The sequence below is a fragment of the Ideonella margarita genome, assembly GCF_038066635.1.
GTDB classification, from domain to species: Bacteria; Pseudomonadota; Gammaproteobacteria; order Burkholderiales; family Burkholderiaceae_C; genus Ideonella; species Ideonella margarita.
Map to the genome: position 1 here is coordinate 1 of NZ_JBBUTI010000001.1, position 55,272 is coordinate 55,272.

Consider the following 55,272-nt stretch of genomic DNA (forward strand, 5'->3'; position numbering starts at 1 on the left):
TCGGGTACATCCCACCCGCAGAGGCTGAGGCAAACTACTACCGGCAACTCGCCAGTCAGACTGCCTTGACGGAAGCCTGACTTAACCCAACGGGCCTCCATGAAACCCGGGGCGCTTCACTTTGGCGTTTCTGGGCCTCTCTGAATCATCGCGTCATCCATCTGCGCGCCATCACGCACGGGCTGCCTGGCGCGGATTTCGCAAGTCGCAGCCGCCCGGCCGGAACCTTGCGGCGCCCGGGTAATCCCTGCAGGTTGCTGCGCTTGAAACCGCAGCCTCCCGCCCCACCTACAATCGCGCCAACCTGCGTGCGCACCTCGCGTGCGGCAGGGCCATTCCACAAGGATTTTCAGACGTGTTCATTTCCGACGCTTACGCCCAAACCGCACCTGCCGCCGCTGCCGCTGGCGGCGCCTCCAGCCTGATGCAATTCCTGCCGCTGGTGCTGATGTTCGTGGTGCTGTACTTCATCATGATCCGCCCGCAGATGAAGCGCCAGAAAGAGCACAAGGCCATGATCGACGCCCTCGCCAAGGGTGATGAAGTCGTGATCGGTGGCGGCATCCTGGGCCGTGTGTCCAAGATCTCTGACAGCCTGATCCACGTTGAAGTGGCCAAGGACGTCGAGATTCAGGTGCAGCGCGCCTCCGTCGTGCAAGTGCTGCCCAAGGGCTCCCTGAAGTAAATCTGTTGCGAGCGGGCGGCTTCAACGCCGCTCGCCCTTCGTCACATGGCGCGGCCCACCGGGGCAGCGAACATTCCCATGAATCGTTACCCCTTGTGGAAGTACGTTGTCCTGGCGCTCGCGCTGGTCATCGGCCTGATCTACACCCTGCCCAACTTCTTTGGCGAAGCGCCTGCCGTCCAGGTTTCCAGCGCCAAGGTCACGGTCAAGGTCGACGCCGCCTTTGCCGGCCGCGTTGAAGCCGCCTTGAAGGCCGCCAGCATCAACGCGGACTATGTCCAGTTCGAGGGTAATTCGGTCAAGGCGCGTCTCGCCGATACCGACACCCAGATCAAGGCCAAGGACGTGCTGTCCCAGGCTCTGAACACCGACCCGACCGACCCGTCCTACATCGTTGCGCTGAACCTCGTGTCGCGCTCGCCGCAATGGCTGCGCAGCCTGCACGCCTTGCCGATGTACCTGGGCCTCGACCTGCGCGGTGGCGTGCACTTCCTGATGCAGGTCGACATGAAGTCGGCGTTGACCAAGAAGGCCGAAGCACTCACCGGCGACATCCGCACGTCCCTGCGTGACAAGAACATCCGCCACGCGGGCGTCACCCGTGACGGCAACACCGTCCTGGTCAATTTCCGTGATGCGGGCACCCGCACGGCGGCGCTGAACCTGCTGACCGACACACTGCCAGACGTGCAGTGGACGGAAGGCACCTCGCCCTCCGGCGATCTGAGCCTCAGCGGCAGCTTGAAGCCCCTCGCCGCCATCAAGGTGCAGGAAGCCGCGATCAAGCAGAACATCACCACGCTGCACAACCGCGTGAACGAGCTTGGCGTTGCCGAGCCGGTGATCCAGCAGCAAGGCATCGACCGCGTGGTCGTTCAGCTGCCTGGCGTGCAGGACACCGCCAAGGCCAAGGACATCATCGGCCGCACCGCGACGCTGGAGTTGCGCATGGTCGACGACAGCGCCGAGGCGGCCGCTGCGGCCACCGGTGCGGCGCCCGTGCCGTTCGGTACCGAGCGTTATGTCGAGCGCAGCGGCGGTCCGTTGATCGTCAAGCGCCAGGTCATCCTCACGGGTGACAGCCTGGCCGATGCCCAGCCGGGCTTTGATGACCACCAGCAGCCTGCCGTGCACCTGACGGTGGACGCCAACGGCGGACGCATCATGCGCGACATCTCCCGCGAGAACGTCGGCAAGCGCATGGCCATCCTGCTGTTCGAGAAGGGCAAGGGCGAAGTCATCACGGCCCCGGTGATTCGTGGCGAGCTGGGCAACCGCTTCCAGATCTCCGGCCGCATGACCACCCAGGAAGCCAACGACACGGCGCTGCTGCTGCGCGCGGGCTCGCTGGCTGCGCCGATGGAAATCATCGAAGAGCGCACGATCGGCCCGAGCCTGGGTGCTGAAAACATCAGCATGGGCTTCCACAGCGTGGTGTACGGCTTCGCCGCCATCGCCGTGTTCATGTGCCTGTACTACGCACTGTTCGGCATGTTCTCGACGCTGGCTCTGGCATTCAACCTGCTGATGCTGCTGGCCATCCTGTCGATGCTGCAGGCGACGTTGTCGCTGCCCGGCATTGCCGCCATCGCGCTGGCGCTCGGCATGGCGATTGACGCCAACGTGCTGATCAACGAACGGGTCCGCGAGGAATTGCGGGCTGGTGCGTCACCGCAGGCGGCCATCCATGCGGGCTATGAGCGCGCATGGGCCACCATCCTCGACTCGAACGTCACGACGCTCATCGCAGGCCTGGCCTTGCTGGCCTTCGGTTCCGGCCCGATCCGCGGCTTTGCCGTGGTGCACTGCCTGGGCATCCTGACGTCGATGTTCTCGGCCGTGATGTTCTCGCGCGGCCTGGTGAACCTCTGGTACGGCCGCCAGAAGAAGCTCAAATCGGTGTCGATTGGTCAGGTGTGGCGTCCCGATGGTGACGCTGCCGCCGCCCAATCCGCTGATCCGGTCTGAAGCGCGCTTCAGCCGTTACCTCTCAGGAGTTTCTCCATGGAATTTTTCCGGATCCGGCGCGACATCCCGTTCATGCGGCATGCGCTGGTGTTCAACATCATCTCGGCGCTGACGTTCTTCGCAGCTGTCTTCTTCCTCGTCACCCGGGGCCTGCATCTCTCGATCGAATTCACCGGCGGTACGGTGGTCGAGGTCGAGTACGCGCAGCCGGCCGATCTCGAGCGCACGCGCGCCGTGGTCGAGGCCATGAAGCTGGGCGAAGTGCAGGTGCAGAACTTCGGCACCTCGCGCGACGTGATGATCCGCCTGCCGGTGGATCGCAAGCTCAAGCAGTCGGAGCTTTCCGGCCGCGTCTTTGCCGAGCTGTGCAAGGCCGAGTCAGGTGTCGTCGAGCAGCGTCAGGAAACCACGCCCAAGGGTGAGCAGCTCAGCCGCTCGGCCTGCGTTGCCAAGGGTGTCGAGCCCCTGAAGCTGTCGCGTACCGAATTCGTCGGCCCTTCGGTGGGCGATGAGCTGGCGCAAGACGGCGCCAAGGCCATGATCGTGGTCGTGCTGGGCATCATGGCTTACCTGGCCCTGCGCTTCGAGTGGAAGTTCTCGGTTGCAGCCATCATCGCCAACCTGCACGACATCGTCATCATCCTGGGCTTCTTCGCCTTCTTCCAGTGGGAGTTCTCGCTCTCGGTGCTGGCGGCGGTGCTGGCGGTGCTGGGTTACTCGGTGAATGAGTCGGTGGTGATCTTCGACCGGATCCGCGAGGCCTTCCGGAAGTACCGCAAGCTGGATACGGCGGAAGTCATCGACCACGCGATCACCTCCACCATGAGCCGCACGATCATCACCCACGGGTCGACCCAGATGATGGTCTTGTCGATGTTGCTGTTTGGCGGCCCGACCCTCAAGTTCTTTGCCGTGGCACTGACCATCGGCATCTGCTTCGGCATCTATTCGTCGGTGTTCGTGGCTGCTGCAATTGCCATGTGGCTGGGTGTGAAACGTGAAGATCTCGTCAAGGCGGCACCTGTGCGCGAAGCGGGTGACCCGGACGATCCGAACTCCGGCGCCGTGGTGTAGAGTCAGCGCTGATCTTCGCCCGCGTCGGGCTGCCACCATTGCCTGTACATGCCTGAGAACGCCCCCAGCGACGGATTGATTGGACAAGCCCGGATGTTCTTTGCCGAACATCTGGTGCGCGACGTCCAAGCCTGGCTGGACCAGGCCATGCAGGCGGCCCAGGATGTGGCGGACAAGCCGGCAGAGCGCGCAGTTGCGCAGCAGCGCCGCGACATGTTGCAGGAGTTGATGCAGCGTGGCGCCGACTGGCCGGTCCAGCTGACCGAACAGATCCGCGACCGCATGTCGCTGGCCTCATCACTCAACACCAGTACCGGCGCCTTGCTGTCTTCGCTGCAGGGCGACCGCGCGCTGGAGCTGGTGGACGACGCCACGGTGCAGCGTGAGATCCTGAAGTCCCGGTTGTCGCTCGCCATCATGGACCGCTGCACCTGGGAGTACGCCGACCTGCGTGCCCGCGCCATCCAGATCACGGGCAAGCCTGAACTCGACGACGATGACCTGCTGCGCCCCTTGAGCCTGGCGCGCTGCGTGATCCGCTCGTGGACCGACGCCGGCCTGTCCCTCGACGCCTGGCAAGTGGTTCACGACGTGATGCAACCGGCTGTGGCCAAGCGCTGCGAAGAGGCCTATCACGAAACCAATCGCTGGCTGGTTGAGCGGGGCGTGATGCCCGAGGTCGACCTGCGCCAGTTCATTCGTCGCGCCGATGGCTCGCCCACGCAAGTGGCCGGGCTTGATTCAACCCGCGGCGCCGAAGCGACGATCCAGGCGTCCGGCGACGATGTGGCGGCCACCCATGCCAACGCTGGTTCGGCCCCCGTGTCCGTCAGCGCCGCGCTCAAGAGCGTGCTGCCTGACCTGGTGGCCCCTGCCGCCCAGGCTGCCGCTCAGCAACGTGCCTTGTCGATGCGTCCGGCCTTTGGTGGAGGTGCCAACAACGGCGGTGGCAACAACGGCGGTGGTGCCGTGCAAGGCGGCGGCAACGCATCAGGCCAAGCGGCTGGAGGCCCGGGCTGGCAAGGCACCCAAACTGCTGGTGCTGGTTTTTCCGGGGCGCAGCACGCCAGCGAACCGCAGGGCGCCCATGTCGCCAACGGCGACACCGGCGGACAAGCCTACTCATCGGGCGGCCCGATGTCGGGGCATGTTCACACCGGCATGAGCTTCGATGAAACCCGCATGATGACGCGCCAGGCGCCCAGCCTCGGGCAGCCGCACATCGTGCTGGAGCGATTCAGCGACATCATGGAGCGGCACGTGCCGGGCTTCCGTGATGTGGCCAATGCCAGGCCGGCTTCGGCGCAACTGGCGCACGCAATGGCGCAGGCCCAGGAACGCCTGGTCGCCAAGGCTGAGGCCGGGGTGGTCGTCAACTCCTCGGGCTCCGTGCTCGACGGTGGGGTATCGCCGTCGGCCCTGATGCGCGAGTTGCGCGAGCGCCAGGCCGCGCTCAAGCAGGCCGCCAGCACCCCTGCTGAGCGCGCCACCATCGAACTGGTCGCGCTGCTGTTCCAGTCGATCCTCACCGAAGACCGCATTCCGGCGGCGCTGCGCGTGTGGTTTGCGCGCCTGCAGATGCCCGTGCTGCGCGTGGCAATTGCCGAGCCAGACTTTTTCTCCAGCACCGATCACCCGGCGCGTCGCCTGATCGACCGCATGGGCGCCTGCGTGATGGGCTTTGAGGGTGGCGCCGAAAGCATCGGCCCCGCGCTGGAAACCGAAATCAAGCGCGTGGTTCAGGTGGTCGAGGCTTTCCCCGACACCGGCCGCCGCGTTTTCCAGACCGTGCTCAACGAGTTCGAGCGCTTCCTGGAAGGCTACTACCGCGATCAGCACGAAGGTGCCAAGGTCGGTGTGTCGCTGGCGCAGCAGATCGAGCAGCGCGAAACCCTGGCCATCCAGTACACCATCGAGATGCGCAAGCTGCTCAGCGAGATGCCGGTGCAGGAAGGCGTTCGCGACTTCCTGTTCCACATCTGGGCCGATGTGCTGGCCACCACGGCCGTGCGCCACGGCCCGAACAGTGATGCCGTGCGTGTGGTTCGTGAAGCCGCCGCGGAGCTGATGTGGACGGCCAGCGCCAAGAGTTCACGTGAAGAGCGGGCAGAAGTGATTCGTCGTCTGCCGCCTTTGCTGGCCACCCTGCGCCAGGGCATGAATACCGCCTCCATGGCGGCCGGCAAGCAGGAAGAGGCGATGAAGTCGCTGAACTTCGCCCTGACGGCAGCCTTTGGTGCCCGCGCCACGGTGATTTCGCCGAGCCAGCTGGAAGACCTGAAGAAGCGCCTCGAGACCATCGAGGAAATGTTGCCCGACGACGATTTCGAGATCGACGAAACCTGGGTGCTGGACGACAGCCATCCGAACAGCGAGAACCTCGAAATCGTGGCCGATGGCGGCTCCATGCCGACCCCCGCGATGCTCACGGCCGCGACCGAGCTGTCGATCGGCACGGCGTTCCGCCTGGAATACCGTGGCCGCAGCGAGGTGGTGCGTCTGGCCTGGCAGGGCATGCACAAGCAGCTGTCGCTGTTTGCGGCGCCGCGTGGCCGTTGCGTGTTGTTCCAGAAGGCGCGTCTGGCGGCCTACCTGCAGGCCGGCTTGCTGGTGCCTGCACAAGACGAGTCGCTGACTCTGGCGGCCACACGCCAAGCCATCAACCGGATCAATGCAGAACCGGCGTTGCTGAACTGAGTTGGGATAACCAACACCTGACGACTGGGCACTGGCGCCAGGCGCCAACCGGTTTGTTTCAGTGGATCAGGCGGTCTTCGGGGGCGACGAACAGCTCGTCGAGCACCAGCGCATCGGGCTCTTCGCCCAAGCTCCAGAACACCATCAGGACGATGATCTTGAGCGCGTCCAGATCGATGGGCTCGCCGATGGCGGTGGCGCGATCAATCACCAGCTCGCGCATCGGCGCGGGCAGCACGCCAGCTGATTCGAGGAAGGTGATGAAGCCAATCGACTCGTCACCCAGCAGTTCCATCTCGCTGGGCAGGTAGATCCGCATGCTTTGCGGGCCGGAGCCCGTGCCTGTGCCTGTGCCCGATTCGGCACTTTCTGCCAGACCAGCCAGCCAGATCAGCGCATCCTGGATCTCGTCGGATTCGAAGCCGACGGCTGACAGTTTGCGGGTCAGCTGCTCGGGATCCGGGCAGGCATCAGGCCGCCAATAGTTCTCGTAGACATAGACCAGCACATCAAACATGAACTGACTATAACCGAGGGGGCCGAACCGGGCTGCCCGAGAAAGCCGAGCAAGTCACGGTGTTTCCCCGCTTCATGCGGCCGTGCGCCGCTGCATCAATCCGCCTGGCAGGCGCTGCACATGCCCATCCAGTTCCAGGGTCAGCAGCTGGGCCTGCAACTGCGCCAGCGGCCACCCGGTGCGCGCCTCCAGGGCGTCCAGTGACACCGGGTCGTGCCCCATGGCGCTCAGCAGCGGGTCTTCGAGCAGCGACTCCGCTGGCGGCGGATTGCCGGCATCAACGACACCGGTGGCCGCAGCCGGTCCGGGCTCGGCGCGCAGCTCTTCAAGAATGTCCTGCGCCGTCTCGACGAGCTTGGCGCCGTTCTTGATCAGCCAGTGACAGCCTTTCGCTTGGGGGGCGTGGATGGAGCCGGGAATGGCAAACACCTCGCGGCCACATTCGCTGGCCAGCCGCGCCGTGATCAGTGAGCCTGACGCCATGGCGGCTTCAACCACCAACGTCCCGCGTGTCAGCCCGGCAATGATGCGGTTGCGGCGCGGAAAGTGGTCACGCAGCGGGGGCGTGCCGGGCGAAAACTCGCTCAACATCAGGCCGGTGGCGGCAATCTCGCGAGCCAGAGCGTCGTGGCGTTTGGGGTAGTGGATGTCGAGGCCGGTGCCCACCACCGCGATGGTGCCGCCACGGCCCTGCAGCCCGCCCCGGTGTGCCGCACCGTCGATGCCCAGGGCCAGCCCCGAGACCACGCACCAGCCGGCTTCGCTCAGGTGCTTGGCGAAGGCGGCCGCGTTGTCCACACCTTGCGGGGTGGCATGCCGGCTTCCCACGATCGCCAGGCTCGGCTGGTTCAGCAGTGCCAAGCGGCCTTCCGCGAACAACAGCGAGGGTGGGTCTGCCGTGTTCAGCAGGCTGGCCGGGTAAGCCGGGCAACCCAGGCTCAGCACGTGGCGGTGAGCGCCGCCTCGCAGCCACTGCAGCGTCGCGCTCAGGCGGTCGGCCCTATGGGCGGGGGAGGGCTTTGATAGTGCCGTGGCTGCGCGCCCACCCGCCACGCTGCGCCAGGCGGAGGCTGACGCGGCCAACACGCTGGCGGGGCTGCCGAATGCAGCCAGCAGTTGCCGGATGGCCGCAGCGCCCAGGCCATCACAGAAGACAAGCTGCAACCAGGCGGGCAGCTCGTCCTCGCTCAAGCCCGCGCCGGGCGGGTTGGCGTCGACCGGTTGGTCAGGGTTGGGTAAAGCGGTCGCCACCTTGCACCGGTGCCTGCACTTGCAGGATCAAGGCGTAGGAGACCCGCTCAAAGACGCGGAACACAAACAACATGCCATGGCGCTCGTCGGGCAAGGTCATCAGCTGGCGGTCAGGCGCCGTCAGGTCAGGCCGCACGGTGCCTGAACGCCACAGCGCAAGCACGTGGCCGCGCTCCAGGCCGTCACGCTTGCCCTTGTTCAGGGCCACGATCTGGTTCTGGCCGGCATTCAGGCCATCGCCATACACCGAGATGATGCGACCGGCGATGTTCTGGCCTGGAGGGTGCGGTGCAAACGCGTCTTGCTCGGACGGCGGCAGCGGCGCCAGGCGGTCGCCCACATTGGCTTCTTCGCGCAGTTGGCTGACGGTGAAGGTGGACGGCACCACCGCGGCTTCGCTTTCGCTGCCCACGGTCTTCAACTCGGCCGTGCCCACATGGCGGGCTTCGTAGCCCAGCACTTCGCCTGTGCCCGGGTCGATCAGGGGCTTGGGCGAGCGGAACACCTGCCAGGTGCGGGCGGCAGACACATCGCCGCGCACATAAGCGGTTTCACCGCGCGACAGCAGGACGCGACCTTCCTGGGTGGCCACGATACGCGGCGCCACGGCCAGGCGGTCATCGTCAAACACCACGGCTTCGTTCAGGAACGGGCCGATCAGGTGCATCGGCACCGAAGCGATGGCGCTGTTGTCCAGCAGCTCTTCGCGGATGCGGGGTGACAGTTTTCCGTCACCGCCCTGACCGTTGCCCTGCAGGGGGCGCCCCACCGACAGGCGTGCACGGCCGTTGGACTTGTCGAGGAACAGCACTTGCCCTGGATAAATCAGGTGCGGATTGCGGATCTGGTCCAGGTTCATGCCCCAGAGCTCGGGCCAGCGCCACGGGCTCTTCAGGAACAACTTTGAGATGTCCCAGAGCGTGTCACCCTTCTTCACCGTGTAGCTGTCGGGTGCATCAGCCGCCAGCTCCGACAGCGGAACCCCGGCCTGCGACACCTGCTGTGCGGTGCTGCGCTGCGAGCTGGTGATGGGGAAGTCGGCCGCGTTGGCAGTGCCATTGGCCAGCGTCAAGGCCAGCAGCAAGGTGGTTGGAAACACGGCGCGAACGCCAGGAAATTTACGGCTCATGGATGGACTCTCCCGGGCGACGAGCCGGAAATCTGGGACGGTGCAACAATTCCGGGTAGCGACAAAAGGCGGACAGGCCACCAGATCGTCGGTGCTACCCGCCGGCAATGCTGAGAATTCTCCGCAAATTCTGCCCCTAAACCCTTGATGTCGCAATGAAACTGGCCGAGCCGTGATCCCCCCGTTGTGGCGGAATCAGGCCCGGACGTTGCGTGCTTTCAACATCTGTGACGCCGTGTAAGGTGTCCTCATCGTTTTCCCAGCCATGGCCATGCTCCCGATCCTTCGCTTTCCTGACCCGCGCCTCCATACGGTGGCCGCCCCCGTGGCGGAAGTCGACGATGCCATGCGGCGCCTGATCGACGACATGTTCGAGACCATGTACGACGCTGAAGGCGTGGGCCTGGCCGCCACGCAGGTGGATGTGCACAAGCGCCTCATCGTGATGGACACCTCGGAAAAGCGCGACCAGCCGGTGGTGCTGATCAACCCCGAGCTGGTGAAGGTGAGCGACGAGATGTCGATGGGCGAAGAGGGCTGCCTGTCCGTGCCGACGATCTATGACGAGGTGCCTCGTCACGCCCGCGTCACGGTGCGTGCCCTGGACCGCAACGGCCAGACCTTCGAGATGGACGCCGAGGGCCTGACGGCCGTCTGCGTGCAGCACGAGATGGACCACCTGATGGGCAAGGTGTTCGTGGAGTACCTCAGCCCGCTCAAGCGCGAGCGCATCAAGACCAAGATGATCAAGAAGACCCGCGACGAGCAGAAGCGCCGCTGAGCATGTCGGTGAACAAGCCTTTGCGCGTGGCCTTTGCGGGCACGCCCGAGTTTGCGGCCGTGGCCCTGCAGGCGCTGCTGGACGCCGGCATTGACGTGCCGCTGGTGCTGACCCAGCCCGACCGCCCCGCCGGCCGCGGCATGAAGCTGCTGCCATCGCCCGTGAAGGCGCTGGCGGTGTCGCACGGTATTCCGGTGGCGCAGCCGCGCAGCCTGCGCCTGGACGGCAAGTTTCCCGAAGAAGCGGCGCAAGGTCTGGCAGCGCTGCAAGCTGCCCAGATCGACGTGATGGTGGTGGCGGCGTACGGCCTGATCCTGCCGCAATGGGTGCTGGACTTGCCGCCGCTCGGGTGCCTGAACATCCACGGCTCGGTGCTGCCGCGCTGGCGCGGTGCAGCGCCCATCCATCGGGCGATCGAGGCTGGTGATGCCTTGACCGGCATCACGGTGATGCAGATGGACATCGGACTGGACACCGGCGCCATGCTGGCCGTCGAGACCGACGCCATTCTGCCGACCGATACGACGGCGGTGCTGCACGACCGCCTGGCCGCCATGGGTGGCCGGATGATGGTGGACGTGCTGCAGCGCACGGCAAATCAGGGGCGCCTGCCGAGCGAACCCCAGCCTTTTGAGGGCGTGACCTACGCCCACAAGATCGACAAGTCGGAAAGCGCCATCGACTGGCGCGAGCCGGCAGCGCTGATTGAGCGGCGCGTGCGTGCCTTCGACCCGTTCCCTGGCGCCAGCTTCCAGTGCGACGGCGAGGTGGTGAAGGTCTGGCAGGCCAGCGTGGTGCCCGGTGACGGTGCTGCCCCCGGCAGCGTGACGCAGACGGACGGCGCCCTGGTGGTGGCTTGCGGCGAAGGCGCCTTGTCGCTGCAGCAGCTGCAACGGCCCGGCGGCAAGCGCGGGCCCGTGAGTGCCTTCCTGCAGGCGCATCCCGACTTGCTGGGCAAAAACCTGCTGGCCGTCGCCTGACTTGAACTTCCGCTCCCCGGCCGCATCTGATGGCCTGGGGCATGTGCCCCGTGGCACCTGACTGAAAGGGTCGAGTCGATGTTCAACCTGCTCAAGACCGCCGTGCTGATGGCGGCCATCACCGCGCTGTTCATGGCCGTGGGCAACGCCCTGGGTGGACAGGCCGGCATGATGCTGGCGCTGTTGGTGGCCGTGGGGATGAACTTCTTCAGCTACTGGTTCTCGGACAAGATGGTCCTGCGCATGTACAACGCGCAGGAGGTCGACGCGCAATCGGCGCCCCAGTTCTACCGCATGGTCCAGGAGTTGGCGCAGAAAGCCGACCTGCCCATGCCGCGGGTGTACCTCATCCAGGAAGATGCGCCCAACGCCTTCGCCACCGGCCGCAACCCCGCCAACGCCGCCGTGGCGGCCACCACCGGCATCCTGCGGGTGCTGAGCGAGCGTGAACTGCGTGGCGTCATGGCCCACGAGCTGGCTCACGTGAAGCACCGCGACATCCTGATCTCGACCATCAGCGCCACCATGGCCGGTGCCATCGGCATGCTGGCGAATTTCGGCATGCTGCTCGGCGGCCGCGACAGTGAGGGCCGTCCTGCGAACCCGCTGGTGGGTTTGATGGTGATGATCCTGGCGCCGATGGCCGCCGGCCTGATCCAGATGGCCATCAGCCGTGCCCGTGAATTTGAAGCCGACCGTGGCGGTGCCGAGATCTCGGGTGATCCTGAAGCGCTGGCTTCGGCCCTGCAGAAGATCCACCGCATCGCCCAGGGCCTGCCGCTGGAGGCCGCCGAGCGCCACCCGGAAACAGCCCAGATGATGATCATGAACCCGCTGTCCGGTGGTGGCCTGCGAGGCTTGTTCTCGACCCACCCTGCCACCGAAGACCGGGTGGAGCGCTTGCTGGCGCTGGCCCAGCAGATGCGTCGCTGAGCCCCACGGCAGGCTCAAGTGCCTGCCGCCGCGGCCGATAAGAGGAGGACACCGTGTGGTGTCCTTTTCCTTTTGGCCATGACCCTCTTCCGATCCACGACCCTGCCTGTACTGGCGCTGGTGAGCATGCTCGCCGGCTGCGACATGCTCGGTATCGAGACGCCGGAGAAGCGCAGCGGCGAGGGCAAGGCCATCGGTGCTGCCTGCCGCCATGCCGGCCGGGCCATCGAAGACTGCTACACCTTGAACGCCAAGGGTGACAAGTCCGCCATCTACGCCGGTTGGCGCGAGATGGACGACTACATGCGCGAGAACAAGCTCGAGCCGGTGATTCCGGTCATCAAGCCGGAAGACCTCAAACCCAAGCCGAAACCCAAGCCGAAACCCAAGCCTGAAGGCGAGGGTGACGACGGCGGCGCCAAGGCAGACGCCGGCGCCGACGAGAAGCCGGCAAAGAAGGCCTCCGGCCACTGAGGCGGCGCAGGGCGCGGGCGTTGACCCGGGCCGGATGCCACACCCGGCGCCGGCCCCGCCGCGCCGGCTCAGTCCGCTGCCCGTACCCGGTTCGGAATCGATGCACGGTGCCGGCATAGGACAATGCCGGCATGAGCTCCCCTGTGCCGCATTGGCAACACCCTGAATTCCGCCGCGGCGCGCGCGACATGGTGGGCATCGCCCTCGGCATCGGTGCCTGGGGTCTGGTGACCGGCATGGCGATGGTCAAGAGCGGATTGGGCCTGCCGCTGTCGCTGATGATGTCGATGCTGGTGTTTGCCGGCAGCGCGCAACTCGCGGCGCTGCCACTGATTGCCGCCGGCGCGCCGATCTGGGTGGTCTGGGCCACGGCCATCTGCGTGAACCTGCGGTTCGTCATCTTCAGTGCCGGCTGGCGTCCGTATTTCGGACATCTGCCGCGCCGGCAGCGGCTGGTGCTGTCGTACTTCACCGCCGACCTGAACTACGTCTGCTTCATGCGCCGCTTCCCCGAGCCCCGGCCCGAGGAAGGGCAACTGCCTTACTTCTGGGGCGGCGTGGCCGTGAACTGGACGGCCTGGCATGTGTTGTCGATCACCGGCATCTTCCTGGCCGATGTCATTCCAAGCCAGTGGGGCCTGGGCTTTGCCGGCGTGCTGGCGCTGCTGGGCCTGACCGGCTCGCTGCTGTCTGACAAGGCCACCTGGGTGGCGGCGGTGGTGGCCGGCTGCGCATCGGTGGCGGCCTACGCCATGCCGCTGAAGCTCAACATCGTGATCGCGATTGCCGCTGCGGTGGCCGTGGGCGTGATGATGGACCACGCCAAGCAGGCCCTGGCCGGCCGCACCACCGGGGGCGCACCATGACGACCTGGGAAGCTGCGCTGACGATTGCCGGGCTGGCGCTGATCACGGTGCTGACCCGCGGCTTCTTCCTGATCCCCGAGCGCGAGGTGCCCATTCCCACCTGGCTGCGCGAGGCCCTGCGTTATGCGCCGCTGGCCGCGCTGGTGGCCGTGGTGGTGCCCGAGATCGTGCTGACCCAGGGGCAGCTCATCCACACCTGGCAGGACGCGCGCCTGTTTGCCGCCTTGACCGGGGGACTGTGGTTCTGGTGGCAGCGTGGCATTCTCGGCACCATCCTCAGCGGCACCGCGGTGATGCTGGTCCTGCGCATCGGCCTGGGCTGGTAGCCGCCGCGCATTGCACACCGTTTGCCGAGTGAGATTTCCTTTCCTTTCCAACCTTTCAGAGACAAGCCTTCATCATGAACGTGATCCGCTTCACTGACCTCGTTGCCCAGGGCCGTGCCCAGGGCCAGCGCGTTTTCATCCGTGCTGACCTGAACGTGCCGCAGGACGACGCCGGCAACATCACCGAAGACACCCGCGTGCGCGCCTCGGTGCCCTGCATCGAGCTGGCGCTGAAGGCTGGCGCCGCCGTGATGGTGACGTCCCACCTGGGCCGCCCGACCGAAGGCGAGTTCAAGGCCGAGGATTCGCTGGCCCCGGTGGCCCAGCGCCTTGGCGAGCTGCTGGGCCGCGAAGTGCGCCTGGTGTCCAGCTGGGTTGACGGCGTGACCGTGGCTGCAGGTGAGGTGGTGCTGTTGGAAAACTGCCGCGTCAACAAGGGCGAGAAGAAGAACAACGCCGAGCTGGCGAAGAAGATGGCCGCCCTGTGCGACATCTACGTCAACGACGCGTTCGGCACGGCGCACCGCGCCGAAGCCACCACCTACGGCATCGCCGAGTACGCCCCCGTGGCCTGCGCCGGCCCCTTGCTGGCCGCAGAAATTGACGCCATCACCAAGGCGCTGGCGCAACCGAAGCGCCCGCTGGTGGCCATCGTCGCCGGCTCCAAGGTGTCGACCAAGCTGACCATCCTGCAAAGCCTGTCGAACAACGTGGACGGCCTGATCGTGGGTGGCGGCATCGCCAACACCTTCATGCTGGCCGCCGGTCTGAACATCGGCAAGAGCCTGGCGGAAGTCGATCTGGTTGGTGAAGCCAAGGCCGTGATCGAAGCGATGGCCGCACGCGGCGCCGCTGTGCCGATCCCGGTGGACGTGGTGTGTGCCAAGACCTTCTCGGCCACCGCTGAAGCCACCGTGAAGGCCGCCACCGACGTGGCCGACGACGACCTGATCCTCGACATCGGACCGAAGACCGCCGCCATCCTGGCTGAGCAACTCATGGCTTCCGGCACCATCGTCTGGAACGGCCCGGTGGGCGTGTTCGAGTTCGATGCGTTCTCGCACGGCACCGAGGCCATCGCCCGCGCCGTGGCGGCCTCCGATGCGTTCAGCATCGCTGGTGGTGGCGACACGCTGGCGGCCATCGCCAAGTACGGCATCGAGCAGGACGTCGGCTACATCTCCACCGGTGGCGGCGCCTTCCTGGAAGTGCTGGAAGGCAAGACCCTGCCGGCTTTCGAGATCCTGAGCCGTCGCGCTGCGGGTTGAGTGCCTGAGCCCGGGCGCTCGCCCGGGCAACATCGCCCCATGCAAGTTTTGCATGATGTGGCGATTGCGGACGAGGGGCAGTGGTGGGGCGGGCTAAATTGCCAATTCCCCCCGCTGAAACCCCCTTCCGCCGATGACCAAGCCTTCACTGTCCCCAGCCGAACAAGCTCTGCGTGACGCTGCCCTGGAATACCACCGCAGCCCGACGCGCGGCAAGATCGCCGTCACGCCCTCCAAGCCGCTGTCGAATCAGCGCGACCTGAGTCTGGCGTACTCGCCCGGTGTGGCCTATGCCTGCCTGGCCATCGAGGAAGAGCCGACGCTGGCCGCCGACTACACCTCGCGCGCCAACCTGGTCGGTGTGATCACCAACGGCACCGCCGTGCTCGGCCTCGGCAACATCGGCCCGCTGGCGAGCAAGCCGGTGATGGAAGGCAAGGGCTGCCTGTTCAAGAAGTTCGCCGGCATCGATGTGTTTGACATCGAGCTGGCTGAAAACGACCCCGACAAGCTGGTCGAGATCATTGCCGCGATGGAGCCCACGCTCGGCGGCATCAACCTCGAAGACATCAAGGCGCCCGAGTGCTTCTACGTCGAGAAGAAGCTGCGTGAACGCCTGAGCATTCCGGTGTTCCATGACGACCAGCACGGCACGGCCATCATCTCCGGCGCGGCCTTGCTGAACGGCCTGGAACTGGTCGGCAAGCGCATCGACGAGGTCAAGCTGGCCGTGTCGGGCGCCGGTGCCGCCGCCATCGCCTGCCTGGACTTGATGGTGGGCCTGGGCGTGAAGCCGGCCAACATCTTCGTGTGCGATTCCAAGGGCGTGATCCGCGCCGGCCGTGGCGACAAGCTCGACGAATCGAAGCAGCGTTATTGCCAGCAGACCGAGCACAGCACCTTGGCTGACGTGGTCAACGGCGCCGACGTGTTCCTGGGTTGCTCCGCGGCCGGCGTGCTGACGGCCGAGATGGTGAAGACCATGGCGGCCCAGCCCATCATCCTGGCGCTGGCCAACCCCGAGCCCGAGATTCGCCCGGAGCTGGCCAAGGCCGCACGGCCGGATTGCATCATCGCCACCGGCCGCTCGGACTACCCGAACCAGGTCAACAACGTCCTGTGCTTCCCGTACATCTTCCGCGGTGCGCTCGACTGCGGTGCCTCGCGCATCACCGAAGAGATGAAGCTGGCCTGCGTGCGCGAAATCGCGGCGCTGGCCAAGGCGGAAGCCTCGGACGAGGTGGCGGCCGCCTACGTCGGCAAGGAGCTGAAGTTCGGCCCGGATTACCTGATCCCGACACCGTTCGATGCCCGCCTGATCCTGCGCATCGCACCTGCCGTGGCCCAGGCAGCAGCCGACAGTGGCGTGGCCACCCGTCCCATCACCGACATGGCCGCCTACCGCGACAGCCTGAGCCGCTACGTCTACCAGACGGGCATGTTCATGCGCCCGGTCTTCACGGCTGCGAAGGCGGCCTGCGCCCGCAACGCCGCCCGCGTGGTGTATGCCGAGGGCGAGGACGAGCGCGTTCTGCGCGCGGTGCAGGTGGTGCTTGATGAAGGTCTGGCCAAGCCGATCCTGATCGGCCGCCCCGCGGTGATCGCCATGCGCATCGAGCGCGCCGGCCTGCGCCTGAAGCCGGGCGTCGACTTCGAGGTGGTCGATCCGGAAGACGATCCGCGTTACCGCGCCTGCTGGGAGGCCTATCACCAGCTGATGGGCCGCGAGGGTGTGTCGCCCGACGCCGCCAAGGCCGCGCTGCGCCGCTCCAACACGCTGATCGCATCGATGCTGGTCAAGCGCGGTGACGCCGACGCGATGCTGTGTGGCCTGGTGGGCCGCTTCGATGCCCACTTCGAGCACGTCAAGACGGTCATCGGCGCGCGCCCCGGCACCGGCGTGATGGCCACGATGAACGCGTTGATGCTGGACCAGCACACGCTGTTCATCACCGACACCTTTGTCAACGAACTGCCCAGCGCCGAGGAAATGGCGGAGATTGCCCTGATGGCTGCCGATGAAGTCCAGCGCTTCGGCCTGCCGCCGAAGGTCGCCTTCCTGAGCCACTCGATGTACGGCAGCTCCAGCCGCCCCAGCGCCAAGCGTTCGCGCGCGGCCCGTGATCTGTTCGTCAAGCGCGCCCCGCACATCGAGTGCGACGGCGAAATGCACGGCGACGCGGCGCTGTCTGACGACATCCGCCAGGCCGTGCTGCCCGAGACCACGCTGAGTGGCGCGGCCAACGTGCTGGTGCTGCCGAACATCGACGCCGCGAACATCCTGTTCAACGTGCTGAAGGTGACGGCCGGCCACAACGTCACGGTGGGCCCGATCCTGCTGGGCGCTGCGGCACCGGTGCACATCCTGACGCCGTCGGCCACCATGCGCCGCGTCGTCAACATGACGGCCCTGGCCGTGGCCGACGTGGCCGCCACCCGCGGCCTTTGATGCTGCTGGCGCCACCCCCGAGTTCGGGGCGTGGCGCTTGTAATGCGTCGGTAACCCGCTGGGGCCACAACTGCGGATAATCTGGCGGTAACCACGGGTGCGGAAGGCCGTTACCCAGTTACCTCACATACCGGAGACACCGCATGCCACGCGCCACCAAGATTGTTGCCACCCTCGGCCCCGCTTCCAGTGACGCCGACGTGCTGGAGCGGCTGCTTCGGGCCGGCGTCGACGTGGTCCGGCTGAACTTCAGCCACGGCAAGGCGCAGGATCACATCGACCGCGCCAACCTGGTGCGCGAATGCGCCCGCCGCGTCGGCAAGACCGTGGCCCTGATGGCCGACCTGCAAGGCCCGAAGATCCGCGTCGGCAAGTTCGTCGAAGGCAAGGTCATGCTGGAAAACGGCATGCCCTTCGTGCTGGATGCCGGCCGCACCGAGCCCGGTGACATCAACGGCGTGGGCCTCGATTACAAGGAACTGCCGCGCGACGTGAAGCCCGGCGACGTGCTGCTGCTCAACGACGGCCTGATCGTGCTGACGGTGGACCGCGTGCAGGGCGAGCAGGTGCACACGCTGGTGAAGATCGGCGGCGAGCTCTCGAACAACAAGGGCATCAACAAGCAGGGCGGCGGCCTGACGGCACCGGCCCTGACCGGCAAGGACATGGAAGACATCAAGACCGCGATGTCCTTCCAGTGCGACTACCTGGCCGTGAGCTTCCCGAAGAACGCCACCGACATGGAAATGGCGCGCCAGCTGGCCAACGTGGCCGGCGAGCCCTATCGCCACAAGCCCTGCATGATCGCCAAGATCGAGCGCAGCGAAGCCATCCCGCACCTCGAAGCCATCCTCAAGGCCAGCGACGGCATCATGGTCGCCCGAGGTGATCTGGCCGTGGAAGTGGGCAACGCGGCCGTGCCGGCGCTGCAGAAGCGGATGATCCGCATGGCCCGTGAACTGGACAAGCTGGCGATCACCGCGACCCAGATGATGGAGTCGATGATCGTCAACCCGGTGCCGACCCGCGCTGAGGTGTCGGACGTGGCCAACGCCGTGCTGGACGGTACCGACGCCGTCATGCTGAGCGCCGAAACCGCCGCCGGCAAGTACCCGGTGGAAACGGTGGAGCACATGGCGCTGATCGCCCTGGAAGCCGAGCGCGCCGAAGACACCCGCCTGGACGCCAACTTCTCGGACCGCATCTTCGGCCGCATCGACCAGTCGATCGCGATGGGCGCGCTGTTCACCGCGCACCACCTGGGTTGCAAGGCCATCATCGCGCTGACCGAATCGGGCTCCACCGCGCTGTGGATGAGCCGCCACAACATCCACGTGCCGATCTTCGGCCTGACCAGCAAGCCGACCTCGCAGACGCGGATGGCGCTGTACCGCAACGTGCGCCCGATCCTGATGCCCAACTTCACCGACCGCGACCAGGCGCTGGAAGAGGCGGAACGCCTGCTGGTGTCGCGCGGCGTGCTGAAGCCGGGCGATACCTACGCCATCACCTGCGGCGAGCCGATGGGCTACCCGGGTGGCACCAACATGCTGAAGGTCTGCCGCGTGGCCTGATGGCCCCTGTTTGGCTGGCCCGTTGGCTAGAATGGCGCGAGTTACGGCGTGGTTACATAGGCCGCGCCCCCAAGTTTTTCTACTCTCTCGGGGACACCCATGCCACTCGTTTCCATGCGCCAGCTGCTGGACCACGCCGCTGAACACGGCTACGGCCTGCCAGCTTTCAACGTCAACAACCTCGAACAGGTCCAGGCCGTGATGGCCGCTGCCGATGAAGTTGGTGCGCCGGTCATCCTGCAAGCCAGCGCCGGTGCCCGCAAGTACGCCGGCGAAGCCTTCATCAAGCACCTGATCCAGGCGGCTGTCGAAGCCTATCCGCATATTCCGCTGGTGATGCACCAGGACCACGGGCAGACCCCGGCGATCTGCCAAGGCGCCATCGACCTGGGCTTCGGCTCGGTGATGATGGACGGCTCGCTGCGTGAAGACGGCAAGACCCCGGCCTCGTTCGACTACAACGTCGACGTGACCCGCCGCGTGGTCGAGATGGCCCACAAGGTCGGCGTGACGGTCGAGGGCGAGCTGGGCTGCCTGGGCAACCTGGAAACCGGTGAAGCTGGCGAGGAAGACGGCATCGGCGCCGAAGGCAAGCTGGACCACAGCCAGATGCTGACCGACCCGGAAGAAGCCGCCGTGTTCGTCAAGGCCACCCAGCTGGACGCCCTGGCCATCGCCATCGGCACCAGCCACGGCGCCTACAAGTTCAGCCGCAAGCCTGACGGTGACATCCTGGCGATCTCGCGCGTGAAGGAAATCCACGCCCGCATCCCCAACACCCACCTGGTGATGCACGGCTCGTCGTCGGTGCCGCAGGAACTGCTGGCCATCATCAACCAGTACGGCGGCAAGATGAAGGAAACCTACGGCGTGCCCGTGGAAGAGATCCAGGAAGCCATCAAGTTCGGCGTGCGCAAGATCAACATCGACACCGACATTCGCCTGGCGATGACCGGTGCGGTGCGCAAGTTCCTGTTCGAGAACCCGGACAAGTTCGACGCCCGCGAATGGCTCAAGCCCGCCCGCGAAGCCGCCAAGGCCGTGTGCAAGCAGCGCTACCTGGAATTCGGATGCGAAGGCCAGGCCGGCAAGATCGTGCCGAAGACGCTGCATCAGATCGCAGCCCTGTACGCCAGCGGTGAGCTGGCCCAGCGCGTCATCTGACGTTGCTGGTGAAAGGAGCAGGCCTGCATCGGCGGGCCTGCACCTACAATCCACGGCTTCATCAAGATTGAAAAGCCATGGATTCCGCGCTGCACGAAAGCTCCCTGCATTCCCTGCCACTGCTGGCCCGTGGCAAGGTTCGAGACAACTACGCGGTCGGTGAAGACCGGCTGCTGATGATCGCCAGCGATCGTCTCTCGGCGTTCGACGTGGTGATGGGCGAGCCCATCCCCGGCAAGGGCGCCTTGCTGACCCGCATGGCCCTGTTCTGGTTCGACAAGCTCGGCCACATCGTCCCCAACCACCTGACCGGCGAAGATCCGCTGTCGGTGGTGGCTGCCGATGAAGTGCCTCAGGTGCGTGACCGCGCCATGCTGGTCAAGCGCCTGAAGCCGCTGCCCGTCGAGGCGGTGGTGCGCGGCTACCTGGCCGGCTCCGGCTGGAAGGAATACCAGGAGAGCCAGTCGGTGTGTGGCGAGAAGCTGCCGGCCGGCCTGAAGAACGCCTCCAGGCTGCCGCAGCCCATCTTCACCCCGGCCACCAAGGCTGAAATGGGTGACCACGACGAGAACATCTCCTACGATCAGATGGTCGGCATCATCGGTGCCGAGCTGGCTGGCAAGGTGCGTGAAGTCTCGATCCGCCTGTACACCGAGGCTGCAGCCTTCGCCCTGACCAAGGGCATCATCATTGCCGACACCAAGTTCGAGTTCGGCCTCGATGAAGACGGCACGCTGACGCTGATGGACGAGGTGCTGACGCCCGATTCCTCGCGCTACTGGCCGGTGGAAGGCTACAGCGAAGGCGTGAACCCGCCCAGCTACGACAAGCAGTTCGTCCGCGACTGGCTGGAGCAGGCGACGGTGAACGGCGCCCTGTGGGGCAAGACGGCTCCGGCCCCGGCGCTGCCGGCCAGCGTGATCGAGCACACGGCATCGAAGTACCGCGAGGCGCTCGACCGCCTGACGGCCTGATCGCCGACCATGGCGTCTCGTGTCATTGAAAGCCTGGATCTGGCGATTGCCCGCGCCGATCAGCCCCTGGCCCGAGAGTGCCTGAAGGCTGAGCGCGCCGGCGTGCTGGCGCGCCACGGTTTGCTGGCCGATGCCCGCTTCGCCCTGGCGGGCGTGAAGACCCAGGCCTTGCGCCACCGCTCGCCGCAACTCAGCGGCTGGGTGAACCTGGCGGAAGGCCTGATCGAGCATTTCGAGTCGATGGCGCCTTCGGCCCATGACCGCTTTCAGCGCGCGTATGCGTTTGGCGGCACCTCGGGTGACGTGCGGCTGCAGGCGCTGGGCGCGGCGTGGCTGGCCATTGGCTGCCTGAACCGCTCGCAACTGCAGCAGATGCAGACGCACCTCACGCAGGCGATGCTGCTGGCCGCCCCCGACAACCATGCCGCGTGGGCGCGCCTGGCCCTGGTGCTGGCGGATTCACTGCGCTACGCCGGTGACGACGATCGTTCGCAGTACTGGTACCTCAAGGCGCGTGGCCACGCCATCGCCGAGGGCGACGGTTCGATGATCAGTGTCATGCTCTACAACATGGCCGCGATGCGCTCGGGCGCCATCGGTCTGGAAGATGCGTTTGGCCTGGCTGACGCCGACCGGGCCGGCAAGGCGCTGATCGAAAGCGAATCCACGGCCAATTACGACACCGGCCGTGGCAACCATGCGCTGGCGTCCGCACACTCGGTGCTGCGGGCCCAGTTGCTGACGGTGCAGCAGCGTTTCGAAGAGGCGCTGGCCTTGTTCGACGCCCATCTGGCACGCGCCAGCCATGAGGGCATGGCCCCGCGCGAGGCCCGCTTCCTGGCGGACCGTGCCTGGTGCCGCGCCCAGCTGGCCAAGCTGCCTGAGGCGCTGCAGGACGTGCGGTTGTCCGAGGCCGCGCTGCCGCGCAACAACGACGCCGATGACCGGGCCGCCACGCATGCGCGACTGGCCCGCGTGCTGGGCCTGTGCGGCTTGCCGCAAGAAGCGGCTGCGCACCAGGCGCTGGCCGATGAGGCTCTGGTGGCGCATCAGGCCAGCCAGCGCGAGATGCTGGACGCGGTCAACGCCGTGTTGACGAACGCACCGGCGGGCCGCTGATCAGCCCGCCCCGGTGCTGATCAGAACAGCGCCATGCTCAGCTTGCGGCGGTACTGGTCCAGCACCGGATCCGCCGGCGTCACGGCCGCCTTGCCAGTCAGTTCCAGCGCGCCCTTGCCGGCGGCGTCCGGTCCGCCCTTCGGTGCCGGCTTGGTCATCAACTCCAGAATGGCCACATAGGTCTTGCGTGCCAGTTCCTGGTTCCAGGACTTGTCGCGCATCAGGATTTCCAGCAATTCGTCCATGGCCGCCGTGAGGTGGCCTTGGGCGAACAGCGCTTGCGCCGCCTCGAAACGGGCTTCAAAGTCGCGCTTGTTGGCGCTGATGGCGGCGGCCAGCGTCCGCGGATCGCGGGCCTTGGGCGCAGCCTCCGCCGCCTTGAGCCAATGCTCGACCGCCGCGAAACGGCCGTCCACCATCACCTTGGTCGCCAGCGGCGTAAACACTTCGCGCGCCTCTGCAATTCGCGCCGGCTCGTCGCGGCCGGCTGTCAGCAGCACCTTCAGATAGTCCAGCTGAGCCTGGTCGCTGTCCGGGGCCAGCTGCAAGGCCTGGTGCAGCTTGGTGATGACCGCGTCCAGGCCACTGCCTTCCTCAGGCGGCAATTCGGCTTCGGCTTCCACCGGCTCTGCGTCACCTTCCAGCGCATCGGCACCTGCGATGTGCTTGCCCAGGAAGCCGCGGATGTCCGCTTCAGGAATGGCGCCGACAAAGCCGTCCACCGGTTGGCCCTGGTTGAACATCACGCAGAACGGGATCGAGCGCACGCCAAAAGCCTGGCTCAGCTGGCCGGCAATTTCGGGTTGTTCGTCGCTGTTCAGCTTGGCCAGGATGAAGCTGCCGCCGTACTCGGCTTCCAGCTTTTCAAGCACCGGCCCGAGCGACTTGCACGGGCCGCACCACGGCGCCCAGATGTCCAGCAGCACCGGCTGTTGCATCGACGCGTTGATCAGGTCGGCTTCGAAATTCTGGAGGGTGATGTCGATCATGTGGGGTTCCGCCGCGGTATCGAGAGAGCAAGTAAAGCCGTCAGCAACAAGCGCAGCCTAAAATCCGAGTTTTGAGATCCGGAGCAAGAAGCCTTGAGCAGCGCCTCTCCCGTCGTTGGCATCGTCATGGGGTCGTCCAGTGATTGGGACACCATGAAGCTCGCCGCCCAGATTCTCGCCGAGTTCGGCGTTCCCCACGATGCCCGCGTCGTGTCTGCCCACCGCATGCCGGACGAGATGTTCGACTATGCCGAGGCCGCACAGGGTCGTGGCCTGCAAGCCATCATTGCCGGTGCGGGCGGTGCTGCGCACCTGCCTGGCATGCTGGCGGCCAAAACGGTGGTGCCGGTGCTCGGCGTGCCCGTGGCCAGCCGGCATTTGCAGGGGGTTGATTCCCTGCACTCCATCGTCCAGATGCCCAAGGGCATTCCGGTGGCCACGTTCGCCATCGGCACGGCCGGTGCGGCCAATGCGGCGCTGTTCGCGGTGGCCATGCTGGCCAACCGTGACGACGCCCTGCGCGCTCGCCTGGAAGCCTACCGCGCTGCCCAGACCGAAGTCGCCCGCAACATGACCCAGGACCTCACATGAGCCAGCCCCTGCGGCCCGGAGCCACGCTGGGTGTGATGGGCGGCGGCCAGTTGGGCCGGATGTTCGTCCACGCGGCCCAGACCCTGGGCTTCCGCACCGCGGTGCTCGACCCGGATGCCGCCAGCCCCGCTGGCTGCGTCTCGCACGTGCATGTGCAGACCGACTACCTGGATGCCGCCGGCCTCCAGGCGCTGGTGAACGCCGCCGATGCGGTGACCACCGAGTTCGAGAACGTGCCCGCCGCTGCGCTGAACACCCTGGCCCAAAGCCGGCCGGTGGCCCCCGCCGGCGCGTCCGTGGCCATCTGCCAGGACCGCGCGGCCGAGAAGGCGCATTTCGGTGCGTCGGGCGTGCCCTGCGCCCCCTACGCCGTGATTGCCACCGAAGCCGATCTGGCCGCGGTGGATGCCAACCTGCTGCCCGGCATCCTCAAGACGGCCCGCATGGGCTACGACGGCAAGGGCCAGGTCCGGGTGTCGACGCCCACCGAGTTGGCCGCCGCCTGGCATGACCTGAAGCAGGTCACCTGCGTGCTGGAAAAGCGCCTGGGCCTGCTGCTGGAACTCAGCGTGATCGTGGCGCGCGGCGCCGATGGCCAGATCGTGCATTTCCCGGTGCAGCAGAACCTGCACCTCGGCGGCATCCTGGCGGTCACCACCGTGCCGGCACCGGATGTGTCGCCGGCGCTGGCCGCGCAAGCCGTGACCCGCGCCAGCGCCATCGCCGCTGAAATGGGCTACGTCGGCGTGTTGTGCGTCGAGTTCTTCGTGGTCGATGACGGCCAAGGCGGACAAGCGCTGGTAGCCAATGAAATGGCGCCGCGCCCGCACAACTCGGGCCACTACACCATCGATGCCTGCGACCTGTCGCAGTTCGATCTGCAGGTGCGCACCATGGCCGGCCTGCCGCTGGTGCAGCCCCGCCTGCATTCGCCCACGGTGATGCTGAACCTGCTGGGCGACCTGTGGTTCACCGCTGGTGCTGAAGAGACCGAGCCCGCCTGGGAGCGCGTGCTGGCACTGCCCGGGGTGCATCTGCACTTGTACGGCAAGACCAGTGCCCGCCCGGGCCGCAAGATGGGCCACCTGACCGTGACCGGCGCCACGCCGGAAGCGGTGCAACTCGTCGCCACCCAGGTGCGCGACATCCTCGGCCTGCCGGCGGCCTGAGCATGACCATTCTCCAAGCCGATGCGCCGGGCGCGGTGGCAGCCGCGGCCGCCGTGCTGGCGGCTGCCGAGCTGGTGGCTTTGCCCACCGAAACCGTGTATGGCCTCGGCGCACGCGCCGATGACGACGCCGCGGTGGCCAAGATCTTCGCCGCCAAAGGCCGGCCGTCGGATCATCCGCTGATCGTGCATGTGGCCGACGAAGCCGGTGCCCGCCAGTTCGCGTCGGTCTGGTCTGAGCGCGCGGCCAAGCTGGCGCAAGCCTTCTGGCCCGGCCCGCTGACCCTGATCGTGCCGCGCTCGCCGGGCATGGCTGCGGCTGCGGCGGGTGGGCAGGACACGGTCGGTGTGCGCTGCCCCTCGCACCCGGTGGCGCTGGCGCTGCTGCGCGCCGCCGCCAGGCTGGGCGTGCCCGGCGTGGCAGCCCCCAGCGCCAATCGCTTCGGCCGGGTCAGCCCGACGCTGGCCGCGCATGTGGCCGAAGACTTTCCGGCGGACCTGCTGATTCTTGATGGCGGCGCCTGCGAGGTGGGCATCGAGTCGACCATCATCGACTGCAGCCGCGACAAGCCGGTGCTGCTGCGCCCAGGGCAACTCGGCCGCGACCGCATCGAGGCCGTGCTGGGTGAGCCGGTGGCCGACCGTGACGCCGCAGCGCCTCGCGCTTCCGGCACGCTCGAGGCGCACTACGCGCCGCGCGCCAAGGTGCGGCTGATGCCGGCCGATGCCCTGAAAGCCGCCGTCGAGGTACTGGGCTCCGTGGGCGGACAGGCCGCGCCGGTGGCGGCGGTATATTCCCGAACGTTGCCGCGCGGGCCGGCCGGCCTGCCGTGGCGGGCCATGCCGAACGATGCCAGCGAGGCGGCCCACGAATTGTTTGCTGCACTGCGTGAACTTGATCTCACCGGAGTGCCTCTGATATGGATCGAAACCCCTCCGGCGGATATCGCCTGGGAAGGTGTTCGTGACCGACTGCAACGCGCAGCCGCGGCCTGATCGCCGCGCTTGAGCGACCCTGAATTGACTGGAGCAAGAATGATTGTCTCGAACCGGGCCCTCGGCCTGCTGCGCACCCTGGGTGCCGTGATGCTGGCTGGCAGCCTGCTGGCCTCGTGTGGTGGCAGCACCTCGCAGCTGGATGCTTTCAGCCCGAGCCGCCTCGTGGTGCTGGGCGATGAAACCAGCCTGCTGCGCACCGATGGCGCCAAGTATTCGGTCAATGCCATCGACACCGCCGACGCCGACGCGGACGGCAACGTGACCGAAGTGCTGTGCTCCAGCAAACTGATCTGGGTGCAGTCGCTGGCCAACTATTTCGGTCTGGTGTTCGACGGCTGCAAGTCCAGCACCTCGACGGCCACGGCCACGGCACTCAACCAAGCGGCGTATGGCGCCGGTGTGGCCGAGACGGAAGCCCAGCTGAAGGCGTTCAACGACAACATCGCCCATGACTCGCTGGGCGACAAGGACCTGGTCACCGTGCTGGTCGGCCTGCACGACATCCGCAACGTCTACCTCGACGGCAATTACGCCACTGAAACGCAGCGCAGCGCCGAAATCGCCGCTCGCGCCAAGCGTGTGGCCGCCATGGTCAACAGCATCGTCAGCAAGGGCTCCAAGGTGCTGGTCAGCACGGCCCCGGACATCGGTCTGTCGCCCTGGGCGCTCGGCTTGGGCAGCAGCGAAGCTGCCGAGATTTCGCGCCACGTGGCCACCTTCAACACCAACCTGCGCCTGGGCCTCGAAAACGACGGCAGCAAGATCGGCCTGTTGTTGTTTGATGACCTGGTGCGCGCGGCCGTGAGCCTGCCTGGCACCTACGGCTTCTCGGACGTGTCGAGCCTGGCCTGCGTGGACGGCCACCGCGAGACGCTGCTCTACACCTGCACCACCGCGACGATGGCTGCCACCGGCGCCGACACCGCCTACCTGTGGGCCGATGGCTTCCACGTCGGCTCGACGATGCAGTCGTACCTCGGCTCCCAGGCCGTGACCCGCGCCACGAACAACCCGTTCTGACGCACCTGGCCCGCCTCGGCGCGGGCCTGGTCTGGGCGCCGGAATCAGGCGCGCAGTGTTGCAACTCAGCGTTGCCGCTCCGGCGCATCCGCAATCGCCCACTGGACGACCGCGTCCAGCGCCGGGCGTGCGGCCCCTGCATTGGCGTGGTTCACCACCGCCACCACCACATACCGCTTGCCGGTGTTGCTCAGCACATAACCCGCCACCGCCGCCACATCGCGCAGCGAGCCGGTTTTCAGATGTGCCCGCCCGCTGGTCGCCGTCGAGCGCCGCAAGGTGCCGTCCTGACCACTCACCGGCAGGGAGCTCATCAGCTCGGACATGACCGGGCTGCTCCAGGCCTGTTGCAGCAGGCGGGCGATCAAGGTTGCTGATACCCGCGTTTCGCGCGACAGGCCGGAGCCATTGTCGATCACGCTGTCGGCCACCGCCGCGTCACCGAAGCGATTCAGCATCCAGCGTTGCAGGGTGTCGCGGGCATCTTCCGGGCGCACGGCGCCGGCGCCGGCACTGGGCCGGTTGGCCAATGCGAGGCTAAGGAAGAGCTGCTCGGCCATCACGTTGTTGCTGAACTTGTTGATGTCACGCACCACCTCGGCCAGGGCAGGGGAGATGGATTCCGTCATCAGCCGGGCACCTTCAGGCCCGGCACCGTCGCGCACCGCGCCCCCCAGCTTGCCGCCAAGCTCCAGCCAGATCTGCTCCACCAGGCGCGCGTTGTAGCTGTTGGGGTCGGCATAGGCCATGGGCCAGGTTTTTTCGCCGCAACTGGCCGGATAGGCACCGGCAAAGCGCATGCGGGCGGCGTCGCCCGTCTGGGCCTTCAGGGCCGTGCGCCAGTCGTCGCAGGGGCCGCCGGCCAGGGGCACGCTGGTGTCGGTCGCTACGCCGGCCAGCGGCGGGTCGGTGCCAATCACCGCGCGGCCGCGGGCGGCGTCGGGCGTGAAGGTGTAGGTCACGGCCTTGAAGTTCAGCATCAAGGCGTCCGGGCGCACGTTGTAGGGGCGGGTCGGATCGCCGTCAAACTCGGCCGGGTTCACGTTCGGCAGGTTGAAGGCGCCGCGGTCGAGCCAGATGTCGCCGCGGATTTCCTTCACCCCCAGTTGCTGCAGGCGGCGCAACAGCAGCCAGACGCGCTCCACGACCAGCTTCGGATCACCGCTGCCGCGCACGATGACCGAGCCGTCCAGCACGCCGTCGCGCAGCGTGCCGGTGGCCAGCAGGGGCGTGCGCCACTGGTAGGCGGGGCCGAGGCTGTCGAGCGCCGCATAGGTGGTGAACAGCTTGAACACCGAGGCTGGGTTCACGGCCTTCTGCTCGTTCAGGGCCAGCACGCGGCGGCCGCTGCCCACTTCCTGCACCATCACCGCGAGGGCAGATTCAGGCACCTTGGCGCGGCGCAGGGCTGCTTCGGCTTCCGGTGGCAGGCCCTCGCCACGGACGGCCGTGGCCTGCGAAACGAACACGATGGCCAGGGCGACAAGCGGGCGGATCCTCATGGCGGGAATCATCGCACGGCTACACTTGAGGGATGCGCCGCGCCCCCTTCCCAGACACCCCTGCACCGAGGCTGCGCCCATGAAGTTGCTGGCTCTGGACACCGCCACCGAACACATGGCGGTGGCGCTGGTCACGGCGCCGGGAACGGCGCTCACGCGCAACCTGCCCGGTGGGGCTGCGGCCAGCTCGCAACTCATTCCGCAGGTGCTGGCGCTGCTGGCCGAAGCCGGTCTGCCGCTCTCGGTGCTCGATGCGGTCGCGTTTGGCCAGGGGCCGGGCGCCTTCACCGGTCTGCGCACGGCTGTGTCCGTGGCCCAGGGGCTGGCGTTTGGTGCCGGCCTTGGCGTGTTGCCCATCGACAGCCTGCTGCTGGTGGCTGACGACGCACTGGCCCAGGCCGCCGGCGACACCGTGATGCACCAACCCGGCTGGGTGCTGATGGATGCCCGCATGGACGAGATCTATGCGGCCCGGTACCAGCATGACGGCCGTGGCTGGCACGTGCTCACCGCACCCGCCCTGTACGACCTGACCACGCTGCACACGCTGTGGGCGGCTGAGGCGCCGGCCTGGGCCTGCGGCTCGGCACTGACCGCCTTTGACGGCCGGCTGGCGCCGGGCACGGCCCGCTGCTGGCCCCACATCGCTGATCGCGCTGCAGCCCTGGCGCGCCTGGCGGAAGCAGCACTGCAGGTCGGCCCCTTGCTGCCCGCTGAAGCTGCGCTGCCGCTCTACCTGCGTGACAAGGTGGCCCTGACCACCGCCGAGCGTGAAGCCGCGCGACGGGCCTCTGCCGCATGACGCCAACGCAGCCCTTCCGGCCGATGACGGTGCAGGACCTCGATGCCGTGATGGCCATCGAGCAGCGCGCCTACGCCTTTCCCTGGACGCGCGGCAACATCACCGACTCCCTCGCCGCGGGCCATGAGGCCTGGCTGCTGATGTCGACGCCTGAGGCCACTGACGCCACCCGCCGCGCCGACCGACCCGCGCCCGAGCTGCTGGGCTACTACCTGGCCATGCCGGGCTTTGAAGAATTGCATTTGCTCAACATCACCGTCCGGCCCGAGTTGCAGGGGCGTGGCCATGCCCGCACCATGCTGACGCATTTGTCCGAGCGTGCCGTGGCGCTCGCGTCGCCGTTGCTGTGGCTGGAAGTGCGCGAGAGCAATGCCCGCGCCCGTGCCTTGTACGAGCGCTGGGGCTTCGAGACCGCCGGCCTGCGCAAGGGCTATTACCCCGCCGGCCATGGCCAGCGCGAAGACGCGATCGTGATGCGGCTGGCCCTGCAGGCCGATGAACCCGAGGCGAGCCCATGACCTGGACAGCGCGACAGCAAGCCATGCTGAAAGTGATGGGGCTGGCCGTGTGGTCGCCGCCGTCGGCCTTGTCGCATGCCGAATCGCTGGATGCGGTTGAGGTGGCAGACACAATCGACAGCGCGCCACCGGCCGAGGCCTCACCGCCGCCATCGCCATCGTCCGTGCCCGTGACGCGTGACCGCGCACCGGCTGGCACCGCCGCAGCCGCACCGGACGAGCAGGCCGCGCCCACCCGCGCGCCGGCACTCAGCCCGTCACCAGCGCCTGACGATCGCGCGCGCCACATCCTCACCTTGTCGGTCGACGCCCTGACGGCCGATATCCAGGCTTGCCAGGCCTGTGCGCTGGGCGCGCAGCGTCGCCACGCCGTGCCCGGAAGCGCGCTGCTGCCGGCCGATTGGGCGGTGGTGCTCGCGCCGCCGCAAGACGCTGACAACCAGCAAGGCGAGGTGTGCGTCGGCCCCAACGGCGTGCTGCTCGACAACCTGCTGGCCGCCCTCGGCCTGGCCCGTGAGGCGGACGACGTGGCGCAGCGCGTCTTCGTGACGCCCGCCGTCAAGTGCCACCCGCCGCGCGACCGCGCGCCGGAGGCCGCCGAGGTGGCGCAGTGCCACCCCTATCTGGCGCGTCAGCTGGCCTTGGTCAAGCCGCGGGTCATCATCGCCATGGGCCGCGTGGCGGCGCGCCAGTTGCTGGGCGTGGACGAGCCGCTGGGCAAGCTGCGCGGACAGGTGCACCAGTGGCAGGGCGTGCCGGTGGTGGTCAGCATCGAGTTGCAGATGCTGATGCGCCAGATCCCCGAGCGGCCACGCGCCTGGGCCGATTTCTGCCTCGCGGCAGAGGCCCTCGCGGGCCAGCCGGTCAGGCCTTCGGCGGCTTGACCGGGCGCTGCCAGCCGGTCAGCGAGACCTGCTTGGCGCGTGCCACGGTCAGCTGGCCCGGCGGCGTGTTCTTGGCGATGGTGGAGCCGCCGCCAATCGTGCCGCCCGCGCCCAGCGTCACCGGGGCGATCAGCACGCAGTTCGAGCCCACATGCACATCGGCCTCGATGGTCGTGCGGTGCTTGTTGGCGCCGTCGTAATTGGCCGTGATGCTGCCGGCGCCGAAGTTCACCCGCTCACCCACGGTCGCGTCGCCCAGATAGGCCAGGTGGTTGGCCTTGGCGCCGTTGGCCAGCTGCGAGTTCTTCACCTCGACGAAGTTGCCGATGTGCACCTCGGTGCCCAGCACCGCACCCGGGCGCAGCCGCGCAAACGGACCGATGAGCGAGCCGGCACCGACCTGCACGCCGTCCTTGTCGCCGTCGATGTGGGTGAAGGGGTGGATCACCACGCCGTCGCCGATCACCGCATTGCGGATCACGCAGTGCGCGCCGATGCGCACCTCGTTGCCGAGCGTGACCGTGCCCTCGAAGATGCAGTTGATGTCGATCTCGACATCGGTGCCGCAGTGCAGCGTGCCGCGCTGGTCAAACCGGGCCGGGTCGGCCAGGCGCACGCCGGCGTCCAGCCAGGCGTCGGCCTGGCGGCGCTGTAGCCGGCGCTCCAATTCCGCCAGCTGCGCCGGGCTGTTCACGCCAAGCACCTCGGTGTCGTCACTGACGCTGGCGCTGACCACCGGCACGCCATCGGCCACGGCCATGGCCACGATGTCGGTCAGGTAGAACTCGCCCTGGGCGTTCTTGTTGTCGAGCGCCATGACCCAGCGCTTCAGCGCCGCGGTGGGCGCGGCCATCATGCCGGTGTAGACCTCGCGGATGCCGCGCTGCGCCTCGCTCGCGTCCTTGTGTTCGACGATGCCGAGCACCCGGGCGCCGTCAGGCGTGCGCAGGATGCGGCCGTAGCCGGTGGCATCGTCCAGCGTCACCGTGAGCAGCGCCAGGGCCTGGCCGCCGCTGGCTGCGGCCAGCGCGCGGGCGGTGGCCGGGGCGATCAGCGGCACATCGCCGTTCAGGATGAGGGTGGTGGTGGCGGCGTCATCGAGCAGCGGCACGGCCTGCTGCACGGCGTGGCCGGTGCCGAGTTGCGGCATCTGCCGCGCGAACACGCGACCCGGGCCGGCGGCCGACGCTTCCACGGCGGCGGAACCATGGCCGGTGATGAGCACGGTCTGCTGCGGTGCCAGTTCATGGGTGGTCGCCAGCACATGGTGCAGCAGGGGTTTGCCCGCCAGCTTGTGCAGCACCTTGGGCAAGGCAGAGCGCATGCGGGTGCCTTTGCCCGCAGCCATGATCACGACGTTCAGCGACATGCTTCATTCACCAGGTTGCGCCGCCGGTGAAGCCCGGCGGCCAGCCTGTGATTATCGACGCCAGTCGGGCACTTGTCCGGCCCGGCACCGCGCCTGTCGCGGGGGCGTCAGGGCAGCACGACGCTGACGTTGTGCGGCTCGCCCTGCACGGCCGGGAAGTCCTTCAGCGCGGCGCTGAACAAGGCGCCCAGCATCATCGTGCCGCCTTCGGTGGCGCCGTCGTTGCTGGCGCGCGCTTCATACAGGGCTTCACCGCTGCGGCGGTCGCGCAGCAGCACGGCCACTTCGCGCTGGAACTCGGGGCGCACCGGCACCATGGTCCAGCGCCAGCCCGGACGCGACCACGGCGTCATCGACCAGCGCGAACCCCAGGCCGGCGCCCAGAACGGGTCGTCCCAGGGGGAGCGGTCCTGGCGCGACACCCGGGCGCCCAGTTGCACCATCACGTCGGCATCGGCGGGCTTCTCGGCCAGCTTGAAACCGGCGGCTTCCAGCGCGCGGGCGGCTTCGGTTTCGATCTGCAGCTGCTGCTCGCCACGCGCCTGCTGCGAGGGCAGCCGGTCGAAAGCGTAGGTGCTCGCCTTGCGCTCCGTCGGCCAGGTGCCGAAGGTGCTGACCTCGGCATTCACGGTGTTCAGGGCGGCGCAGCCACCCAGACCCAGCGTGACGGCGGCCAGCAGCGCGGCCGCGCCTCGGAGGGCGCGGCGGGTGGCGGGGGATTGGACTTCTTGCATGAGAGGCTCCTCGATGTTGGTGCGGCCCCTCGATGCGGGGCCGTCAGTCGCGGATCAGACGAACCGGCTGCACGGCGGCACCACCTGCCGGGGCGCCACAGTCATCTTCGTCTTCGTCAAAGGCCTTGTCACCCTGCGGATCGGGGCGGCCTGTAGCTCTGACATCGACAAAGGGGAAAAGTTTCGTGTCCATCATGTGCGACAGGGTGATGTTACCCATCGCGCTGAACATGTTCTCCACCCGACCCGGGTACTGCTTGTCCCAGTCGCGGATCATCTGCTTGATCTGCACGCGCTGCAGGTTTTCCTGGCTGCCGCACAGGCTGCACGGGATGATCGGGAACTCGCGGTGCACGGCCCACTTTTCCAGATCGGTCTCGGCCACATAGGCCAGCGGGCGGATCACCACATGCTCGCCGTTGTCGCTCACCAGCTTGGGCGGCATGCCTTTCATGCGGCTGCCGAAGAACATGTTCATCAGCAGCGTCACCACCATGTCGTCGCGGTGGTGGCCCAGCGCGATCTTCGTGGCGCCCAGCTCCTTGGCCACACGGTAAAGAATGCCGCGCCGCAGCCGCGAGCACAGGCTGCACATCGTCTTGCCGGCCGGGATGATGTTGGTGACGATCGAGTAGGTGTCCTGCTCCTCGATGTGGAAGGCCACGTCGCGGCTGCGCAGGTAGTTCGGCAGCACCTCCTCCGGGAAGCCGGGCTGCTTCTGGTCGAGGTTGACCGCGACGATGTCGAACTTGATCGGCGCACGCGCCTTCAGGTTCAGCAGGATGTCGAGCATGGCGTAGCTGTCCTTGCCACCCGACATGCACACCATCACCTTGTCGCCGTCTTCGATCATGTTGAAGTCGGCGATGGCCTGGCCCACCTGGCGGTGCAGGCGCTTGCTCAGCTTGTTGGCCTCGAACGCCGCCTTGCGGGCCTTGCGTTCGGCTTCGCTGACAGCGGCGTCGTCGGCCGGCAGGGCCTCGCGCGCGGAGGTGTCGCCAGACATCAGGCCATCTCCTTCATGCCAAACACCTCGCAACCCACCGACTCGCAGTCCGGGTACACGTCCGGCTTCTCGGTCGAGACCCGCGCGGCGCGCACGTTCGGGTGCGCCAGCATCAGGGCCAGGGCGTCGTCGCACAGGGTTTCCTGCAGATGGATGTGGCCCTTCGAGACCCGCTCGGCGATGGTGCGGCGGATGAAGTCGTAGTCGAGCACTTCGTCGAGCTCGTCGGCGCGCGGCGTGGAGGTGGCCAGCGGCACGTACAGATCGACGTTGATCAGCACGCGCTGCTCGCCCTTCTTCTCGAACTCATGCACGCCGATGTTGATCCACACCTCGTAGTTGCGCAGGAAGAGGCGGCGGCAATCACGCAGGCCGGGATGGAGCAGGGAAGTTTGCATGGGGTTCAACCTTGGGCTTGGGCCAGGAAAAGCACGTCGCGCGCCTGGCCGGTCAGGTGCTGGCCACCATCCACCAGCAAGGTGGTGCCGGTGATGGCCGGGGAATCGATCAGGAATCGCACGGCACGCGCGATGTCGTCAGGCGTGGAGGAGCGCTGCAGCGGCGTCATGCGGTGCGCTTTGGCGTACTCGTCGTCATTCATCGGGCCTGACAGCATCGTCACCCCCGGCGCCACGGCGCTCACGCGCACCCGCGGGGCCAGCGCCTGGGCCAGCATCACGGTGGCTTCACGCAGCGCGGCCTTGCTCAGGGTGTACGAAAAATGGTCCGGGTTCGGGTTCCAGAGCTTCTGGTCGAGCAGGTTCACCACGCAGCCCCGGCCGTCTTCGCCGGCCTCGGTGCGGGCGGCCACGTGGGTGGCCAGGGCCTGGGCCAGCATCACGGGTGCCGCGGTGTTGGCACGCCAGTGCAGGTCCATCGCGGCGGGGCCGGCGTCGGCGGCGGTGTCGTACTCGAACAGGCTGGCGTTGTTCACCACCGCATCCACCCGGCCGAGTGCGGCCACGGCGGCGGGCAGCAGCGCCCGGCAGGCGGCTTCAACGCTCAGATCGGCCGGCAGCACCGCCACGCGGGCCCCCAGCGCGCGCAACTCAGCCGCCGTGACCTCCGCGTCGGCCACCGAGTGGCGGCAGTGCAGGGCGATGTCGTGGCCGTGCGCGGCCAGGTGCAGCGCGATTTCGCGGCCGATGCGCCGCGCAGCACCGGTGACCAGGGTCACGGGGCGGGTGGGCGGCAGGTGGTCGGAGGCAGGTGTTGTCATGGGGGCCACTAGAATCTCGCCATGCGAAATAGCGAACCCGACAGTGTATCGGCGCCTCTGTCGGAACATATCCATGCGGCCATTGCGGACGCTGGCGGCTGGGTGTCATTTGACCGCTTCATGGCGATGGCGCTGTATGCGCCGGGTCTGGGTTACTACAGCAACAGCCTGCGCAAGTTCGGCCTGATGCCGGCCAGCGGCAGCGATTTTGTCACCGCACCTGAGCTCTCACCCCTGTTCGGCCGCGCCGTGGCCAACCAGGTGGCGCAGGCCCTGCAGGTCACCGGCACCTCGCAGGTGTTCGAGTTTGGCGCCGGCTCCGGCGCGCTGGCCGAGCAGATGATCGACGCGCTCGATGCCGTGGCGCCCGGCCTGCTGCAGGCCTACACCATCATTGATCTGTCGGGCACGCTGCGTGAGCGGCAGGCCGCCCGCCTGGCCCGCTTCGGTGACCGCGTGCGCTGGGCCACGCGCTGGCCCGAGGCCATGCACGGCGTGGTGGTGGGCAACGAGGTCCTCGACGCCATGCCGGTGCAATTGCTGCACTTCGACGGCGAGCAGTGGCTGGAGCGTGGCGTGGCCAGCCACCATGACGCGCTGGGTGCGCCCGGCTTCGTTTACGAAGACCGGCCCACCGAGCTGCGCCCGCCGCTGGAGGCGCCCTACGTGCCCGGCACGGTGACGGAGATTCACTTGCAGGCCGAGGGCTTCATCCGCAGCCTGGCCGCGCACCTGGTGCAAGGCGCCGCCTTCTTCATCGACTACGGCTTCCCCGAGGCCGAGTACTACCTGCCGCAGCGCCACATGGGCACCTTGATGTGCCACCGGCTGCACATGGCCGACGACCGGCCGCTGGAGGCGGTGGGCGAGAAGGACATCACCGCCCACATCAATTTCACCGGCATCGCCCTGGCTGCGCAGGAGGCCGGCATGGACGTCATCGGCTACACCAGCCAGGCGCGTTTCCTGGTGAATTGCGGCGTGGCGCCGATGGTGGAAGCCGCCGATCTGGCCGGCCGCGCGATGGCCCAGAAGCTGCTGACCGAGCATGAGATGGGTGAGCTGTTCAAGGTCATCGGCCTGGCGCCTGCGGGTGCGCTGCCTGATCCGATCGGCTTCATGGCGGGTGACCGCACCCACCGGCTCTGAGCCCGCCGCATGCGCTGGTTCCTGGTCTTCCTGCTGGTGTTCCTGATTTTCAATCGGGCCGGTGCCTGGTTGCAGAAGCTGGGCCTGGGGCGCCTGCCGGGCGACCTGCGCTTCAGCATTTTCGGCCGCGAGTTCTTCCTGCCGCTGGCCAGCAGCGTGGTGCTGACCGTGCTGGCCAGCATCATCATGATGGTGTTCTGAGCCGCAGGCTCAGGCGGCTGGCTCGCCCGGTGCCTGCAGCGCAGCCAGGGCCGGCAAGGCCTCGGCGATGGCCTGGGCGCGGGCCTTGTGGATCGCCTCGGCAATGGCCGGTCCGCGTGCGCCGCGCGCCACCGCCGCTTCCGCCACCGGCCCGGTGACCACCGCTTCCGCTGCGGCAAACGCGGCCAGCAGGCGCGGGCGAGACGGGTAAGGCGCGTCTTCGAACTGCCAGCGGCCGCGGGCATCGGCCTCGCAGGCCAGCAAGGCTTCAGTGAAACGCTCCGGCCGCCGGAAGGCGTCGCAGCGTTCGATCAGGCGCAGCAGCGCCGCGGCATTCAAGCCATCGGCGCGGTGGATGTTGGTGTGTTCACGCGCCACCAGCAGGGCCAGCTCGGCGCAGTCGGTGGGCACCTTCAGGCGCTGATGCACCTGGCGGGCCAGGCGCTCGCTGCGCAGTTCATGGGCAATGTGGCGCGGCCATTCCTCGGGCGGCGTGGCGCCTTTGCCGAGGTCATGGCACAGCGTGGCCCAGCGCACGGTCAAGGGTGCGGCCAGCTTGGCGGCTTGTGCCAGCACCAACATCACATGCAGGCCGGTGTCCACCTCGGGGTGGTAGTCGGCGCGTTGCGGCACGCCCCACAGCCGGTCGAGCTCGGGCAGCAGGCGGGCCAGGGCGCCGCAGTCGCGCAGCACCTCGATCATGCGCACCGGGTGGTCTTCCATCAGGCCGCGGGACAGCTCCTGCCACACGCGCTCGGCCACCAGCGAATCCACCTCGCCGGCCGCCACCATGTCGCGCATCAGCGCCATGGTGTCGGGGGCCACGGTGAAGTCGCCGAAGCGTGCAGCGAAGCGGGCCAGCCGCAGGATGCGCACCGGGTCTTCGCCGAAGGCGGCGCTGACGTGCCGCAGCGTGCGCGAGGCCAGATCGCGCTGGCCGCCGTGCGGGTCGACGATGCGCCCGTCGGCACCCCGGGCCATCGCATTGATGGTCAGGTCTCGGCGCACGAGGTCGTCTTCGAGCGTCACGTCAATCGCGGTGTGGAAGACGAAGCCGTGGTAGCCCGGCGCGGTCTTGCGCTCGGTGCGGGCCAGCGCGTATTCCTCACGCGTTTCAGGGTGCAGGAAGACCGGGAAGTCTTTGCCCACCGGCAGGTAGCCGGCGGCCACCATGGCCTCGGGCGTGGCGCCGGTCACCACCCAGTCACGGTCGTGCACCGGCCGGCCCAGCAGGGCGTCGCGCACCGCGCCGCCCACCTCATAGACCTGCATCGTCACCGGTGCAGGGCCCGCCAGGCATCCAGCCGGGCACAGGCCTGGTGCGGGGCCAGGTAGGACGGGCCGATGGCGGCCAGCGCGGCCGGCGTGATGCCCAGCGCAGCCAGGCCAGGCAGCAGGCCCGTGGCCACATTGGGCACGGTCATCGAGGCGAGGTTGTCGCGGCTCATCAGCGGTTCGCCCGGGGCCAGCTCCATCATCATCGCCTGCACCTGGGCCAGCGGGCCCGGCAGCGGCACGATGGGCCGCTCATGGCCCGACAGCCGGCCGGCCAGCCGCACCAGGTCGGCCAGCGTCAACACATCGGGGCCGGCGCATTCATAGGTCTGGCCTGCCGTGGCCGGGTTGGCCAGACAGTGGGCGATGGCTTCGGCCACGTCGTCCACCCACACCGGCTGGAAGCGGGCGCTGGCGCCGGCCAGCGGCACCACGGGCGCCAGGGCCTGCAGTTGCGCAAACAGGTTCAGGAAGCGGTCTTGAGCACCGAAGATCACCGACGGGCGGAGCAGCGTCAGGTCGAGCGGTGCGGCCTTCAGCACGGCTTCGCCACGCGCCTTGCTGCGCAGGTAGCGCGACGGCGCATCGGCGGACACGCCCAGCGCGCTCACATGCACCAGCCGACGCACACCCTGGCGCACGCAGGCCGCGGCCAGGCGCTGGGGCAGCTGCACATGGGTGGCCTCGAAGGCGGCTTCGCTGCCGTGCAGGATGGCCACCAGGTTCACCACGGCGTCGCAGCCCGCCAGCAGCTGATCAAGCGCTGCGTCGTCATGCACATTGGCTTCCACCACATCCACCAGCGGCAGCAGCTGCACGGCCTGGGCATGGCTGCGGCGCCGCGTGGGCACCACCAGGCGCGGGCCGCCACTGCCGTAGTCCTGCACCAGTCTCTCGCACAGGGCGCGGCCGACAAAGCCGGACCCTCCCAGAATCAGCACGCGTTGCATGGCTCCACCTTCAAGGCAAATCGTCGTTGGCCGGGGCGGCCGTGGCCTCCCGCGGGCCGATCGGCGCACCCAGGCGCGCCTTCAGCGAGGCCGGCTTGCCACTCAGCAGGCCGGCATAAATCGTGGCGTTCGAGAGCACCTTCTTGACGTAGTCGCGGGTCTCGTTGAACGGGATGTTCTCGGCCCAGATGGCGGCTTCCACCACCGGGCCTTCACGCCAGCGGCGCGGCCGGCCCGGGCCGGCGTTGTAGGCAGCCGCGGCCATGGCCTGCGAGCCGCCCAGGTCGTCCAGCACCAGCTTCAGGTAAGCGGTGCCGATGCGCAGGTTGGTGTCGCGCTCGGTGATCATCTCGGGGCGGAAGCTGGTCAGGCCGATCTTCCTGGCGGTCCACTTCGCGGTGGCCGGCATCACCTGCATCAGGCCGGAAGCGCCCACGTTCGAGCGGGCGTCGACGATGAAGCGCGACTCCTGCCGGATCAGCCCGTACACATAGGCCGGGTCCAGACCGATGTCACCGGCCTTGGCCAGCAGCTCACGGCGCAGCGGGGTGGGGTAGCGCAGGGTCAGGTCGATCTCGGCGCGGGTGCGGTCGGCGCTGTTGATGCAGCGGTCCCACACTTCCCGATCACACGCCAGTTGGGCCGCGGCGATCAGCTCACGGTCGCTCATGCCGATGAGCGAAAAATTCCATTCGCGCACGCCTTCGCTGCGCAGCCCCATGCCGATGGCGAGCAGCGCACGCTGCAGGCCGGCGTGGTTGCGCGCGGCGGCTTGCTCGGCGCCCGTGGGGCTCACCGGGCGGCCGGGCAGGGGCGCGACATTGCCCAATTCCTCGGCAGCCAGCTGCCCGTAGAAGTTCAGTGGCGAGGCGATGCCTTGCAGCAGGCGCCGGGCCTCATTGCGCGCGGCTTCGCCCGCCTCGGCGGCGGGCGCCATGCCCAGCACGCCGCGGGCGCGCCAGTACGCCCAGGCCGGGTCGGCGCGCTCAGTGGCGCTCATGGCTTCGATGCTGCGCAGCGTCCAGATCCAGCGCTCGCTGCCCTGGCCGTTGCGCAGGGCGCTTCGGGCCAGCCAGCCCAGCGTGTCGTCGCTCCAGTCGGGCGTATTGGTCTGGCGTTTGGGCAGGGCCTCAAACGCATTGCGGGTCCAGCCCAGCGCGTCAGGCCGCAGTTGCAGCGCGCCTTGCTTGGCCACCTGTGACCAGGCCCAGGCCGCATGTTCCGCGCCCAGGATGGCGGCCCAGCGTTCCTGCAGCAGGTTGGCTGCAGCATCCGTGTCACTGGCGGCCACACGGGCCACGGCCAGCGAGGCCAGCTCACTCCGGTGGTGGGTCAGCGACGAGGCCTTGGTGAGCAGGTAGCGGGTGGGCTTGTCCAGCAACTCCACCAGCGCCTTGTCGACCGGATCACCCAGCAGCGCGGCGCTCTGGCGGGCCAGCTTCACACGGTTGTTCTCGACGCCCAGACGCACCCGGCGCCAGATGTCGTCGGCGCTGAACACCTTGGCCTCGAACAGCGTGCGGCCCATCAACAGGCAAGCATCATCGGGTTCGCGCTGGGCCATCCAGACGCGGCGTGCGGCGTCCAGCACCGGCTTGCCGGCGAGGTGGTCGACCAGCACCGCGTAGCAATGCACCTGCCGGTCGTCGTTCATGCGGAAGCGCGGCAGATCACGCGAGAAGGCGGCCCAGTCGCGGCGGCGGCCCAGCTCCAGCAGCCAGTCGTTGCGCAGGCGGTCTTCCACATAGCTGGCGGGCCAGCGGGCGTAGAAGGCTTCCACCTCGTCGGCGGTGGCCTCGTTCAGCCGGCTGGTGAGGTCCCAGTAATCGACCCAGGGCGCCAGCGGGTGGCGGCTGTCGATGGCCGCGATGCGGAAGGCGGCAAGCCGAGAGCGGTCGCGGCGCACAAAGGCTTCGCGGGCATCACGGATCAGCGGGTCAACACCGGCGGAGGGCTGCACCGCCGAGGTGTCTGTGGCCTGCGCCGAGGCCGCGCCGGTGCCAGCCAGCAGGGCCAAACCGACCCACAGGGCCAGCCCGTGGAGGGGCCGCAGCGGGCGTGGGTGGCGGGGGCGACTGCGGCGAAGAAGAAGGGCGTGGATCAGGGCAGAAAGCATGGCCCGGCCACTGTACCGCAGCCCGGGTTTTCCCCGGGTGCGGCAGGCCACGTCAACGTGTCAACGCTGGGTGCGGTAAGGCTCTTCGAAGTCGAGGAAATCGGCTTCGGCCAGCGCCTCGGTCACCCAGGCCTGCACGCCGGGGCTGGCCCAGACGGCGTCCATCCACGGCCGCACGCTGGCGTCTACCGGCAAACCGTAGGTGCGGATGCGGCTGACCACCGGCGCGAAGTAGGCATCGGCGTTGCTGAAGTCGCCGAACAGGAAGGGCCCGCCGCTGTCGCGCAGGGCGTCGGCCCACATGGCTTGCAGGCGGTTCAGGTCGGCCTGGATGCCGGCGTGCTCGCGCAGCAGGCGCGCGCCCACATCGGCCAGCGAAGCCTCGATGTTCATGGCGCAGTGGCTGCGCAGCTGGGTGAAGCCGCTGTGCATCTCGGCGCACAGCGAGCGGGCACGGGCCCGGCGCGCCGCGTCACGCGGCCAGATGTTGTGTTCCGGAAAGCGCTCAGCCAGCGTTTCGGCAATGGCCAGCGTGTCCCACACCGCCAGCGCGCCATCCAGCAGCACCGGCACCTTGCCAGTCGGGCTGACGCCGCGGAGGGTCTGCTTGAAGGCGGAGTTCGCCTCGAAGCTGTCGAAGCGCACCAGGCGCTGCGCCACCGGCAACTGGAAGTGGTTGACCAGCACCCCGGGCCGCATCGACCACGACGAATAATTCCTGTTGCCGATCCACAGTTCCATCACACGCTCCGACATCCGTTGAGTTGAGGATCCGGATGCTAGCCCTGCGGGGTGTGGCCGTGGGTGCGTTGTGTGCATCCTCGCCATGCGTGCGCGGCATGAATGATCAATCCGCGTGGGCCGCGCTGTCGCTGTCTTCCACGTCGCCGATGGCCTGCCGGGTTGCGGCCGCCTGGGCCAGCACCCAGCGGTTGAAGGCCTGCACTTCCGGGCGGGCGTCGTCGCTGCCGCCGGCCAGCGGCACCAGCCAGTAGCACCACGGCGACCAGCGCCGGCCTTCCGGGCCGAAGGGCTCGACCAGGTCGCCCCGCTCCAGCACGTCATGCACCATGGCCAGCCGCGCCAGGGCCACGCCTTGGCCAGCCAGGGCCGCCTGCATCTGCTGGTGGGTGTAGTTCATCGTGATCCAGCGGCGCGGCGCCATGCCCGCCATCTGCTGGGCGCTCAGCCAGGCCGGCCAGCCCAGCTCATCGGCGTGCTGGCTGTCGTCATCCATCTCCAGCAGTGTGTGCAGCGCCAGGTCGGTCGGCTGGCGCAGTGGCGGCGCTTCACCCCGGGCGATGGCGTCAGCCAGGCGGGTGCCGATGACGGGTGTCAGCACCTCGCCGAACAGGCGCTGCGCATGGGCCGGGGCGGTGGCCGGGCGGCAGTGGCGCAGGGCCACATCCAGCTCGATGTCGTCGAGTTCAGCGAAGCGGTCGGAGGCGGCGATGCGGATGTCGGCATCCGCATGGGTGCGCTCGAACAGCGGCAGCCGCGGCATCAGCCAGAGCGAGGCGAACGACGGGAAGGTGGTCACGCTGACCATGGCGCGGCTGCGGGTCATGCGGATCTGGCGCACGGTGGCGTCGATGCGGGCCAGCGCAGGCTCCACGGTGCGCTGCAGCACTCGGCCGGCGGCGGTCAGCTCGACCTTGCGGGTGGCGCGGTGGAACAGCGGTGCGCCCAGCTCTTCCTCCAGCCCCTTGATCTGGCGGCTGATGGCGGGCTGGGTCAGGTGCAGCTCGTCGGCTGCGCCACTGAAACTCAGGCGGCGCGAGACGGCTTCGAACGCCCGCAGGGCGTCCAGCGAAAGAGGGCGGCGGGGCAGGCGATTCATGCGTGAAGCTTATCAATCCGCCTCGCCGTTTTCATTCGTCAGAGTGAGGATATTTCTTCATCATTCGCTCCATGCATGGGATGGACCCATGGGGAGCAAGGCATGGAACACGATCTCGATCACGTCCGCCGCTGGACGGCGCCGTCCGATGGCTGGCTGGTGGGCTGCCGCGGTGCGTCATGGGTGACGCGCGATGGTGAGCTCGACGACCATCAGCTGACGCCCGGCCACACCCTGGTGGTGAGCGCCGGCACGCGGCTGACGATGGGCCCCTGGGAGGGTGCTGAGGCCAGCCGCCTGGTGTGGGTGGCGGCACCGGCTGCCCGTTGCGCCACCGGCCCCCTGGGCACGGCACGCCACACCGGCTTGAACCTGGTGGCTGCGGCTGCGCGGGTAGGCGCTCAGGCCTTGGCGGCCTTGGCCCGCAAGGCCGACCACATGGCCAGCCGCGCCCAGGGCAGCATCTGCTCGGGCGATTCCATGGCCTCTTCGGGCGCGTTGAAGTAACTCATCACGCCCTGCTGGCCGCCCGCCTTTGCGTAGACAAAAGGCTGGCAGCCCGCGTCGACGAACCGGCCGCGCGTGGTGTCGTCCACCTTCAGGTAGAGCGTGCCGCCGGCGATCAGGGCCACGAAGACCTCGTCGACATACAGGCCGTGCCCGCCGAACATGCGGCGGCTGCGCACCGGCCCCAGCGCCCCCAGCAACTCCCTCGACCAGCTCAGCAGCGATTCGCTCATGCCGGCACTCTAACGGCGGTGTGCGCCGACATGTGTTGAGGCGCAGGCGAAAAAAAGGGCGCCTTCCATGCGGAAGGCGCCCAACGCTCTCGTGTGCCGGCATGTGATGTCACGCGTCCCCACGCGCGACCACACCGTCAGACGATGATCCCGACCCGCCGAGTTGCAGACAGCGGGCCGGGCTTTCCCGGCAGGGAAATCAGAAGTTGTGCTTCAGGCCCAGGTCGTAGCCGACCTTCTTGGTGCCGGCAACACGCTGGGTGCCGCCAAATTCCAGCACGTCGGCGTACACGGTGGTGCGCTTCGACAGGAAGTACTGGTAGCCGACAGCAGCTTGCTTGACCAGGGTGGCGTCAACAGCCGTCGCCTTGTTCTTCAGTTCGCCGTAGCTGCCACGGAAGGCGCCATTGCCCACCGGTGCCACTGCGCTCACCAGGAACGACTGGATCTTCTGGTCAGCGGCGTTCTTGCCGTCACCGAAGAAAGCGCCGACCTTGGCGATGCCGAAGTCGTACGAACCGTTCACGGTGGCCCAGCGGTCCTTCGTGTTCGACGGGTTCTCGAAGCCAACACCCACGCTCAGCGGGCCGGTGGTGTACGAGCCACCCAGGCTGTACGGACGCTTGGCGCCCGAACCTGCGTTGGCGTCGGTTTCAGCGATCTGTGCGCCGAAAGCCAGGCCGTTGGCGGCGTAGCTGTAGGTCACCGAGTTGCTGTAACGGGTCGAGATGTCGGCGATGGCAGCCTTGCCTTGCACGATCAGGGCGTTCGAAGCAACGGTGTCGGTGCCGAACGGGTCAGCCACGTTCTGGCTGTAGGTGTAAGCCGGGTTTTCTTCGCGGCCCAGCACGACACGGCCGTAGGCGCTTTGCAGGCCGACGATGGCCTTGCCGTCCCAGAAGCGGGTAGCTGCGGTCTGGGTGCCTTCATCGGCGTTGAAGCGGTGTTCGATCTGGAACACGGCTTGCAGACCGCCACCCAGGTCTTCCACACCACGGAAGCCCAGACGGCTGCCGGAGCCGTTGCGCACTTCCTTGTTGGCAACCTTGTTGGCTTGCTGAGCGACCGACAGGTCGACGCGGCCATACACGGTCACCGAAGATTGAGCCATCGCGGCGGAACCCAGCGAAGCCAGGGCCAGGGAGAGGGGAACGAGACGGAAGTTCATGTGAAGTCCTTTTTATCTGTCAGATGCAGCAGTTGTCCGGAGGGACCACTGCACACGGAAAGGACTGTAGGCTCGGGTTTACCCCAGATAAATTCGCCACTCAGCAATTCACTGTTCCATTTTTGGCAACGCTGTAATTTTCTTTGGCCTGAAATGCGTGTTAGTCGTAAATGGTTCTGCAGAAACTTGACCCCTCATGCCCGTCGTGACGCCGGGACAGCCACCCAACGCCCGCACAATCAAAGGCTGTTGCAAGTTGTCAGGAACTGATCCCATGACCCTGCCGTTCAAGCTGAATCTCGAACCCTCTCGCGACAAAAGTGTGTTGCGCAAGCAACTGCAGGCGGAACGACTGAGCCTGCTGGATCGCCACCAGCGCGCCGCCCACCTGCAGGAAGTGCTGATGGTGTGGCTCATCAGCCGCCCGGAAAAGACGATTGGCGCCTACTGGCCCATCAAGGGCGAGTTCGACGCACTGCCCGCGCTGTACCGCTGGGCCGAAGGCCACGAAGACCGCCGCATCGGTCTGCCGGTGATGAACCGGGAGACCAAGCAGCTGACCTTCCATGTCTGGTACCCCGGTTGCCCGATGGAAGAAGACGCCTACGGCATCCCGAAGCCGAAAGACACCGAGGCCTTTCACCCCGAGCTGCTGCTGGTGCCTTGCGTGGGCTTTGGCCCGGGCGGTGTGCGCCTGGGCTATGGCGGCGGCTTCTATGACCGCACGCTGGCAGCGCTTGACCCGCTGCCGGCCACCGCCGGGTTGGCCTACTCCCACGGCTACGTGCCCTGGCTGGAAGGCGAGCCGCATGACGTGCCGCTCGACGCCTTGCTGACGGAAGAAGGCGTGTCCTGGCAGCGCGGGGTGCTCTGAGCGACCATGAAAAAGGGCGGCCCGCAGGCCGCCCTTGGCTGAATCAGGCCACGCTCAGAAGCGCTTGCCGAAGCCCACGCTGACCAGCAGCGGATCGACCTTGAAGGTGCCGATCTTGGTTTCGTTCGACAGCACGTCGGTCTTGATCTGGACCTTCTTCACGTCGAAGTTCAGCAGCCAGCCGCCACCCACCGGCACGTCCACGCCGACTTGTGCGGCCAGGCCAACGCTGTTGCGCTTGAGGTTCAGGTTCAGGGCCGACACGCCCGATTCCCACTGCACATCAGAGATGTTGGTGTAGTTCACGCCCACACCCACGTACGGGCGGAAGCCCTCCAGGCCGGTGAAGTGGTACTGCGCCGTCAGGGTCGGGGGCAGGTGCTTGAAGCTGCCGATCTTGCCGCCGCCAACCGACAGGGTCTGCTTCTGCGGGTAGGTCAGGATCAGCTCGGCCGCGATGTTCGGCGTGAAGAAATAGCTGATGTCCAGCTCGGGGATCCACTTGTCGTTGATCGATGCCTCGACCGGCGAGCCCACCACGGCGGTCAGCGTGGTCTTCAGGTCAGCGCTGTTGGTGTTGGCCGACTGCAGATGCGCGGCGCGGCCGCGAACGAGCCAGCTGCCCGTGTCCTGGGCGGCGGCGATCTGGGGCAGGGTGGCGGCTGCGATGGCGGCCAGGGCGATCAGTTGCTTGCGCATGGAAAACTCCTTCTAGGTTGCAATGAATTCGGGACCTTGGGGTCTGAATGCATTGCACCGCGGAGGGCGCATCGTCAACTTGTGTGGGCGCAAGCGGGCCCGGGTTCAGGCTTGCCAGCAAGGGCAGCCTTGATGTGCGTCAGAGGTGGTGCGCGGCGCTGATGCGCGCGCACCACATCGACGGCTGCTGCCGGTCAGCCGTTCAGGCGGCGGCAGATTTCGAGCACCGTGGCGCTCTGGTTCATCGAGTAGAAGTGCAGGCCCGGCACGCCGGCGGTGCGCAGCTGGTCGCACAGGTCGGTCACCACATCCAGGCCAAATGCCTTGATGCTGGCGCTGTCGTCGCCGAAGCTTTGCAGGCGCAGACGGATCCAGCGCGGCACATCGGCGCCGCAGCTGTCGGCAAAGCGCAGGATGCCGCTGGCATTGGTGATCGGCATGATGCCGGGCACCACCGGGATGTCAGCGCCCAGCGCGTAGGCGTCATCCACGAAGCGGAAGTACGCGTCCGAGTTGAAGAAGAACTGGGTGATCGCCGAGTCAGCGCCGGCCTTCACCTTGGTGGCATAGGCCTGCAGGTCCGCCTGGGGCGAGCGCGCCTGCGGATGCATCTCCGGGTAGGCCGCCACTTCAATGTGGAAGTGGTCGCCGGTCTCGGCGCGGATGAAGGCCACGAGGTCGCTCGCGTAGCGGAACTCGCCGAAGCCGCCGTAGCCGCTGGGCAGATCGCCGCGCAGCGCCACGATGCGCTTCACGCCGATGGCCTTGAATTCCGCAAGCCGCTCGCGGATGGTGGCGGCATCAGCGCCGATGCAGCTGAAGTGCGGCGCACCGGCATGGCCTTCGCTCAGGATGGACTGCACGGTCTGCAGCGTGCCGTCCTGCGTCGAGCCGCCCGCACCGTAGGTCACCGAGCAGAACGCCGGCTTCAGCGCGTACAGCTCGCTGCGCACGGCGGCGAGCTTGGTCACGCCTTCAGGCGTCTTCGGGGGGAAGAACTCCAGGCTCAGCTGGAAGTCGTCGGAAACACTCATGGGGAGTCTCTTCAGGGCGCAACCGGGGCCGAAGCCCGCTGCGCCAGTATGAAAAATTCGCGGTTGCCGTCACCACCCGTCACCGGGCTGTCGCGCCAGTTCAGCACGGTCAGGCCGCAAGCCACGCAGGTCTCACGCAGGCGTGTCTCCACCCGCGCAAAGGCGCTGGCGTGCTTCACCAAGCCGCCCTTGCCGATGTCGGCAGGCTGCAACTCGAACTGCGGCTTGACCAGCATCAGCACATGGCCGCCCGGGGCCAGCAGCGGCGCCAGTGCCGGCAGCACCAGGCTGAGCGAGATGAATGACAAGTCGCCGGTGATCAGGTCGAAGCCCGGGGCCTGCCAGGCCTCGCCCAGCACCTCGGGGCTGAGGCTGCGGGCATTGACGCCTTCCAGCGCCACCACCCGCGGGTCGGCGGCCAGCCGCGGATGCAGCTGGCCGTGGCCCACGTCCACGCCCACCACCTGGCGGCAGCCGGCGGACAGCAGCACATCGGTGAAGCCACCGGTGCTCTGCCCGACGTCCAACGCGAGGCCGCCCTGCAAGGCCAGACCGGCGTCGCGCAGCACACCTTCCAGCTTCAGGCCACCGCGCGAGGCCCAGCGCAACTCGGCGTCGTCCACCAGTTCGAACTGGCAGCCTTCCGGCAAGTCTTCACCGGCCTTGCGCGGCACGGTCCAGCCCTTCGGGCCGAGCCAGCGCACGCCGCCGTGCTCAATCAGTCGCTGGGCGGCCGAACGCGAGGGCGCGAGGCCCTGCTGGACAAGAAGCTGGTCCGCGCGCATCAGTAGCGGTACGTGTCGGCCTTGTACGGGCCGCTCTTCGAAACGCCGATGTAGGCGGCCTGCTCGTCGGTGAGTTCGGTCAGCATCACGCCGACCTTCTTCAGGTGCAGGCGGGCGACCTTCTCGTCCAGGTGCTTGGGCAGCACGTAGACCTTGCCGGCTTCGTAGCGGTCCTGGTGGCAGAACAGCTCGATCTGGGCGATGGTCTGGTTGGCGAAGCTCGACGACATCACGAAGCTCGGGTGGCCCGTGGCGCAGCCCAGGTTCACCAGGCGGCCCTTGGCCAGCAGGATGATCTTCTTGCCGTCGGGGAAGATGACGTGATCGACCTGCGGCTTGATCTCGTCCCACTGGCAGGCAGCCAGCGAAGCGACGTCAATCTCGTTGTCGAAGTGGCCGATGTTGCAGACGATGGCTTCGTCCTTCATCGCGGCCATGTGCTCGTAACGGATCACGTTCTTGTTGCCGGTGGCCGAGACGAAGATGTCGGCCTTGTCGGCCGCGTATTCCATCGTCACGACCTTGAATCCTTCCATCGCGGCCTGCAGGGCGTTGATCGGGTCGATCTCGGTCACCCACACCTGGGCGCTGAGGGCGCGCAGGGCCTGGGCCGAGCCCTTGCCCACGTCGCCGTAACCAGCGACCACGGCGACCTTGCCGGCGATCATCACGTCGGTGGCGCGCTTGATCGAATCGACCAGCGATTCGCGGCAGCCATACAGGTTGTCGAACTTGCTCTTGGTGACCGAGTCGTTGACGTTGATGGCGCGGAACTGCAGCTTGCCGGCGGCCGCCATTTCGTTCAGGCGCAGCACGCCCGTGGTGGTCTCTTCGGTCACGCCGATGATCTCGCGCGCCTTGCGGGTGTACCAGGTCGAGTCAACAGCCAGCTTGGCCTTGATCGCGGCGAACAGCTCGGTTTCTTCTTCGCTGGTCGGGTTGGCGATGACCGACAGGTCCTTCTCGGCGCGCTGGCCCAGGTGCATCAGCAGCGTGGCATCGCCGCCGTCGTCCAGGATCATGTTCGGGCCTTCGCCCGGCGTGCCGGCAGCGCCGAATTCAAAGATGCGGTGGGTGTAGTCCCAGTAGTCCTTCAGCGTTTCGCCCTTGTAGGCGAACACCGGGGTGCCACGTTCCACCAGGGCGGCAGCGGCGTGGTCTTGCGTCGAGAAGATGTTGCAGGAAGCCCAGCGCACTTCGGCGCCCAGGGCTTGCAGCGTTTCAACCAGCACGCCGGTCTGGATCGTCATGTGCAGCGAGCCGGTGATGCGCGCGCCCTTGAGCGGCTGGCTGGCGGCGAACTCGTCGCGGATGGCCATCAGACCGGGCATTTCGGTCTCGGCGATCTTCAATTCCTTGCGGCCCCAGGCGGCCAGCGCCAGATCGGCGATGACGTATTGGTCGGGGCTCAGCAGTTGGGCGGGGCGGGTAGCAGCGTTCATCAATGTTCTCCGGAGGTCGGACAAAAAGCCCGCGGCGATTGATGACGTGCTGAGTGGCCCTCTCGGGCACGGCTCACCCACGACACCAACGGTGCGGGTGAGCGCGGTTGCAATTGAATGGTCCGAGCCTGGGGCCTGCGCAACTCGACACAAAACGGTGTCGGCGCCAGTCCTTGCAACGCTCCTCGGATCAGGAAGCCGCAAGTTTATCAGCGGGTCCGCAAGCCTGCTTGCGGCCGGTCGTGACAAAACAGGCAGGGAAGCAGGCTAGTTGGCGGGCATCAGCCGGCGGCGTCTGTTCCGGCCCGGGCCGCAGCCCCGCCAGAAGCCCCCGCCAGATGGTCATCGCCGCCATGCCCCACGAGCGAGGGGCGACCGACGATCAGCGGATCGACCGGCCCCAGCGCCTTCACCTCTTTCTGCGTGTAGGGCAGGCGGTGCAGCACGTAGCGCATGGCGTTCAGCCGCGCGCGCTTCTTGCAGTTCGACTTGATCACCGTCCACGGCGCATCGGGCGTGTCGGTATGCAGGAACATGGCCTCCTTGGCGCGGGTGTAGTCGTCCCACTTGTCGAGGCTGGCCATGTCGATCGGGCTGAGCTTCCACTGTTTGAGCGGATGGAGCTTGCGCTCCTTGAAGCGGCGGCGCTGCTCTTCCTGGCTGACCGAGAACCAGAACTTGAAGAGGTGGATGCCGGAGCGCGCGAGGTGTCGCTCGAACTCGGGCGCCTCGCGCATGAACTGCTCCACTTCCGCGTCCGAGCAGAAACCCATGACGCGCTCGACGCCGGCGCGGTTGTACCAGCTGCGATCAAACAGCACGATCTCGCCGCGTGTCGGCAGGTGCGCGATGTAGCGCTGGAAGTACCACTGGCCGCGCTCCACCTCGCTCGGTTTTTCAAGCGCCACCACGCGGGCGCCGCGCGGGTTCAGGTGCTCCATGAAGCGTTTGATGGTGCCGCCCTTGCCGGCGGCGTCCCGCCCCTCGAACAGGATGACGACCCGCTGGCCGGTGTCCTTCACCCAGGCCTGCAGCTTGAGCAGTTCCACCTGCAGCTGGTACTTCTGTTGCTCATAGCGCTTGCGCGACAGCAGGTTGCGGTAGGGGTAGGCGCCCTCGCGCCAACCCGGCGCCAGCTCCAGGTCGGGGTCGATGCCGGTGGGTTTGGCCGCAGGGTGGGCCAGCGCCTGGCGCAGCGCCTTCACGTCATCAGGCGATGCGCCCTGCAGCAGCGCCTGCACCTGGCTCAGCCATTCAGCGTCGTCCGGCGAATGCGGTTGATTCAGCAGCCCGGTCATCACTTCTGCCTGCACGCTGCGGGCACGCTCGGTGGCGTTCTTCACCACCACGGCGCGGCGGCCGCTGGCACTGCGGGCGCCAGACACATCGCCCTCTACCACCAGGCGCGGTAGCGCGGCAGGGTCGGCGTGGGGGCGTTTGGCGGTGGCTTTGGGGTTGGGCGAAGGCATGCGTCAATCTCCGTGCTGAGGTCTGGCAGCCATCATGAAACTTTCGTGACGGTCGGCCTTGATGCCGGTCAAGCCTCGTTCGCCGCCGGGCCATGTGGGACACTTTTGCCATGACCCCGCAGCCAATGCGAGCCTGGTCCTCCATCGATGACGCCCTCCTGGCGCCGGTGCGGGGCGTGCTCACCGACATCGACGACACCTTGACGCGTGATGGCGCCATCGAACCCTCCGCGCTGGAGGCCTTGCAGCTGCTTGCTGACGCCGGCATTCCGGTGATCGCCATCACCGGCCGCCCGGCGGGCTGGAGCGAGCCCTTCGCCCGCAGCTGGCCGGTGCGCGCCATCGTGGCCGAAAACGGCGCGGTGATGCTGCGGCGATCAGGCGCTGGGCCGGATCTGGCCATCAGCTTCACCCAGGACGAGCCCACCCGCCAGGCCAACTTCGCCCGGCTGCAGGCCTGTGCCGCAGCCATCGTGGCCACGGTGCCCGGCGCCAGGATGGCCGAGGACAGCGCAGGCCGCCTGACCGACATCGCCATCGACCACAGCGAGTTCACCCACCTGCCGCCCGAGCAGATCGACGCGGTGGTGGCGCTCATGCGCGCCCATGGCCTGACCGCCACGGTCAGCTCCATCCACATCAACGGCTGGATAGGCCAGCACAGCAAGCTCACGGCCGCCGCCTGGGCCGTGCCGGCCCTGCTCGGCCATGCGTTTGATGCGGCCGAGTGGCTGTACGTGGGCGACTCCACCAACGACCAGCTGATGTTCCAGCACATCCCGCTGTCGGTGGGCGTGGCCAACATCGCCCGCTTCGTGCCGCAGCTGCAGCACCTGCCGGCGTGGGTGACGCAGGCTGAACGTGGCGAAGGATTTGCGGAAATGGCGCAGCGCCTGCTGGCGCACGGCTAAACGGTGACGGCAATCAGCCGATAGGGGTCATGGGGCTTGATGCGCCCCGGCCCCATGACGCCCCCACCCAAGCCCTACCGACGATTGCCTTTGCTGATGGCCACCCTGGCCGGGGTGGGCCTGGCTGCGGCTGCGGCCTGGTGGGTGCCGCACCTGGCTGCCGACCACCTGCTGGCCGAGGAGGCCCGGGCTTCCTCGCTGGACTGGGCCGAGGTGGTGCTCCGGGCCGTGCCTGGCCTGGACGATGCGCTGGACAGTCGGGGCGTCAGCGAAGACACCCTGCAACACCTGCGTGAATTCCGCGGTTTCCACGAGGTGGACCGCTTCAAGGTGTTCCTGCCGGATGGCCGCATGCTGCTGTCCTCCACGGCCTTGCCTGCGCCGGGGCTGCCTGTGCCACCCCCTTCCAGCGAGATCGAGGCAGACGTGCTGGCCGTCGCCCGGCTGGCTGCGCCTGCCGTTGACCTGCGGCATGGTGATGGCGTGACTGCACCAGCCGTGTTCAGCGAAACACTGGTGCCGCTGGTGCAGGACGGGCGCGTGCTCGGCGTGGTCGAGGTCTATGTCGATCAGCAACGTCGCGCCCACCTGATCCGGAACGCCTTTGCCCAGGTCAGCGCCACCGTGCTGGCGGCCTTGCTGCTGCTGGGCGGCCTGGCAGCCTGGCACTGGCACCGCCGCAACCTGGCGCAGTGGGAGGCCGAGGAGCGCGTGCGCTACCTGGCCCTGCACGACCCGCTGTGCGGCACGTTGAACCGCGTCAGCTTTCACGATGCGCTGAGGTTGCAGGTGAAGCTGCAGGGGAAGCTGCAAGACAAGGCGGCGACGGCAGGCCAGGGCTTCGCCGTGCTGTGCATCAACCTCGACCACTTCAAGCAGGTCAATGACACGCAGGGCCTGGAGGCCGGTGACCAGGTGCTGAGCGAGGTGGGCCGCCGCCTGCGCGCGCTGGTTCGCCACGGCGACCAGGTGGCCCGGCTGGGCAGCGATGAATTTGCGATCCTGCAAACCAACGTGGCCGACGCGCACGACGTGGCGCAACTGGCCCTGCGGGTGGTGGACGAACTGGCGCGTCCCTTCGTGCTCCAGACTGAGCCACTGACGCTGGGTGCCAGTGTCGGCGCGGCCCTGTGGGGCGTGGACGCCACCGATGTCGACGGCCTGATGCACAAGGCGGATCTGGCCCTGTTCCGCGCCAAATCCGATGGCCGCGGCACCTTCAGCTTCTACGACGCCGGTCTGGACGAGCGCCTGCAGCAGCGGCGTGACCTGACCCGGGATCTGGCCCGGGCCATCACGGCCGGTGAGTTGTCGCTGAACTACCAGCCCTTGTTTGAGGCTGGCGGAAAAACGCTGACCGGCTACGAGGCCCTGGCCCGCTGGCATCACCCGGTGCGCGGCCCCATTTCGCCGGCCGAGTTCATTCCACTCGCTGAAGATGCCGGGCTGATCGAGGCCCTGGGCAGCTGGGTGTTGCGCACCGCCTGCGCGGAAGCCGCGACCTGGCCGGGCCACTTGACGGTGGCGGTCAATCTGTCGGCGGCGCAGTTCCGGCATGGCGATCTGGTGTCGCTGGTGCAGCAGGCATTGCACGACACCGGCTTGAGCGCCCACCGGCTGGAGGTGGAGGTGACCGAAAGCCTGCTGATCAGCTCGCCCGAGGCGGTGGTGGGCATGTTGCGCGCGCTCGCCGCGACCGGGGTGCGCATCGCCATGGACGACTTCGGCACCGGCTACTCCAGCCTGGCCTACCTGTGGCGCTTTCCCTTCCACAAGCTGAAGATCGACCGCGCCTTCACCCAGAGCATCGAGCACGACGCCAAGGTGCGCGTCATCGTGCGGGCCATCATCAGCCTGGCCCATGCGCTCGACCTGCGCGTGAACGCCGAGGGCGTTGAAACCGAAGGGCAGATGCAGGCGCTCTGCCTGCTGGGCTGCGACGAATTGCAGGGCTACCTGCTGGGCCGGCCCGCGCCGGTCAGTGCCCTGGCGCACCGCGCTGCCATCACGGAGGCGCCCGCTGCGGTGAGCTGACCGGCGCCGAGCCTGCCGGCATCACAGGCCGAGGAAAGTGCTCATGCGCTGCAGCTCGTCGTCCAGCGCCGCCGCATAAGCCGCGTCGGCCGGTGCCTGCCCGGCCACATAGCCCAGCTCCACCGTCAGCCCGCCCGCCTTCACGCCGACATTGGCCCAGCCCACCACCGCGTCGCGCCACAGCAGCGGCAAGGCGTAGTGGCCGTATAGCCGCTTCGGCGCGGGTGTGTAGGCCTCCAGCCGGTAAGGCCAGCCCCAGAGCAGCTCGAAGCGGCCGCGGTCCCAGACCACCGGGTCGAACGGCGCCAGCAGGCGCACCTCGTCTCCCACGGCCCAGCGCTTGGCGCGCGGGTTTTCGCCTTCGGGCCAGTACCAGTCCACCCCGTCTATCTGCACGGTGGGCAAGGTGCGCCGGGCGCGCGCCAGTGCAGCACGGCATTCGACTTTCAGGTGCGGTGCGCCGTAGCCGAGCAGCTGCACCAGGTAGCTGAAGCTGCGGGCGGGCAGGGGCGCGTACTTGGCCAGGATCAGGGCCACCAGCGCGTCGGCCCGTGCGGCGCGGGCGTCGGGGCTATCGTCAACCTCCGGATGCGCCACCGCCTCATAGACGCGGGTGCCCGACACCCGGTGCGACACCCGCAGCATTCCGCGGTAATGCATGCCGTCGAGCAGGTGCGTGCTGGCGTTCAGGTCGGCACCCCAGTAGCCTTTCACCGTGCCGTGGTTGAAGGCGGCCTGCACGTCTTTTGGATGCGTCGGGCCCCGGGCCCGCACGAAGGCCAGCACCTCGTCGGCCTGGGCGCGCGTGGTGGCGTCCCAGGCCCGGCGGGCGGTGCGTGGGTGCAGCAGCGGCAGCACGGTGCGGGTCAAGAAGCCGTAGTTCACCAGGCAGTCTTCCTCCACGCCCAGGCGCGGGTACAGCGCTTCCAGATCGCCGGCGCGGTAGTCGCTGACGCGGTGGCGCAGCGTCAGGTCTTGCGCGCGCGCTGGTGCCCGGATGGGGTCGGCCTGCACGAAGCCGAGTCGCTGGATCACGCGCTTGAGCGTGGTGGGGGGCAGCAGGCTGCGCGCCACCGCATGGCGGCGCAGGTCGGCAATGTGCGGCTGAGGTGCAGGCATCCCGGCATCATGCCGCGCCGCTGCCGGGTGACAATCCGGGCCTCTCCGGCCTACCTTCCATGAACACCATGACCACTCTTGGCACCCCCCTGTCGCCGTCCGCTACCCGTGTGATGTTGCTGGGCTCCGGCGAGCTGGGCAAGGAAGTGCTGATCGCACTTCAGCGCCTGGGCGTCGAAACCATCGCGGTTGACCGTTACGACAACGCGCCCGGCCAGCAGGTGGCCCACCACGCGCGCACCATCACCATGAGCGACCCCGCGCAACTGCGCGCCCTGCTCGAAGCCGAGAAGCCCGATCTGGTGGTGCCCGAGATCGAAGCCATCGCCACCCCGGTGCTCGAAGCGATGGAGGCCGAGGGCCTGATCCGCTGCATCCCCACGGCCCGCGCCGCCCGCCTGACGATGGACCGCGAAGGTATCCGTCGCCTGGCCGC

Annotated in this window: 53 protein-coding genes and 1 riboswitch (1 of these 54 only partly in view); of the genes, 30 read left to right on the forward strand and 23 right to left on the reverse strand. The window is 67.6% G+C overall.

The genetic code is table 11. From position 1 onward, the window contains the following. The first annotated feature begins 355 nt into the window (after positions 1–355). The 4 genes from yajC to AACH00_RS00020 all read left to right on the forward strand — a co-directional run bounded on the left by yajC (position 356) and on the right by AACH00_RS00020 (position 6,424). Positions 356–685, forward strand: coding sequence for a preprotein translocase subunit YajC (gene yajC / locus AACH00_RS00005; RefSeq protein ID WP_341396884.1), 330 nt, complete (start codon positions 356–358; stop codon positions 683–685). A 78-nt stretch (positions 686–763) separates the two neighbouring features. After that, complete coding sequence (gene secD / locus AACH00_RS00010; protein WP_341396885.1) at positions 764–2,653, forward strand: protein translocase subunit SecD; 1,890 nt, start codon at positions 764–766, stop codon at positions 2,651–2,653. A gap of 36 nt (positions 2,654–2,689) precedes the next feature. Continuing rightward, positions 2,690–3,727, forward strand: a complete 1,038-nt coding sequence (gene secF, locus AACH00_RS00015; protein WP_341396886.1) for a protein translocase subunit SecF — start codon at positions 2,690–2,692, stop codon at positions 3,725–3,727. A gap of 48 nt (positions 3,728–3,775) precedes the next feature. Beyond that, on the forward strand, positions 3,776–6,424 hold the full coding sequence (locus tag AACH00_RS00020; protein ID WP_341396887.1) for a DUF1631 family protein: 2,649 nt from the start codon (positions 3,776–3,778) through the stop codon (positions 6,422–6,424). A 58-nt stretch (positions 6,425–6,482) separates the two neighbouring features. On the opposite strand, the gene AACH00_RS00025 is transcribed toward AACH00_RS00020, so the two are convergent. The 3 genes from AACH00_RS00025 to AACH00_RS00035 form a co-directional block, all read right to left on the reverse strand. After that, the gene (locus tag AACH00_RS00025; protein WP_341396888.1) at positions 6,483–6,941 is read right to left on the reverse strand and encodes a Smg family protein; all 459 of its coding nucleotides are present in this window, start codon (positions 6,939–6,941) and stop codon (positions 6,483–6,485) included. A gap of 72 nt (positions 6,942–7,013) precedes the next feature. Then, on the reverse strand, positions 7,014–8,132 hold the full coding sequence (dprA, locus tag AACH00_RS00030) for a DNA-processing protein DprA (protein WP_341397451.1): 1,119 nt from the start codon (positions 8,130–8,132) through the stop codon (positions 7,014–7,016). A 34-nt stretch (positions 8,133–8,166) separates the two neighbouring features. Continuing rightward, positions 8,167–9,321, reverse strand: coding sequence for a LysM peptidoglycan-binding domain-containing protein (locus AACH00_RS00035; protein WP_341396889.1), 1,155 nt, complete (start codon positions 9,319–9,321; stop codon positions 8,167–8,169). Positions 9,322–9,586: 265 nt separating this feature from the next. Between AACH00_RS00035 and def the strand changes: the two genes are divergently transcribed. The 12 genes from def to AACH00_RS00095 all read left to right on the forward strand — a co-directional run bounded on the left by def (position 9,587) and on the right by AACH00_RS00095 (position 22,229). Then, positions 9,587–10,102, forward strand: a complete 516-nt coding sequence (gene def / locus AACH00_RS00040; protein ID WP_341396890.1) for a peptide deformylase — start codon at positions 9,587–9,589, stop codon at positions 10,100–10,102. A 20-nt stretch (positions 10,103–10,122) separates the two neighbouring features. Further along, positions 10,123–11,082, forward strand: a complete 960-nt coding sequence (fmt, locus tag AACH00_RS00045; RefSeq protein ID WP_341397452.1) for a methionyl-tRNA formyltransferase — start codon at positions 10,123–10,125, stop codon at positions 11,080–11,082. 78 nt (positions 11,083–11,160) lie between these two features. Next, positions 11,161–12,015, forward strand: a complete 855-nt coding sequence (gene htpX, locus AACH00_RS00050; protein ID WP_341396891.1) for a zinc metalloprotease HtpX — start codon at positions 11,161–11,163, stop codon at positions 12,013–12,015. A gap of 78 nt (positions 12,016–12,093) precedes the next feature. Continuing rightward, positions 12,094–12,489, forward strand: a complete 396-nt coding sequence (locus tag AACH00_RS00055; protein ID WP_341396892.1) for a hypothetical protein — start codon at positions 12,094–12,096, stop codon at positions 12,487–12,489. A gap of 131 nt (positions 12,490–12,620) precedes the next feature. Further along, a complete protein-coding gene (locus tag AACH00_RS00060) occupies positions 12,621–13,355 on the forward strand; it encodes an AzlC family ABC transporter permease (protein ID WP_341396893.1) in 735 nt (244 codons plus the stop codon). Next, the gene (locus AACH00_RS00065) at positions 13,352–13,681 is read left to right on the forward strand and encodes an AzlD domain-containing protein (RefSeq protein WP_341396894.1); all 330 of its coding nucleotides are present in this window, start codon (positions 13,352–13,354) and stop codon (positions 13,679–13,681) included. The genes AACH00_RS00060 and AACH00_RS00065 overlap by 4 nt, the downstream gene beginning before the upstream one ends. A 74-nt stretch (positions 13,682–13,755) precedes the next feature. Next, complete coding sequence (locus tag AACH00_RS00070) at positions 13,756–14,949, forward strand: phosphoglycerate kinase (RefSeq protein ID WP_341396895.1); 1,194 nt, start codon at positions 13,756–13,758, stop codon at positions 14,947–14,949. Positions 14,950–15,082: 133 nt separating this feature from the next. Next, positions 15,083–17,398 carry an NADP-dependent malic enzyme gene (locus AACH00_RS00075; protein ID WP_341396896.1) on the forward strand — a complete coding sequence of 772 codons (2,316 nt, stop codon included), beginning with the start codon at positions 15,083–15,085 and terminating at the stop codon, positions 17,396–17,398. 143 nt (positions 17,399–17,541) lie between these two features. Then, a complete protein-coding gene (gene pyk / locus AACH00_RS00080; protein ID WP_341396897.1) occupies positions 17,542–18,972 on the forward strand; it encodes a pyruvate kinase in 1,431 nt (476 codons plus the stop codon). A 99-nt stretch (positions 18,973–19,071) separates the two neighbouring features. Next, entirely contained in the window at positions 19,072–20,136 is a 1,065-nt protein-coding gene (fba, locus tag AACH00_RS00085; protein WP_341396898.1) for a class II fructose-bisphosphate aldolase, read from the forward strand. A 77-nt stretch (positions 20,137–20,213) separates the two neighbouring features. Further along, positions 20,214–21,110, forward strand: coding sequence for a phosphoribosylaminoimidazolesuccinocarboxamide synthase (locus tag AACH00_RS00090; RefSeq protein ID WP_341396899.1), 897 nt, complete (start codon positions 20,214–20,216; stop codon positions 21,108–21,110). A 9-nt stretch (positions 21,111–21,119) separates the two neighbouring features. Next, positions 21,120–22,229 carry a tetratricopeptide repeat protein gene (locus tag AACH00_RS00095; RefSeq protein WP_341396900.1) on the forward strand — a complete coding sequence of 370 codons (1,110 nt, stop codon included), beginning with the start codon at positions 21,120–21,122 and terminating at the stop codon, positions 22,227–22,229. A gap of 20 nt (positions 22,230–22,249) precedes the next feature. Here the strand turns inward: AACH00_RS00095 and AACH00_RS00100 are convergent, their stop codons facing one another. Then, a complete protein-coding gene (locus tag AACH00_RS00100; protein WP_341396901.1) occupies positions 22,250–23,218 on the reverse strand; it encodes a tetratricopeptide repeat protein in 969 nt (322 codons plus the stop codon). Positions 23,219–23,344: 126 nt separating this feature from the next. On the opposite strand from AACH00_RS00100, the gene purE reads away from it, so the two are divergent. The 4 genes from purE to AACH00_RS00120 are packed head-to-tail and all read left to right on the forward strand — an operon-like array spanning position 23,345 to position 26,996. Continuing rightward, a complete protein-coding gene (gene purE, locus AACH00_RS00105) occupies positions 23,345–23,809 on the forward strand; it encodes a 5-(carboxyamino)imidazole ribonucleotide mutase (protein WP_341397453.1) in 465 nt (154 codons plus the stop codon). Then, complete coding sequence (locus tag AACH00_RS00110) at positions 23,806–24,978, forward strand: 5-(carboxyamino)imidazole ribonucleotide synthase (protein WP_341396902.1); 1,173 nt, start codon at positions 23,806–23,808, stop codon at positions 24,976–24,978. The genes purE and AACH00_RS00110 overlap by 4 nt, the downstream gene beginning before the upstream one ends. A gap of 2 nt (positions 24,979–24,980) precedes the next feature. Then, on the forward strand, positions 24,981–25,973 hold the full coding sequence (locus tag AACH00_RS00115; protein ID WP_341396903.1) for an L-threonylcarbamoyladenylate synthase: 993 nt from the start codon (positions 24,981–24,983) through the stop codon (positions 25,971–25,973). A gap of 39 nt (positions 25,974–26,012) precedes the next feature. Beyond that, a complete protein-coding gene (locus AACH00_RS00120; RefSeq protein WP_341396904.1) occupies positions 26,013–26,996 on the forward strand; it encodes an SGNH/GDSL hydrolase family protein in 984 nt (327 codons plus the stop codon). A 65-nt stretch (positions 26,997–27,061) separates the two neighbouring features. Here the strand turns inward: AACH00_RS00120 and dacB are convergent, their stop codons facing one another. Then, positions 27,062–28,498 (reverse strand): D-alanyl-D-alanine carboxypeptidase/D-alanyl-D-alanine endopeptidase, encoded by a 1,437-nt coding sequence (gene dacB, locus AACH00_RS00125; protein WP_341396905.1) that lies wholly within the window; start codon positions 28,496–28,498, stop codon positions 27,062–27,064. A gap of 79 nt (positions 28,499–28,577) precedes the next feature. On the opposite strand from dacB, the gene tsaB reads away from it, so the two are divergent. The 3 genes from tsaB to AACH00_RS00140 are packed head-to-tail and all read left to right on the forward strand — an operon-like array spanning position 28,578 to position 30,702. Then, positions 28,578–29,300 (forward strand): tRNA (adenosine(37)-N6)-threonylcarbamoyltransferase complex dimerization subunit type 1 TsaB, encoded by a 723-nt coding sequence (gene tsaB, locus AACH00_RS00130; protein WP_341396906.1) that lies wholly within the window; start codon positions 28,578–28,580, stop codon positions 29,298–29,300. Further along, positions 29,297–29,818, forward strand: a complete 522-nt coding sequence (rimI, locus tag AACH00_RS00135; RefSeq protein WP_341396907.1) for a ribosomal protein S18-alanine N-acetyltransferase — start codon at positions 29,297–29,299, stop codon at positions 29,816–29,818. Before tsaB ends, rimI begins: the two co-directional genes overlap by 4 nt. Next, positions 29,815–30,702, forward strand: coding sequence for a uracil-DNA glycosylase (locus AACH00_RS00140; protein WP_341396908.1), 888 nt, complete (start codon positions 29,815–29,817; stop codon positions 30,700–30,702). The genes rimI and AACH00_RS00140 overlap by 4 nt, the downstream gene beginning before the upstream one ends. Here the strand turns inward: AACH00_RS00140 and glmU are convergent. The 5 genes from glmU to AACH00_RS00165 all read right to left on the reverse strand — a co-directional run bounded on the left by glmU (position 30,683) and on the right by AACH00_RS00165 (position 35,030). Continuing rightward, on the reverse strand, positions 30,683–32,071 hold the full coding sequence (gene glmU, locus AACH00_RS00145) for a bifunctional UDP-N-acetylglucosamine diphosphorylase/glucosamine-1-phosphate N-acetyltransferase GlmU (RefSeq protein WP_341396909.1): 1,389 nt from the start codon (positions 32,069–32,071) through the stop codon (positions 30,683–30,685). The genes AACH00_RS00140 and glmU overlap by 20 nt on opposite strands. Before the next feature lie 107 nt (positions 32,072–32,178). Then, positions 32,179–32,805: a DUF4136 domain-containing protein gene (locus AACH00_RS00150; RefSeq protein WP_341396910.1), complete on the reverse strand. Its 627-nt coding sequence runs from the start codon at positions 32,803–32,805 to the stop codon at positions 32,179–32,181. A 43-nt stretch (positions 32,806–32,848) separates the two neighbouring features. Further along, entirely contained in the window at positions 32,849–33,811 is a 963-nt protein-coding gene (gene ttcA / locus AACH00_RS00155; protein ID WP_341396911.1) for a tRNA 2-thiocytidine(32) synthetase TtcA, read from the reverse strand. Next, positions 33,811–34,209, reverse strand: coding sequence for a dihydroneopterin aldolase (locus AACH00_RS00160; protein WP_341396912.1), 399 nt, complete (start codon positions 34,207–34,209; stop codon positions 33,811–33,813). The genes ttcA and AACH00_RS00160 overlap by 1 nt, the downstream gene beginning before the upstream one ends. A 5-nt stretch (positions 34,210–34,214) precedes the next feature. After that, positions 34,215–35,030 carry an SDR family oxidoreductase gene (locus tag AACH00_RS00165; protein WP_341396913.1) on the reverse strand — a complete coding sequence of 272 codons (816 nt, stop codon included), beginning with the start codon at positions 35,028–35,030 and terminating at the stop codon, positions 34,215–34,217. Positions 35,031–35,051: 21 nt separating this feature from the next. Between AACH00_RS00165 and AACH00_RS00170 the strand changes: the two genes are divergently transcribed. Both AACH00_RS00170 and AACH00_RS00175 read left to right on the forward strand, forming a co-directional pair. Then, entirely contained in the window at positions 35,052–36,179 is a 1,128-nt protein-coding gene (locus tag AACH00_RS00170; RefSeq protein ID WP_341396914.1) for a class I SAM-dependent methyltransferase, read from the forward strand. A 9-nt stretch (positions 36,180–36,188) separates the two neighbouring features. Next, the gene (locus AACH00_RS00175; RefSeq protein WP_341396915.1) at positions 36,189–36,380 is read left to right on the forward strand and encodes a DUF2905 domain-containing protein; all 192 of its coding nucleotides are present in this window, start codon (positions 36,189–36,191) and stop codon (positions 36,378–36,380) included. A 9-nt stretch (positions 36,381–36,389) separates the two neighbouring features. On the opposite strand, the gene AACH00_RS00180 is transcribed toward AACH00_RS00175, so the two are convergent. The 5 genes from AACH00_RS00180 to AACH00_RS00200 form a co-directional block, all read right to left on the reverse strand. After that, complete coding sequence (locus tag AACH00_RS00180) at positions 36,390–37,652, reverse strand: multifunctional CCA addition/repair protein (protein ID WP_341396916.1); 1,263 nt, start codon at positions 37,650–37,652, stop codon at positions 36,390–36,392. 2 nt (positions 37,653–37,654) lie between these two features. Next, positions 37,655–38,605: a complex I NDUFA9 subunit family protein gene (locus AACH00_RS00185; protein WP_341396917.1), complete on the reverse strand. Its 951-nt coding sequence runs from the start codon at positions 38,603–38,605 to the stop codon at positions 37,655–37,657. A gap of 10 nt (positions 38,606–38,615) precedes the next feature. Continuing rightward, a complete protein-coding gene (locus AACH00_RS00190; protein ID WP_341396918.1) occupies positions 38,616–40,721 on the reverse strand; it encodes a lytic transglycosylase domain-containing protein in 2,106 nt (701 codons plus the stop codon). A gap of 60 nt (positions 40,722–40,781) precedes the next feature. After that, positions 40,782–41,465: a glutathione S-transferase gene (locus tag AACH00_RS00195; protein ID WP_341397454.1), complete on the reverse strand. Its 684-nt coding sequence runs from the start codon at positions 41,463–41,465 to the stop codon at positions 40,782–40,784. Between the two features lie 103 nt (positions 41,466–41,568). Continuing rightward, a complete protein-coding gene (locus tag AACH00_RS00200; protein WP_341396919.1) occupies positions 41,569–42,561 on the reverse strand; it encodes a LysR family transcriptional regulator in 993 nt (330 codons plus the stop codon). Positions 42,562–42,663: 102 nt separating this feature from the next. On the opposite strand from AACH00_RS00200, the gene AACH00_RS00205 reads away from it, so the two are divergent. Next, positions 42,664–43,068 (forward strand): DUF2917 domain-containing protein, encoded by a 405-nt coding sequence (locus tag AACH00_RS00205; RefSeq protein WP_341396920.1) that lies wholly within the window; start codon positions 42,664–42,666, stop codon positions 43,066–43,068. Here AACH00_RS00205 and AACH00_RS00210 read toward each other — a convergent pair. Then, entirely contained in the window at positions 42,963–43,301 is a 339-nt protein-coding gene (locus AACH00_RS00210; protein WP_341396921.1) for a TfoX/Sxy family protein, read from the reverse strand. The two genes, AACH00_RS00205 and AACH00_RS00210, sit on opposite strands and share 106 nt — an antisense overlap. Positions 43,302–43,500: 199 nt before the next feature. Next, the gene (locus tag AACH00_RS00215; protein ID WP_341396922.1) at positions 43,501–44,469 is read right to left on the reverse strand and encodes a porin; all 969 of its coding nucleotides are present in this window, start codon (positions 44,467–44,469) and stop codon (positions 43,501–43,503) included. 274 nt (positions 44,470–44,743) lie between these two features. On the opposite strand from AACH00_RS00215, the gene AACH00_RS00220 reads away from it, so the two are divergent. Beyond that, a complete protein-coding gene (locus AACH00_RS00220; RefSeq protein ID WP_341396923.1) occupies positions 44,744–45,343 on the forward strand; it encodes a 5-formyltetrahydrofolate cyclo-ligase in 600 nt (199 codons plus the stop codon). Positions 45,344–45,397: 54 nt separating this feature from the next. Here AACH00_RS00220 and AACH00_RS00225 read toward each other — a convergent pair whose 3' ends face one another. From AACH00_RS00225 to ppk2, 5 genes are all read right to left on the reverse strand, one after another. Then, positions 45,398–46,042 (reverse strand): OmpW/AlkL family protein, encoded by a 645-nt coding sequence (locus AACH00_RS00225; RefSeq protein WP_341396924.1) that lies wholly within the window; start codon positions 46,040–46,042, stop codon positions 45,398–45,400. 194 nt (positions 46,043–46,236) lie between these two features. Next, entirely contained in the window at positions 46,237–47,076 is an 840-nt protein-coding gene (gene metF, locus AACH00_RS00230) for a methylenetetrahydrofolate reductase [NAD(P)H] (protein WP_341396925.1), read from the reverse strand. Between the two features lie 11 nt (positions 47,077–47,087). After that, a complete protein-coding gene (locus AACH00_RS00235; RefSeq protein ID WP_341396926.1) occupies positions 47,088–47,861 on the reverse strand; it encodes a TlyA family RNA methyltransferase in 774 nt (257 codons plus the stop codon). Beyond that, positions 47,861–49,303 (reverse strand): adenosylhomocysteinase, encoded by a 1,443-nt coding sequence (gene ahcY, locus AACH00_RS00240; protein WP_341396927.1) that lies wholly within the window; start codon positions 49,301–49,303, stop codon positions 47,861–47,863. Before ahcY ends, AACH00_RS00235 begins: the two co-directional genes overlap by 1 nt. A 92-nt stretch (positions 49,304–49,395) precedes the next feature. Next, a riboswitch (S-adenosyl-L-homocysteine riboswitch) is annotated at positions 49,396–49,496 on the reverse strand. A gap of 88 nt (positions 49,497–49,584) precedes the next feature. Next, positions 49,585–50,772: a polyphosphate kinase 2 gene (gene ppk2, locus AACH00_RS00245; protein WP_341396928.1), complete on the reverse strand. Its 1,188-nt coding sequence runs from the start codon at positions 50,770–50,772 to the stop codon at positions 49,585–49,587. A gap of 110 nt (positions 50,773–50,882) precedes the next feature. Here ppk2 and AACH00_RS00250 point away from each other — a divergent pair, with 110 nt between their 5' ends. Together AACH00_RS00250 and AACH00_RS00255 are read left to right on the forward strand one after the other, a co-directional pair. After that, positions 50,883–51,683, forward strand: a complete 801-nt coding sequence (locus AACH00_RS00250; protein WP_341396929.1) for an HAD family hydrolase — start codon at positions 50,883–50,885, stop codon at positions 51,681–51,683. Between the two features lie 54 nt (positions 51,684–51,737). After that, positions 51,738–53,717 carry a putative bifunctional diguanylate cyclase/phosphodiesterase gene (locus tag AACH00_RS00255; RefSeq protein WP_341396930.1) on the forward strand — a complete coding sequence of 660 codons (1,980 nt, stop codon included), beginning with the start codon at positions 51,738–51,740 and terminating at the stop codon, positions 53,715–53,717. Between the two features lie 21 nt (positions 53,718–53,738). On the opposite strand, the gene AACH00_RS00260 is transcribed toward AACH00_RS00255, so the two are convergent. After that, positions 53,739–54,836 carry a DNA glycosylase AlkZ-like family protein gene (locus AACH00_RS00260; RefSeq protein WP_341396931.1) on the reverse strand — a complete coding sequence of 366 codons (1,098 nt, stop codon included), beginning with the start codon at positions 54,834–54,836 and terminating at the stop codon, positions 53,739–53,741. 68 nt (positions 54,837–54,904) lie between these two features. Between AACH00_RS00260 and purT the strand changes: the two genes are divergently transcribed. Beyond that, positions 54,905–55,272: the 5' portion of a formate-dependent phosphoribosylglycinamide formyltransferase gene (gene purT / locus AACH00_RS00265; protein ID WP_341396932.1), read on the forward strand. 835 nt of this gene lie beyond the right edge of the window; the window shows 368 of its 1,203 coding nt (coding positions 1–368); it begins with the start codon at positions 54,905–54,907; the stop codon falls past the right edge of the window.

Bases quoted from the DNA above. Each gene is read 5' to 3' on its own strand.
- secD (WP_341396885.1), top strand. From the start codon at position 764: ATGAATCGTTACCCCTTGTGGAAGTACGTTGTCCTGGCGCTCGCGCTG.
- secF (WP_341396886.1), top strand. From the start codon at position 2,690: ATGGAATTTTTCCGGATCCGGCGCGACATCCCGTTCATGCGGCATGCG.
- AACH00_RS00020 (WP_341396887.1), top strand. From the start codon at position 3,776: ATGCCTGAGAACGCCCCCAGCGACGGATTGATTGGACAAGCCCGGATG.
- AACH00_RS00025 (WP_341396888.1), bottom strand. From the start codon at position 6,941: ATGTTTGATGTGCTGGTCTATGTCTACGAGAACTATTGGCGGCCTGAT.
- AACH00_RS00035 (WP_341396889.1), bottom strand. From the start codon at position 9,321: ATGAGCCGTAAATTTCCTGGCGTTCGCGCCGTGTTTCCAACCACCTTG.
- def (WP_341396890.1), top strand. From the start codon at position 9,587: ATGGCCATGCTCCCGATCCTTCGCTTTCCTGACCCGCGCCTCCATACG.
- htpX (WP_341396891.1), top strand. From the start codon at position 11,161: ATGTTCAACCTGCTCAAGACCGCCGTGCTGATGGCGGCCATCACCGCG.
- AACH00_RS00055 (WP_341396892.1), top strand. From the start codon at position 12,094: ATGACCCTCTTCCGATCCACGACCCTGCCTGTACTGGCGCTGGTGAGC.
- AACH00_RS00060 (WP_341396893.1), top strand. From the start codon at position 12,621: ATGAGCTCCCCTGTGCCGCATTGGCAACACCCTGAATTCCGCCGCGGC.
- AACH00_RS00065 (WP_341396894.1), top strand. From the start codon at position 13,352: ATGACGACCTGGGAAGCTGCGCTGACGATTGCCGGGCTGGCGCTGATC.
- AACH00_RS00070 (WP_341396895.1), top strand. From the start codon at position 13,756: ATGAACGTGATCCGCTTCACTGACCTCGTTGCCCAGGGCCGTGCCCAG.
- AACH00_RS00075 (WP_341396896.1), top strand. From the start codon at position 15,083: ATGACCAAGCCTTCACTGTCCCCAGCCGAACAAGCTCTGCGTGACGCT.
- pyk (WP_341396897.1), top strand. From the start codon at position 17,542: ATGCCACGCGCCACCAAGATTGTTGCCACCCTCGGCCCCGCTTCCAGT.
- fba (WP_341396898.1), top strand. From the start codon at position 19,072: ATGCCACTCGTTTCCATGCGCCAGCTGCTGGACCACGCCGCTGAACAC.
- AACH00_RS00090 (WP_341396899.1), top strand. From the start codon at position 20,214: ATGGATTCCGCGCTGCACGAAAGCTCCCTGCATTCCCTGCCACTGCTG.
- AACH00_RS00095 (WP_341396900.1), top strand. From the start codon at position 21,120: ATGGCGTCTCGTGTCATTGAAAGCCTGGATCTGGCGATTGCCCGCGCC.
- AACH00_RS00100 (WP_341396901.1), bottom strand. From the start codon at position 23,218: ATGATCGACATCACCCTCCAGAATTTCGAAGCCGACCTGATCAACGCG.
- purE (WP_341397453.1), top strand. From the start codon at position 23,345: ATGGGGTCGTCCAGTGATTGGGACACCATGAAGCTCGCCGCCCAGATT.
- AACH00_RS00110 (WP_341396902.1), top strand. From the start codon at position 23,806: ATGAGCCAGCCCCTGCGGCCCGGAGCCACGCTGGGTGTGATGGGCGGC.
- AACH00_RS00115 (WP_341396903.1), top strand. From the start codon at position 24,981: ATGACCATTCTCCAAGCCGATGCGCCGGGCGCGGTGGCAGCCGCGGCC.
- AACH00_RS00120 (WP_341396904.1), top strand. From the start codon at position 26,013: ATGATTGTCTCGAACCGGGCCCTCGGCCTGCTGCGCACCCTGGGTGCC.
- dacB (WP_341396905.1), bottom strand. From the start codon at position 28,498: ATGAGGATCCGCCCGCTTGTCGCCCTGGCCATCGTGTTCGTTTCGCAG.
- tsaB (WP_341396906.1), top strand. From the start codon at position 28,578: ATGAAGTTGCTGGCTCTGGACACCGCCACCGAACACATGGCGGTGGCG.
- rimI (WP_341396907.1), top strand. From the start codon at position 29,297: ATGACGCCAACGCAGCCCTTCCGGCCGATGACGGTGCAGGACCTCGAT.
- AACH00_RS00140 (WP_341396908.1), top strand. From the start codon at position 29,815: ATGACCTGGACAGCGCGACAGCAAGCCATGCTGAAAGTGATGGGGCTG.
- glmU (WP_341396909.1), bottom strand. From the start codon at position 32,071: ATGTCGCTGAACGTCGTGATCATGGCTGCGGGCAAAGGCACCCGCATG.
- AACH00_RS00150 (WP_341396910.1), bottom strand. From the start codon at position 32,805: ATGCAAGAAGTCCAATCCCCCGCCACCCGCCGCGCCCTCCGAGGCGCG.
- ttcA (WP_341396911.1), bottom strand. From the start codon at position 33,811: ATGTCTGGCGACACCTCCGCGCGCGAGGCCCTGCCGGCCGACGACGCC.
- AACH00_RS00160 (WP_341396912.1), bottom strand. From the start codon at position 34,209: ATGCAAACTTCCCTGCTCCATCCCGGCCTGCGTGATTGCCGCCGCCTC.
- AACH00_RS00165 (WP_341396913.1), bottom strand. From the start codon at position 35,030: ATGACAACACCTGCCTCCGACCACCTGCCGCCCACCCGCCCCGTGACC.
- AACH00_RS00170 (WP_341396914.1), top strand. From the start codon at position 35,052: ATGCGAAATAGCGAACCCGACAGTGTATCGGCGCCTCTGTCGGAACAT.
- AACH00_RS00175 (WP_341396915.1), top strand. From the start codon at position 36,189: ATGCGCTGGTTCCTGGTCTTCCTGCTGGTGTTCCTGATTTTCAATCGG.
- AACH00_RS00180 (WP_341396916.1), bottom strand. From the start codon at position 37,652: ATGCAGGTCTATGAGGTGGGCGGCGCGGTGCGCGACGCCCTGCTGGGC.
- AACH00_RS00185 (WP_341396917.1), bottom strand. From the start codon at position 38,605: ATGCAACGCGTGCTGATTCTGGGAGGGTCCGGCTTTGTCGGCCGCGCC.
- AACH00_RS00190 (WP_341396918.1), bottom strand. From the start codon at position 40,721: ATGCTTTCTGCCCTGATCCACGCCCTTCTTCTTCGCCGCAGTCGCCCC.
- AACH00_RS00200 (WP_341396919.1), bottom strand. From the start codon at position 42,561: ATGAATCGCCTGCCCCGCCGCCCTCTTTCGCTGGACGCCCTGCGGGCG.
- AACH00_RS00205 (WP_341396920.1), top strand. From the start codon at position 42,664: ATGGAACACGATCTCGATCACGTCCGCCGCTGGACGGCGCCGTCCGAT.
- AACH00_RS00210 (WP_341396921.1), bottom strand. From the start codon at position 43,301: ATGAGCGAATCGCTGCTGAGCTGGTCGAGGGAGTTGCTGGGGGCGCTG.
- AACH00_RS00215 (WP_341396922.1), bottom strand. From the start codon at position 44,469: ATGAACTTCCGTCTCGTTCCCCTCTCCCTGGCCCTGGCTTCGCTGGGT.
- AACH00_RS00220 (WP_341396923.1), top strand. From the start codon at position 44,744: ATGACCCTGCCGTTCAAGCTGAATCTCGAACCCTCTCGCGACAAAAGT.
- AACH00_RS00225 (WP_341396924.1), bottom strand. From the start codon at position 46,042: ATGCGCAAGCAACTGATCGCCCTGGCCGCCATCGCAGCCGCCACCCTG.
- metF (WP_341396925.1), bottom strand. From the start codon at position 47,076: ATGAGTGTTTCCGACGACTTCCAGCTGAGCCTGGAGTTCTTCCCCCCG.
- AACH00_RS00235 (WP_341396926.1), bottom strand. From the start codon at position 47,861: ATGCGCGCGGACCAGCTTCTTGTCCAGCAGGGCCTCGCGCCCTCGCGT.
- ahcY (WP_341396927.1), bottom strand. From the start codon at position 49,303: ATGAACGCTGCTACCCGCCCCGCCCAACTGCTGAGCCCCGACCAATAC.
- ppk2 (WP_341396928.1), bottom strand. From the start codon at position 50,772: ATGCCTTCGCCCAACCCCAAAGCCACCGCCAAACGCCCCCACGCCGAC.
- AACH00_RS00250 (WP_341396929.1), top strand. From the start codon at position 50,883: ATGACCCCGCAGCCAATGCGAGCCTGGTCCTCCATCGATGACGCCCTC.
- AACH00_RS00255 (WP_341396930.1), top strand. From the start codon at position 51,738: ATGACGCCCCCACCCAAGCCCTACCGACGATTGCCTTTGCTGATGGCC.
- AACH00_RS00260 (WP_341396931.1), bottom strand. From the start codon at position 54,836: ATGCCTGCACCTCAGCCGCACATTGCCGACCTGCGCCGCCATGCGGTG.